Origin of the sequence: Xanthomonas sp. DAR 80977 (assembly GCF_041240605.1) — a bacterium.
GTDB lineage: Bacteria > Pseudomonadota > Gammaproteobacteria > Xanthomonadales > Xanthomonadaceae > Xanthomonas_A > Xanthomonas_A bundabergensis.
In genome coordinates this window covers 2,281,238-2,336,350 of sequence record NZ_CP162487.1, presented here as the reverse complement: position 1 = coordinate 2,336,350, position 55,113 = coordinate 2,281,238, and the positions used below count along the sequence as shown (strand labels likewise).

At 69.8% G+C, this 55,113-nt stretch carries 53 protein-coding genes and 1 other RNA gene (1 of these 54 running past the window's edge); 21 read left to right on the top strand and 33 right to left on the bottom strand.

Annotated elements, in window-relative coordinates:
- The 5 genes from AB3X10_RS09960 to hrcA form a co-directional block, all read right to left on the bottom strand.
- A protein-coding gene (locus tag AB3X10_RS09960; RefSeq protein ID WP_369981183.1) for a hypothetical protein crosses the window boundary here: on the bottom strand, positions 1-34 show its 5' portion. The gene continues 2,042 nt to the left of window position 1, outside the view; only the first 34 of its 2,076 coding nucleotides appear in the window; its start codon is at positions 32-34; its stop codon lies off the left edge, out of view.
- Positions 35-411: 377 nt separating this feature from the next.
- On the bottom strand, positions 412-1,545 hold the full coding sequence (dnaJ, locus tag AB3X10_RS09955; protein ID WP_369981181.1) for a molecular chaperone DnaJ: 1,134 nt from the start codon (positions 1,543-1,545) through the stop codon (positions 412-414).
- Between the two features lie 160 nt (positions 1,546-1,705).
- Positions 1,706-3,622 (bottom strand): molecular chaperone DnaK, encoded by a 1,917-nt coding sequence (gene dnaK, locus AB3X10_RS09950; RefSeq protein WP_369981179.1) that lies wholly within the window; start codon positions 3,620-3,622, stop codon positions 1,706-1,708.
- 150 nt (positions 3,623-3,772) lie between these two features.
- Entirely contained in the window at positions 3,773-4,294 is a 522-nt protein-coding gene (grpE, locus tag AB3X10_RS09945) for a nucleotide exchange factor GrpE (protein WP_369981177.1), read from the bottom strand.
- 176 nt (positions 4,295-4,470) lie between these two features.
- A complete protein-coding gene (hrcA, locus tag AB3X10_RS09940) occupies positions 4,471-5,529 on the bottom strand; it encodes a heat-inducible transcriptional repressor HrcA (protein WP_369981175.1) in 1,059 nt (352 codons plus the stop codon).
- Positions 5,530-5,641: 112 nt separating this feature from the next.
- On the opposite strand from hrcA, the gene recN reads away from it, so the two are divergent.
- The gene (gene recN / locus AB3X10_RS09935; protein ID WP_369981174.1) at positions 5,642-7,309 is read left to right on the top strand and encodes a DNA repair protein RecN; all 1,668 of its coding nucleotides are present in this window, start codon (positions 5,642-5,644) and stop codon (positions 7,307-7,309) included.
- Between the two features lie 618 nt (positions 7,310-7,927).
- Here recN and fur read toward each other — a convergent pair.
- Positions 7,928-8,350, bottom strand: a complete 423-nt coding sequence (gene fur, locus AB3X10_RS09930) for a ferric iron uptake transcriptional regulator (protein ID WP_179565169.1) — start codon at positions 8,348-8,350, stop codon at positions 7,928-7,930.
- Positions 8,351-8,453: 103 nt separating this feature from the next.
- On the opposite strand from fur, the gene AB3X10_RS09925 reads away from it, so the two are divergent.
- Positions 8,454-8,852, top strand: a complete 399-nt coding sequence (locus AB3X10_RS09925; protein ID WP_369981171.1) for an outer membrane protein assembly factor BamE — start codon at positions 8,454-8,456, stop codon at positions 8,850-8,852.
- 30 nt (positions 8,853-8,882) lie between these two features.
- Here AB3X10_RS09925 and AB3X10_RS09920 read toward each other — a convergent pair whose 3' ends face one another.
- Positions 8,883-9,146 carry an RnfH family protein gene (locus AB3X10_RS09920; protein WP_369981169.1) on the bottom strand — a complete coding sequence of 88 codons (264 nt, stop codon included), beginning with the start codon at positions 9,144-9,146 and terminating at the stop codon, positions 8,883-8,885.
- The gene (locus tag AB3X10_RS09915) at positions 9,143-9,574 is read right to left on the bottom strand and encodes a type II toxin-antitoxin system RatA family toxin (protein ID WP_369981167.1); all 432 of its coding nucleotides are present in this window, start codon (positions 9,572-9,574) and stop codon (positions 9,143-9,145) included. Before AB3X10_RS09915 ends, AB3X10_RS09920 begins: the two co-directional genes overlap by 4 nt.
- A gap of 60 nt (positions 9,575-9,634) precedes the next feature.
- Here AB3X10_RS09915 and smpB point away from each other — a divergent pair, with 60 nt between their 5' ends.
- Positions 9,635-10,138: an SsrA-binding protein SmpB gene (smpB, locus tag AB3X10_RS09910; protein WP_003467984.1), complete on the top strand. Its 504-nt coding sequence runs from the start codon at positions 9,635-9,637 to the stop codon at positions 10,136-10,138.
- A 71-nt stretch (positions 10,139-10,209) separates the two neighbouring features.
- Here smpB and AB3X10_RS09905 read toward each other — a convergent pair whose 3' ends face one another.
- The gene (locus AB3X10_RS09905; protein ID WP_369981164.1) at positions 10,210-12,621 is read right to left on the bottom strand and encodes a S8 family peptidase; all 2,412 of its coding nucleotides are present in this window, start codon (positions 12,619-12,621) and stop codon (positions 10,210-10,212) included.
- A 490-nt stretch (positions 12,622-13,111) separates the two neighbouring features.
- Between AB3X10_RS09905 and ssrA the strand changes: the two genes are divergently transcribed.
- Both ssrA and AB3X10_RS09895 read left to right on the top strand, forming a co-directional pair.
- Positions 13,112-13,463, top strand: a transfer-messenger RNA (tmRNA) gene (ssrA, locus tag AB3X10_RS09900).
- Between the two features lie 633 nt (positions 13,464-14,096).
- Positions 14,097-14,270 carry a hypothetical protein gene (locus AB3X10_RS09895; protein WP_369981162.1) on the top strand — a complete coding sequence of 58 codons (174 nt, stop codon included), beginning with the start codon at positions 14,097-14,099 and terminating at the stop codon, positions 14,268-14,270.
- A 252-nt stretch (positions 14,271-14,522) separates the two neighbouring features.
- Here the strand turns inward: AB3X10_RS09895 and AB3X10_RS09890 are convergent, their stop codons facing one another.
- Complete coding sequence (locus tag AB3X10_RS09890; protein WP_369981160.1) at positions 14,523-15,107, bottom strand: FMN-dependent NADH-azoreductase; 585 nt, start codon at positions 15,105-15,107, stop codon at positions 14,523-14,525.
- 123 nt (positions 15,108-15,230) lie between these two features.
- Between AB3X10_RS09890 and AB3X10_RS09885 the strand changes: the two genes are divergently transcribed.
- A complete protein-coding gene (locus AB3X10_RS09885; protein ID WP_369981158.1) occupies positions 15,231-16,244 on the top strand; it encodes a LysR substrate-binding domain-containing protein in 1,014 nt (337 codons plus the stop codon).
- Between the two features lie 286 nt (positions 16,245-16,530).
- Positions 16,531-17,529 carry a sensor domain-containing diguanylate cyclase gene (locus AB3X10_RS09880; RefSeq protein WP_369981156.1) on the top strand — a complete coding sequence of 333 codons (999 nt, stop codon included), beginning with the start codon at positions 16,531-16,533 and terminating at the stop codon, positions 17,527-17,529.
- Between the two features lie 305 nt (positions 17,530-17,834).
- On the opposite strand, the gene AB3X10_RS09875 is transcribed toward AB3X10_RS09880, so the two are convergent.
- The 6 genes from AB3X10_RS09875 to AB3X10_RS09850 form a co-directional block, all read right to left on the bottom strand.
- Positions 17,835-19,286 (bottom strand): efflux transporter outer membrane subunit, encoded by a 1,452-nt coding sequence (locus tag AB3X10_RS09875; protein ID WP_369981154.1) that lies wholly within the window; start codon positions 19,284-19,286, stop codon positions 17,835-17,837.
- Positions 19,280-20,014: an SDR family oxidoreductase gene (locus tag AB3X10_RS09870; protein ID WP_369981152.1), complete on the bottom strand. Its 735-nt coding sequence runs from the start codon at positions 20,012-20,014 to the stop codon at positions 19,280-19,282. Before AB3X10_RS09870 ends, AB3X10_RS09875 begins: the two co-directional genes overlap by 7 nt.
- Before the next feature lie 31 nt (positions 20,015-20,045).
- Entirely contained in the window at positions 20,046-23,219 is a 3,174-nt protein-coding gene (locus AB3X10_RS09865) for an efflux RND transporter permease subunit (RefSeq protein WP_369981150.1), read from the bottom strand.
- A 163-nt stretch (positions 23,220-23,382) separates the two neighbouring features.
- Positions 23,383-24,573, bottom strand: a complete 1,191-nt coding sequence (locus AB3X10_RS09860; RefSeq protein WP_369981757.1) for an efflux RND transporter periplasmic adaptor subunit — start codon at positions 24,571-24,573, stop codon at positions 23,383-23,385.
- Between the two features lie 11 nt (positions 24,574-24,584).
- Positions 24,585-25,358 carry an SDR family NAD(P)-dependent oxidoreductase gene (locus AB3X10_RS09855; protein ID WP_369981148.1) on the bottom strand — a complete coding sequence of 258 codons (774 nt, stop codon included), beginning with the start codon at positions 25,356-25,358 and terminating at the stop codon, positions 24,585-24,587.
- Positions 25,355-25,579, bottom strand: a complete 225-nt coding sequence (locus tag AB3X10_RS09850; RefSeq protein WP_369981146.1) for a hypothetical protein — start codon at positions 25,577-25,579, stop codon at positions 25,355-25,357. Before AB3X10_RS09850 ends, AB3X10_RS09855 begins: the two co-directional genes overlap by 4 nt.
- A 129-nt stretch (positions 25,580-25,708) precedes the next feature.
- On the opposite strand from AB3X10_RS09850, the gene AB3X10_RS09845 reads away from it, so the two are divergent.
- Positions 25,709-26,791 (top strand): LysR family transcriptional regulator, encoded by a 1,083-nt coding sequence (locus tag AB3X10_RS09845; protein ID WP_369981144.1) that lies wholly within the window; start codon positions 25,709-25,711, stop codon positions 26,789-26,791.
- Positions 26,792-26,902: 111 nt separating this feature from the next.
- Here AB3X10_RS09845 and AB3X10_RS09840 read toward each other — a convergent pair whose 3' ends face one another.
- The 12 genes from AB3X10_RS09840 to AB3X10_RS09785 all read right to left on the bottom strand — a co-directional run bounded on the left by AB3X10_RS09840 (position 26,903) and on the right by AB3X10_RS09785 (position 40,430).
- On the bottom strand, positions 26,903-27,601 hold the full coding sequence (locus AB3X10_RS09840) for an OmpA family protein (protein ID WP_369981142.1): 699 nt from the start codon (positions 27,599-27,601) through the stop codon (positions 26,903-26,905).
- Between the two features lie 107 nt (positions 27,602-27,708).
- A complete protein-coding gene (locus tag AB3X10_RS09835; protein ID WP_369981140.1) occupies positions 27,709-29,163 on the bottom strand; it encodes a WS/DGAT/MGAT family O-acyltransferase in 1,455 nt (484 codons plus the stop codon).
- A 101-nt stretch (positions 29,164-29,264) separates the two neighbouring features.
- Positions 29,265-30,689, bottom strand: coding sequence for a cryptochrome/photolyase family protein (locus AB3X10_RS09830; protein ID WP_369981138.1), 1,425 nt, complete (start codon positions 30,687-30,689; stop codon positions 29,265-29,267).
- An 88-nt stretch (positions 30,690-30,777) separates the two neighbouring features.
- The gene (locus AB3X10_RS09825) at positions 30,778-31,935 is read right to left on the bottom strand and encodes an HD domain-containing phosphohydrolase (protein WP_369981137.1); all 1,158 of its coding nucleotides are present in this window, start codon (positions 31,933-31,935) and stop codon (positions 30,778-30,780) included.
- Entirely contained in the window at positions 31,932-33,038 is a 1,107-nt protein-coding gene (locus AB3X10_RS09820; protein ID WP_369981136.1) for an HDOD domain-containing protein, read from the bottom strand. The genes AB3X10_RS09825 and AB3X10_RS09820 overlap by 4 nt, the downstream gene beginning before the upstream one ends.
- 3 nt (positions 33,039-33,041) lie before the next feature.
- Positions 33,042-34,175: a sensor histidine kinase gene (locus AB3X10_RS09815; protein WP_369981134.1), complete on the bottom strand. Its 1,134-nt coding sequence runs from the start codon at positions 34,173-34,175 to the stop codon at positions 33,042-33,044.
- Between the two features lie 2 nt (positions 34,176-34,177).
- Positions 34,178-35,287 carry an FIST N-terminal domain-containing protein gene (locus AB3X10_RS09810; protein ID WP_369981133.1) on the bottom strand — a complete coding sequence of 370 codons (1,110 nt, stop codon included), beginning with the start codon at positions 35,285-35,287 and terminating at the stop codon, positions 34,178-34,180.
- Between the two features lie 163 nt (positions 35,288-35,450).
- Complete coding sequence (locus AB3X10_RS09805) at positions 35,451-36,869, bottom strand: replicative DNA helicase (RefSeq protein ID WP_145706083.1); 1,419 nt, start codon at positions 36,867-36,869, stop codon at positions 35,451-35,453.
- A 236-nt stretch (positions 36,870-37,105) separates the two neighbouring features.
- Positions 37,106-37,660, bottom strand: a complete 555-nt coding sequence (locus AB3X10_RS09800) for an NADPH-dependent FMN reductase (RefSeq protein WP_369981131.1) — start codon at positions 37,658-37,660, stop codon at positions 37,106-37,108.
- A 91-nt stretch (positions 37,661-37,751) separates the two neighbouring features.
- Positions 37,752-38,291 carry a GNAT family N-acetyltransferase gene (locus AB3X10_RS09795; RefSeq protein ID WP_369981130.1) on the bottom strand — a complete coding sequence of 180 codons (540 nt, stop codon included), beginning with the start codon at positions 38,289-38,291 and terminating at the stop codon, positions 37,752-37,754.
- 57 nt (positions 38,292-38,348) lie between these two features.
- Positions 38,349-39,512 (bottom strand): acyl-CoA dehydrogenase family protein, encoded by a 1,164-nt coding sequence (locus AB3X10_RS09790; RefSeq protein WP_369981129.1) that lies wholly within the window; start codon positions 39,510-39,512, stop codon positions 38,349-38,351.
- A gap of 105 nt (positions 39,513-39,617) precedes the next feature.
- Positions 39,618-40,430 carry a glycine zipper 2TM domain-containing protein gene (locus tag AB3X10_RS09785; protein ID WP_369981128.1) on the bottom strand — a complete coding sequence of 271 codons (813 nt, stop codon included), beginning with the start codon at positions 40,428-40,430 and terminating at the stop codon, positions 39,618-39,620.
- A gap of 173 nt (positions 40,431-40,603) precedes the next feature.
- On the opposite strand from AB3X10_RS09785, the gene AB3X10_RS09780 reads away from it, so the two are divergent.
- From AB3X10_RS09780 to AB3X10_RS09770, 3 genes are read left to right on the top strand one after another with little or no spacing between them, the layout of a single operon-like run.
- Positions 40,604-40,843, top strand: coding sequence for a DUF6116 family protein (locus tag AB3X10_RS09780; protein ID WP_369981126.1), 240 nt, complete (start codon positions 40,604-40,606; stop codon positions 40,841-40,843).
- Positions 40,844-40,849: 6 nt separating this feature from the next.
- On the top strand, positions 40,850-41,626 hold the full coding sequence (locus AB3X10_RS09775) for a TatD family hydrolase (protein WP_369981124.1): 777 nt from the start codon (positions 40,850-40,852) through the stop codon (positions 41,624-41,626).
- Between the two features lie 30 nt (positions 41,627-41,656).
- Positions 41,657-42,091, top strand: a complete 435-nt coding sequence (locus AB3X10_RS09770; protein ID WP_369981122.1) for a hypothetical protein — start codon at positions 41,657-41,659, stop codon at positions 42,089-42,091.
- 69 nt (positions 42,092-42,160) lie between these two features.
- On the opposite strand, the gene AB3X10_RS09765 is transcribed toward AB3X10_RS09770, so the two are convergent.
- Positions 42,161-42,994: a tRNA threonylcarbamoyladenosine dehydratase gene (locus AB3X10_RS09765; protein ID WP_369981120.1), complete on the bottom strand. Its 834-nt coding sequence runs from the start codon at positions 42,992-42,994 to the stop codon at positions 42,161-42,163.
- A gap of 95 nt (positions 42,995-43,089) precedes the next feature.
- Here AB3X10_RS09765 and AB3X10_RS09760 point away from each other — a divergent pair, with 95 nt between their 5' ends.
- Together AB3X10_RS09760 and AB3X10_RS09755 are read left to right on the top strand one after the other, a co-directional pair.
- Positions 43,090-43,521: a hypothetical protein gene (locus AB3X10_RS09760; protein WP_369981118.1), complete on the top strand. Its 432-nt coding sequence runs from the start codon at positions 43,090-43,092 to the stop codon at positions 43,519-43,521.
- 153 nt (positions 43,522-43,674) lie between these two features.
- Entirely contained in the window at positions 43,675-44,148 is a 474-nt protein-coding gene (locus AB3X10_RS09755) for a glycine zipper 2TM domain-containing protein (protein ID WP_369981117.1), read from the top strand.
- A gap of 93 nt (positions 44,149-44,241) precedes the next feature.
- Here the strand turns inward: AB3X10_RS09755 and AB3X10_RS09750 are convergent, their stop codons facing one another.
- A complete protein-coding gene (locus AB3X10_RS09750) occupies positions 44,242-44,457 on the bottom strand; it encodes a cold-shock protein (protein WP_046979462.1) in 216 nt (71 codons plus the stop codon).
- Between the two features lie 258 nt (positions 44,458-44,715).
- Here AB3X10_RS09750 and AB3X10_RS09745 point away from each other — a divergent pair, with 258 nt between their 5' ends.
- Positions 44,716-45,177 (top strand): DUF456 domain-containing protein, encoded by a 462-nt coding sequence (locus AB3X10_RS09745; RefSeq protein ID WP_369981755.1) that lies wholly within the window; start codon positions 44,716-44,718, stop codon positions 45,175-45,177.
- Positions 45,178-45,307: 130 nt separating this feature from the next.
- Positions 45,308-46,459: a phospholipase A gene (locus tag AB3X10_RS09740; RefSeq protein WP_369981116.1), complete on the top strand. Its 1,152-nt coding sequence runs from the start codon at positions 45,308-45,310 to the stop codon at positions 46,457-46,459.
- A 73-nt stretch (positions 46,460-46,532) separates the two neighbouring features.
- On the opposite strand, the gene AB3X10_RS09735 is transcribed toward AB3X10_RS09740, so the two are convergent.
- Positions 46,533-47,168, bottom strand: a complete 636-nt coding sequence (locus tag AB3X10_RS09735; RefSeq protein WP_369981114.1) for a glutathione S-transferase family protein — start codon at positions 47,166-47,168, stop codon at positions 46,533-46,535.
- A gap of 93 nt (positions 47,169-47,261) precedes the next feature.
- Positions 47,262-48,785 (bottom strand): fumarate hydratase, encoded by a 1,524-nt coding sequence (locus tag AB3X10_RS09730; protein WP_369981112.1) that lies wholly within the window; start codon positions 48,783-48,785, stop codon positions 47,262-47,264.
- A 101-nt stretch (positions 48,786-48,886) separates the two neighbouring features.
- Here AB3X10_RS09730 and AB3X10_RS09725 point away from each other — a divergent pair, with 101 nt between their 5' ends.
- The 3 genes from AB3X10_RS09725 to AB3X10_RS09715 all read left to right on the top strand — a co-directional run bounded on the left by AB3X10_RS09725 (position 48,887) and on the right by AB3X10_RS09715 (position 51,395).
- A complete protein-coding gene (locus AB3X10_RS09725; protein ID WP_369981110.1) occupies positions 48,887-49,753 on the top strand; it encodes an RNA polymerase sigma-70 factor in 867 nt (288 codons plus the stop codon).
- Between the two features lie 157 nt (positions 49,754-49,910).
- Entirely contained in the window at positions 49,911-50,351 is a 441-nt protein-coding gene (locus AB3X10_RS09720; protein ID WP_369981109.1) for a carboxymuconolactone decarboxylase family protein, read from the top strand.
- 138 nt (positions 50,352-50,489) lie between these two features.
- Positions 50,490-51,395 carry a dimethylarginine dimethylaminohydrolase family protein gene (locus AB3X10_RS09715; RefSeq protein ID WP_369981107.1) on the top strand — a complete coding sequence of 302 codons (906 nt, stop codon included), beginning with the start codon at positions 50,490-50,492 and terminating at the stop codon, positions 51,393-51,395.
- 70 nt (positions 51,396-51,465) lie between these two features.
- Here AB3X10_RS09715 and AB3X10_RS09710 read toward each other — a convergent pair whose 3' ends face one another.
- Positions 51,466-51,693, bottom strand: coding sequence for a hypothetical protein (locus AB3X10_RS09710; RefSeq protein ID WP_369981105.1), 228 nt, complete (start codon positions 51,691-51,693; stop codon positions 51,466-51,468).
- A 207-nt stretch (positions 51,694-51,900) separates the two neighbouring features.
- Between AB3X10_RS09710 and AB3X10_RS09705 the strand changes: the two genes are divergently transcribed.
- The 3 genes from AB3X10_RS09705 (at position 51,901) to AB3X10_RS09695 (ending at position 55,082) form a co-directional block, all read left to right on the top strand.
- Entirely contained in the window at positions 51,901-53,784 is a 1,884-nt protein-coding gene (locus AB3X10_RS09705; protein WP_369981103.1) for an ABC transporter ATP-binding protein, read from the top strand.
- A gap of 25 nt (positions 53,785-53,809) precedes the next feature.
- Positions 53,810-54,205 carry a hypothetical protein gene (locus AB3X10_RS09700; protein WP_369981101.1) on the top strand — a complete coding sequence of 132 codons (396 nt, stop codon included), beginning with the start codon at positions 53,810-53,812 and terminating at the stop codon, positions 54,203-54,205.
- Positions 54,206-54,302: 97 nt separating this feature from the next.
- Positions 54,303-55,082 carry a ferredoxin--NADP reductase gene (locus AB3X10_RS09695; protein WP_369981100.1) on the top strand — a complete coding sequence of 260 codons (780 nt, stop codon included), beginning with the start codon at positions 54,303-54,305 and terminating at the stop codon, positions 55,080-55,082.
- Positions 55,083-55,113: the final 31 nt, after the last annotated feature.

Genomic DNA, 55,113 nt, shown 5'->3' with positions numbered 1-55,113 from the left:
CAAGGCGGGCAAGAACGAAACGGCCGATTTCCATGGCGGGTCCTGCAAGGCGGGATGCGCCGCGATCGGCGTGGCGGCATGTTCGCATGCCGGGCCGCGCCACAGGCAGTGGCGCGTTGCGGACGGCGCGCGCTACCGATGCGCCACCATCGCGGCCGCGCCGGCATTGCGCGGCACGGCCCACAGGGCGGGGATTGGAGATGCGGGTTGGGATTCGTCACAGCGACACCGGCGCCCCCTCCCGCAACCTGTATTTGATTCGCAGGCAATCGATCGCAACCCCGAAAACCGAAAAGGCACGTACCGGGCTCTCGCCCTGCACGCGCCTCTTCTCCATCGGTCCAGACAATCCCGACCACCGCCCGGGATCTGCCGTTGCAAATCCCCAATCCCCAATCCCCAATCCCGGCTCTACGACGTCATCCGGTCCCAGAAGCCCTTGACCCCGTCGATGAAGGTCGCCGACTTCGGCGAATGCTTGCGCGCGTCCTCGCCGGTGAAGGTGGATTCGAACTGCTCCAGCAGCTTGCGCTGGTCGGCGGTGAGGTTGACCGGGGTTTCCACCACCACGCGGCAGTACAGGTCGCCCTCGCTGCGGCTGCGCACCGAGCGTACGCCCTTGCCGCGCAGGCGGAACAGCTTGCCGGTCTGGGTCTCGGCGGGAATGCGGATCTCCGCCTCGCCGCCCAGCGTGGCCACGCGCACGGTGTCGCCGAGCGCGGCCTGGGAGATGCGGATCGGCACTTCGCAGTGCAGGTCGTCGCCGTCGCGCTGGAAGATCGGATGCTCGCGCACCCGCACTTCCACATACAGGTCGCCGGCCGGGGTACCGGCCGGACCGGCTTCGCCCTCGCCGGACAGGCGGATGCGGTCGCCGTTGTCCACGCCGGGCGGGATCTTGACCGACAGCACCTTGGTTTCCTCGACGCGGCCGGCGCCGTGGCAGGTGCCGCACGGGTTCTGCACGATCTGGCCGCGCCCGGCGCAGTGCGGGCAGCTCTGCTGCATGGCGAAGATGCCGCGCTGGATGCGTACCTGGCCGCGCCCCTGGCACGTCGTGCAGGTCTCGACCTTGCCGTCTTCCGAGCCGCTGCCGTGGCAGTGCTCGCATTCGCCCAGGGTCGGGATCTCGATGCGCCGCTCGATCCCGGCCACCGCCTCTTCCAGGTCCAGTTCCAGCACGTAGCCGATGTCGGCGCCGCGCCGCGCCGCACGGCCACCGCCGCCGGCACCGCCGAAGATGTTGCCGAAGATGTCGCCGAAGATGTCGCCCATGTCCGGGCCGCCGGGACCGCCGCCGCCCATCCCGCCCATGCCGTGCTCGAACGCGGCATGGCCGTGCGCGTCGTACATGCGCCGCTTGTTGCCGTCGGACAGGACCTCGTAGGCCTCCTTGCATTCCTTGAACGCCGCCTCGGCGGCGTGGTCGCCGGGATTGCGGTCGGGATGGAACTTCATCGCGCAGCGGCGATAGGCCTTCTTCAGTTCGTCGTCGCTGGCGCCGCGGGCCACGCCCAGCACTTCGTAATAGTCGCGTTTGCTCATAGGGCGGGGATTCGAGATTCGGGAGTCGGGATTCGTTCAACGCAAAAGCGGAGAGCGTCGGCTCTTCCGCTTTTGCAAACTGGATGGACAGGAATCGGGAGCGGGAAGCCGCCAGGGCAAGGCCCTTGCGAATCCCCGATCCCGCATCCCGAATCCCGGCTTACTTCTTGTCGTCCTTGACCTCGGTGAACTCGGCGTCGACCACGTCGTCGCCGGCGGCCTGCGCGCCGCCCGGGGCGGCGCCCGGCTGCTGCTCGCCGGCGGCCGCGGCCGCGTACAGCGACTGGCCCGCTTCTTCCAGCGCCTTGGTCTTGGCCTCGATCTGGCCCTTGTCGTCGCCCTTCATCGCCGTTTCCAGGTCGGCCAGCGCCGACTCGACCTTGCCGATCACGTCGCCGCCGACCTTGCTGCCGTGCTCGGTGATCGCGCTGCGGGTGGCGTGGATCAGGCCGTCGGCCTGGTTGCGCGCCTGCACCAGCTCGTGGAACTTCTTGTCTTCCTCGCGGTTGGCTTCCGCGTCGGCGACCATCCGCTGGATCTCGTCGTCCGACAGGCCGGAACCGGCCTTGATCTCGACCTTCTGTTCCTTGTTGGTCTTCTTGTCCTTGGCCGACACGTGCAGGATGCCGTTGGCGTCGATGTCGAAGGACACCTCCACCTGCGGCAGGCCGCGCGGCGCCGGCTCGATGCCGGACAGGTCGAACTTGGCCAGCGACTTGTTGTAGCGGGCCTGCTCGCGCTCGCCCTGCAGCACGTGCACGGTGACCGCGGACTGGTTGTCCTCGGCGGTGGAGAAGGTCTGCGAGGCCTTGGTCGGGATCGTGGTGTTCTTCTCGATGATCTTGGTGAACACGCCGCCCAGGGTCTCGATGCCCAGGCTCAGCGGGGTCACGTCGAGCAGCAGCACGTCCTTGACGTCGCCGGCCAGCACGCCGCCCTGGATCGCGGCGCCCAGCGCCACGGCCTCGTCGGGGTTGACGTCCTTGCGCGGCTCCTTGCCGAAGAACTCGGCCACCGCCTGCTGCACCTTCGGCATGCGGGTCTGGCCGCCGACCAGGATCACCTCGGTCACGTCGCTGGCGCGCAGGCCGGCGTCGTTGAGCGCGGTGCGGCACGGCTCGATGGTGCGCTTGACCAGGTCCTCGACCAGCGCCTCGAGCTTGGCCCGGGTCAGCTTGATGTTGAGGTGCTTCGGGCCCGACGCGTCGGCGGTGACGTACGGCAGGTTGACTTCGGTCTGCTGCGAGGACGACAGCTCGATCTTGGCGCGCTCGGCCGCATCCTTCAGGCGCTGCAGCGCCAGCGGATCCTTGCGCAGGTCGATGCCCTGGTCCTTGTTGAACTCTTCCACCAGGTAGTCGATGACGCGCTTGTCGAAGTCTTCGCCGCCGAGGAAGGTGTCGCCGTTGGTGGCCAGCACTTCGAACTGCTTCTCGCCGTCGACGTTGGCGATCTCGATGATCGACACGTCGAAGGTGCCGCCGCCCAGGTCGTACACCGCGATCTTGCGGTCGCCGCCCTGGCCCTTGTCCAGGCCGTAGGCCAGCGCCGCGGCGGTCGGCTCGTTGATGATGCGCTTGACGTCCAGGCCGGCGATGCGGCCGGCGTCCTTGGTCGCCTGGCGCTGGCTGTCGTTGAAGTACGCCGGCACGGTGATGACCGCCTCGGTGACCGGCTCGCCCAGGAACGCCTCGGCGGTCTTCTTCATCTTCTCCAGCACCTGCGCGGAGATCTCCTGCGAGGCCAGCTTGCGGCCGTCGGCGGTGGCCACCCAGGCGTCGCCGTTGTCGTGCTGGACGATGCCGTACGGCACCAGGCCGATGTCCTTCTGCACTTCGGCATCGGTGAACTTGCGGCCGATCAGGCGCTTCACCGCGTAGAAGGTGTTCTTCGGGTTGGTGACCGCCTGGCGCTTGGCCGAGGCGCCCACCAGCACTTCGCCGTCCTTGGTGTAGGCGACGATCGAAGGCGTGGTGCGGTCGCCCTCGGAATTTTCGATGACGCGGGCCTTGCCGCCGTCCATGATCGCCACGCACGAGTTGGTCGTGCCCAGGTCGATGCCGATGATCTTGCCCATTGGATGACTCCTGAAAATTTCTGGTGTCCGGCCGCTGCCGGGGGTCTGGTTCGGATATAGGGATGGCCGCAGGTCATTCAAGCCATCACCGCAAATTAGCGTTCCGCCGCGGCCGCGCCCGGGTCGGGCGCGGCGCGCCGGCGGCGCGCGTCAATCGTGCTTGGCCACCACCACGAGCGCCGGCCGCAGCAGGCGATCGTTGAGCAGGTAGCCCTTCTGGAACACCTGGATCACATGGCCCGGGGCGACGTTGTCGGCCTCGGCCTGGCTGATCGCCTGGTGGTGCTCCGGGTTGAACGGCTGCCCGGTCGGGTCGAGCAGGGTCAGGCCGTTGTCGGCGGCGACCTTGAGCAACTGCTTGTAGGTCAGCTCCAGGCCGTCGCGCAGCGGGCTGGGCTCGCTGCCGGCGGCGGTCAGGCCGGCGTCCAGGCTGTCGAACACCGGCAGCAGGTCGCCGAGCAGGCGCTCGTTGGCGAACTTGCGCGCCTGCTCGACGTCGCGGGCGATGCGCTTGCGCTGGTTTTCCAGGTCGGCGCGCTCGCGCAGCGCATCGGCCTTGACCAGCGCCAGCTCGCTGCGCAGGGTCTCGATCTGCGCCAGCAGCGGATCGGTCGCCGGCTGCTGGGCCTCGGTCAGGTGTTCAGAATCGAATTCGGGGTGGTCTTGGTTCATTTCCGGTTCCCTGGCGGGAGATGCACCCGCCCTACCGCACCACCTATGTGGGCGTCTGGGAGGGATTCAAGATGCTGTGTTGCGTTTTCGGGATTGGGGAGTGGGGATTCGGGATTGGCCGCGGCGGTGGCACGACGTGCACCGGCTGCTGCATGGCCGCCCTGCCCCAGGCCCGGCTAGCGTTCGGTCGGCGGGGTCGGGTCGAGGACGGCGCCCAGCACGTCGGCGGCGGTCTGCACCAGCGGGATGACCCGGTCGTAGTCCATGCGCTTGGGCCCGATCACCCCCAGCACGCCCAGCACCTGGCCGCCGGCCATGTACGGCGCGGTGACCAGCGACACGCTCTCCAGCGGCACCACCCCGGTCTCCTCGCCGATGAAGATGCGCACGCCCGGCGCGCGGATGGTGCGCTCCAGCAGCTGCAGGATCTCGCGCTTGCTGGCGAAGATCTCGAACAGTTCGCGCAGCCGCTCCAGGTCGGACAGGTCCTGCACGCCCATCAGCTTGGTCTGCCCGGCCAGCACCATGTCGTCGCCGGCCGGGGCCAGCGCCTGCTCGGCCAGCTCCACGCTGTGCGCCAGCAGCAACTCCATCTCGTCGCGGGCGTGGCGCAGGTCGCGCACCAGGCTGGCGCGGATGTCGGCCAGCGCGCGCCCGGCGAAATGCGCGTTCAAGTAGTTGGCCACCCGCTCCAGCTCGGCCGGCTCGTAGGCCTTGCGCGGCTCGATGACCCGGTTCTGCACCTCGTTGTCGGCGAACACCAGGATCGCCAGCACCCGGCGCGCGTCCAGCGGCACGAAGTCGATGTGCCGGAACGCGAACTGCTCGCGCTTGGGCGCGCTGACCACGCCGACGAAATGGGTCATCGCCGACAGCAGCTCCGAGGCGCTGCCGAGCAGCGCCTGGGTGCCGGCGGCATTGCGCATCTCCGCACGCAGCCGCGCCACTTCGCCCTCGGCGGGCGGGCGCATCTGCACCAGGCTGTCGACGAACACCCGGTAGCCGGTGGCGGTGGGAATGCGCCCGGCCGAGGTGTGCGGCGAGCTGAGCAGGCCGGCGTCCTCCAGGTCGGCGAGGATGTTGCGGATCGTCGCCGGGCTCACGTCCAGCCCGGCGTGGCGGGCCAGGGTCTGCGAGCCGACCGGTTCGCCGTCGCGGATATAGCGCGAGATCAGCGTGCGCAGCAGCTGCCGGGCACGCGGGTCGAGCGAGGAGTGGACCGGGGAGGCGCGCATGGAATCAATCCGTGAGACTGGACACTAGATAATGGCTGCATGCCGGCTTGGCAAGTCATTGGCCCACCTACCCGCGCGTGCTAGCGTTGCGCGGCCCCGGATTCCGACCCCCATGCTCAGACATCTCTCGATCAAGGATTTCGCCGTCGTACGCGGTACCGAACTGGAATTCGGCCCTGGCATGACCGTGGTGTCCGGCGAAACCGGCGCCGGCAAGTCGCTGATGGTGGACGCGCTCGGCTTCCTGTCCGGGCTGCGCGCCGACAGCGGCGTGGTCCGCCACGGCGCCGACCGCGCCGAGCTGTCGGCCGAGTTCGCCGTGCCCGAGGCCGCCCCGGCGCGCGCCTGGCTGCGCGAGAACGAACTCGACGACGAGGCGCAATGCCAGCTGCGCCGGGTGATCCGCGCCGACGGCGGCTCGCGCGCCTGGATCAACGGCCGCCCGGTGACCCTGTCGCAGCTGGCCGACCTGGCCGGGCACCTGGTCGAGATCCACGGCCAGCACGAACACCAGGCGCTGCTGTCGCGCGGCAGCCAGCTCGGCCTGCTCGACGCCTACGCCCGCAACGAGGCCGAACGCGCCGCGGTGCGCGCCGCCGCCGCGCGCTGGCAGGCGCTGCTGGGCGAGCGCGAGACGCTGCTGGCGCAGGGCGACGTGTCCGACCGCATCGGCTTCCTCGAACACCAGCTGGCCGAGCTGCAGCGCGAGGACCTGGCCCCGGCCGCGATCGCCGCGCTGGACGCCAACCACCGCCGCCAGGCCCACGCCGCGGCGCTGATCGGCGCCTGCGAGGGCGCGGCGCAGCGGCTCAACGGCGACGACGCCCCGGCGGTGCTGGAACTGCTGCAGCAGACCCGCCACGAGCTGGGCAAGGTCGGCGAGTACGATCCGCGCCTGGCCGAGGTCGAGGCGCTGATCGACAGCGCCACGATCCAGCTGGAAGAGGCGCTGGCGCTGGTCGACCGGGTCCGCGACGACCTGGATGCGGATCCGGCGCAATTCGAGGACATGGAACGCAGGCTGGGCCGGCTGCACGACCTGGCGCGCAAGCACCGGGTCACCCCGGACACCCTGGGCGAGCACCGCGACGCGCTGCTGGCCGAGGTCGAGGGCCTGCGCGGCGCCGGCGAACGCCTGGACGTGCTGGATGCGGAGATCGTCCGCGCCGCGCAAGCCTGGCGCGATGCCGCGGCCGCGCTGACCGCCACCCGCCAGCGCGGCGCGCAGGCGCTGTCGCACGACACCACCGCGCTGATCGGCGAACTGGGCATGGGCGGCGGGCGCTTCGAGATCCAGCTGGAACCGCACGAGGCCGAGCGCCCCGACCCGGCCGGCGCCGAGCGCGTCGAGTTCCTGGTCGCGGCCAACGCCGGGCAGCCGCCGCGCGCGCTGCGCAAGGTCGCCTCCGGCGGCGAGCTGTCGCGCATCTCGCTGGCGATCGAGGTCGCCGCGCTGGGCCTGGACGCGGTGCCGACCATGGTGTTCGACGAAGTGGACTCGGGCATCGGCGGCGCGGTCGCCGACATCGTCGGCAAGAAGCTGCGCGCGCTCGGCGAGCAGCGCCAGGTGCTATGCGTGACCCACCTGCCGCAGGTCGCCGCGCAGGGCCACGCGCATTACCGGGTCAGCAAGGCGCCGGTCGAGGGCATGACCCAGAGCTCGGTCGAGCTGCTGGCGCCGCGCCAGCGCGAGGAAGAGCTGGCGCGAATGCTGGGCGGGGTCGAGGTCAGCAAGGAAGCCCGCGCGGCCGCCAAGCGGCTGCTGCAGAGCGCCGGCTGAGGCGCTGCAGGCTTCGCTGGATTGGGCTAGGCCTGGACTGGGCTTCACCGTGGCTGGGGCGCGACTGCGGGAGCCGCGCTGGACAGCCTGGAGGCCATCACGCGCCGCAAGCCTGCTGGCTCCGGATCGCACCCGGTCGGGGCTGAAGCCCCTCCTACAGTGCACCCAGCGAGTCGGCCGCAAGCTCCCTGCAGGAGCGGCTTCAGCCCCGACGAACGGAGCCATCTGGCTGACCGGCTCCGGAAGCAGTCGGGACTGAAGTCCCAAGTCCCCCAGCCCCCTCACAGCGCACCCAGCCGGCTCGCCGCAGTCCCTGTGGGAGCGACTTCAGTCGCGACGAACGGAGTCGGGCTATGCGACGGCACTGTCACCCTATAGGGAGCTGAAGCCCCTCCGCCAAAGGGCATCCGGTCGCTGCATTAGAGCCCGCGTAGAAACGATTCCGGGTCGCCCAGACCATCGGCCACGACCAACCCAGCCGGCACGCCGATCCCACACGCGCGGGATCGATCGCCTGAAACCCCAGAACAGCGCTCCCGCCGCGCGCCGCGCCAGTGGCGGCAGGCCCCGCGGCAATGACCCCGAGCGAAACGATCCCGCGCCCGCGCGGGTGCCGGCTCAGCCTTTCTTGCCGGCCGGGCGCTTGCTGCGCACGTACAGCACCAGCGAGTGCTCTTCCAGCTCGTAGCCGTGATCGGCGGCGATCTTGCGCTGCAGTTCCTCGATCTCGGCGCTTTCGAACTCGATGACGTTGCCGGTGTCCACGTCCACCATGTGGTCGTGGTGGCCGCCACGGTCCAGCTCGTACACCGCCTGGCCGCCTTCGAAATTGTGCTTGAGCACCAGCCCGGCGGCCTCGAACTGGGTCAGCACCCGGTACACCGTGGCCAGGCCGATCTCGTCGCCGTGGTCGAGCAGCTGGCGGTAGATCTCTTCGGCGGTCATGTGGTGGCGTGCCGACTTCTGCTCGAGCAGCTCCAGGATGCGCATCCGGGGATGCGTGACCTTCAGGCCGACTTTGCGCAGATCGTGGGATTCCATGGCGTCTCCGTTCATAGCTGGTTTAGCGCCAGCTGCCTCGGGATGGGTCGCGGCGGTCGTCGGGAGTGTATCATCGACCCGATTTCCCTCAGTACTGTCCCCGATGCGCAATCTCTTGCTGGTCGCCGCTGTTGCCCTGTCCACCGCTGGCTGCGGGATCATCTACAAGCAGCCTATCTACCAAGGCAACCTGATCAAGCAGGGGGCCGTCGACCAGCTCAAGGTCGGGCAGAGCAAGCAGCAGGTCAGCGCGCTGCTCGGCACGCCGTCGATCCCGGATCCGTTCCACGCCCAGCGCTGGGACTACACCGCGACCGAGCGCCTGAATCGCGTGGGCACCACCGAGATCAAGAATTTCGTCGTCTATTTCGACAACGACACGGTGACCCGCTGGGAAGGCGACTATTTCCCGGACAACGATTCGGAGCTGGCCAAGAACAGCGTGCGCCAGTTCGGCCGCAACCTGGCCAAGGACAAGAAGAAGCAGCGCCGCAGCGAGTAGGCGTCCGCGCCGGCCATCGCGCCTGGCGCGCTAGCGCGGTTTCGCGCGCCGCCGCCGGGCGTCCTTCGGGTCGGCCAGCAACGGCCTGAGCAGTTCGACCCGGTCGCCGTCGTGCAGGCGCTGGGTCGGGGCCACCACGCTGCCGTGGATCGCGCAAGGCATGCCCTGCTCCGCCCCGGCCAGCCCGGCCGCGGCCAGCGCATCGGCGACGGTGGCGCCTTCCGGCAGTTGCAGGGTGCGCGCGAGGAAGCGTTCCGGCCAGGCCAGCACCACCTCGGCCCGCAGCCCGCTCATGCGTCTTCGCGGTCGGCCACGCGCACGAAGTCGTTGACCATGCGGTCGGCCAGGCTCTGGAAACCCAGCGCCAGCGCCGGCCCCAGCAGCCGCGAGGCCGGTTCGAAGTCCAGCATCAGGCTGACCTTGCTGGCGTGGTCGTTGAAGCCCTGGAACTCCCACTGCCCCTGCAGGCGCTTGAACGGGCCGTCGCGCAGCAGCATATCGATGCGATCGGGGCGCTGCAGCCGGTTCTCGGTGGTGAACCAGGTGCGGAACGAGCCCAGGCCCAGGTCCAGCCGCGCCACCAGGTGCTGGTCGCTGTGTTCGAGCACATGCGCCGCATCGCACCAGGCGAAACGGCGCGGATAGGCGGCGACATCATTGACCAGGTCGAACATGCGCGTTGCGGGGTGTTCGACCAGGGCGCTGCGGCGGATGATAGGCATTCGGTGCGGGGAAGTGGACCAAGACGTTCGGGAGGACCCCGAATCGGAGACAATAGCAAGATGAGCAAGAAACCCGCCAAGGATAAAGCAAACGGCGCGACGGCCAACAAGACCATCGCGTTGAACAAGCGTGCGCGCCACGAGTACCACCTGGAGGACCGCTACGAAGCCGGCCTGGCCCTGCAGGGCTGGGAGGTCAAGTCGATCCGCGCCGGCCGCGCCAACATCGGCGAGAGCTACGCGTTCGTGCGCCAGGGCGAGTTGTTCCTGTTCGGCGCGCAGTTCACCCCGCTGATCCAGGCCTCCACCCACGTGGTCGCCGACGACCGCCGCACCCGCAAGCTGCTGCTGCACCGGAGCGAGATCGACAAGCTGATCGGCCGCGTCGAGCGCGACGGCTACACCCTGGTGCCCACCGCGATGTACTGGAGCAAGAACAAGATCAAGCTCGAGATCGCGCTGGCCAAGGGCAAGCAGGACCACGACAAGCGCGACGCCGCCAAGGACCGCGACTGGGCCCGCGACAAGCAGCGGATCATGCGGCGCCACAATAAAAATGCGTGATTGGGGATGACGGGATTGGGGATTCGCGGAGCGCCGCCGTTGCCAATCCCGAATCCCGAATCCCTGCCCCATCACGTCGCCCCCAACATCCGCATCAGGCTCGGTAATCCACGGCCCTGCATGTAGGGATCGCGCTGCAGGTCCAGGCACTGCTCCAGCAGCAGTTGCTTGACCCGGTCCGGGAAACCGATGAACTCGCGGCGCACCGACAGGAACGCGGCGATCAGCCCGGACACGTGCGCGGCCGCCATGCTGGTGCCGCTCATCTCCACCATCCAGGTACTCGGGTCGGCCACGTCGTAGCGATGATGCGCGGAGACGATCTTCTCGCCCGGCGCCATCAGGTCCGGCTTGTGCCGGCCATCGGCGGTCGGCCCGCGCGAGGAGAAGTACGACACGCCGTAGCTGTGCGGGCTGCTCTTGTGCACCGACCCCACCGCCAGCGCCTCCTCCAGGTTGGCCGGATCGCCGATGCTCAGGTCCAGGTTCAACGGATACGCCTCCCCGTCGTTCTGGACCAGCCAGGCCAGGCCCTCGTTGCCGGCCGCGATCACCACCACCACGCCCTGCCGCCATAGCCGGCGCAGTTCGTTGCACAGCGGGGTGAAGCCGCAGCCGTAGCTCTCCGCGTCGAAGTAGCCGCCCAGGCTCAGGTTGACACCGTGCACGACCAGCTCGCCGGCGCGCTCGTTGATCTCGGCGACCTGCTGCACGCCCTTGATGATCCACGAATCGCGGCCGTTGCCGTCGTCGTCCAGCACCTTCAACCCGTACAGCCGCGCCTGCGGCGCCATGCCGGCGAAGCGCAGCGGCGTGGCCGGCTCCACGCCGGGCAAGGGCGCATCGCACTGCCCGGCGATGATGCCGGCCACGTGGGTGCCGTGGCCGTTGCCGTCCAGGGCGGCGAAGCCGGCGCCGTCGCTGCGGCGCAGTTCGCGCGCGCGGCCGCGCTGGGTGCAGTCCCATTGCGCCAGCACCGTCTCGGCCAGGCCCGGCTGCTGGAAATGCGGATGCCCCGCGGCGATGCCGCTGTCCAGCACCGCCCAGCCGATGCCGCTGCCGAGCGCGCGATATGCCACCTGCGCCGCGTCGGCCTGCACGGTGCTGCGCGACTGGTAGATCAGGGCGCGCTTGCCGGCGTCGCGCCACAGCCGCTTCAGGCTCAGGCTGCGATAGCGGTCGCGCAGGCTCTCGATCTCGAAGCGGGTCAGGCGCGCCGACACGTAGCGCTGCAGCGTGTCCTCCAGTTCGATCGCCGCGTCCAGCGCCGTGCCCTGCAGGCCGGTGGAAGCCTGGGTCAGCTCGCGCAGCGCCGCGACCAGTTCGCGCCGCAGCTGCGCCGGCTCGCGCTCGCCCGGCAGGCGGTCCAGCTCGATCAGCACCTCGTGGCGATAGTCCGGCGCGTGCGCCTCCAACTGGTCGGACAGGTCCTTGATCAGCACCGGATGCGCGATCGGCTGGTCGAAGCCCACGCCCACCGCGCGCCGCACCTCGGCGCGGACCTCGGGGATGGACAGGTAGCCGGAGCCGGAATGCGGATTGCGCTGCCAATCGGGATTGATCCGCGACCCGGCGATGTTGTGGAAGCGCCCCTGCGCATCGGCGATGTCGTCGCTCAGGTCGTCGTCCAGCGCCACCGGATCGCGGCGCTCGGCGACGTTGACCCAGCGCCTCACGCAGGCCGGGAACGGCAGCTTCCCGGTGCCGGTCCACTGCTTGAACATGCTGCGCACCACCGGCAGGCCCAGCGGCGAGCCCAGCGTCAGCAGCAACGACACCTCGCAGCCCTCGGCCTCGAATTCGCGCAGCACGTCGTAGGCGATCAGCGAACCCTGGCTGTGCGCGACCACCACGAACGGACCGCCGCCGGCGCGCATGCGCTGGCGCAGGCTCTCGCGCATCTGCTCGCGCCGCGCCGGCACGAAGAAGAAATCGTGCACGTCCTGCAGCAGCGCGGCGGAGATCAGCTTCAGCAGCATCCGGTTCAGCACGTCGACCGGGCCTTGCGCATGCATGCCGGTGGCCTCGGGTGCGGCGGCCTGCACCTGGTCCAGCAACTGCTGCAGGCAGGCGCGCTCGGCGTCGCTGCCGGCCAGCGTATCGGCCAGCTGGCGCAGATCGGCCAGTTGCGGCATCACCCCCAACGCGCCGAGCACGCGCTGCTCGGCCTGGTTCAGCGCCGGGCCGCGGTCCTGGTCCTGGCAGCTGCCCGGTTCCGGCGACGGATAGCGCTCGCGGCTGACCCAGTACGCCATGCGCGTGCGCTCGCCCATCTCGCGACCGAACAAGGCGCGATCCCACTGGCAGCGCAGCACCTCGGCCGGCGGCTTGTTGCCGATGCCGTGGATGTAGATGACGGTGCGCGCCTGCCCCTGCGCCAACGAGCCTTCGCCGGTGGCCTTGGGCCGGACCGCGCGCGTGGGCGCCGGGCCAATGGCCACGGCGGCGGCGCGTGTCGTGCCTTTACGCGCAGAGGACGGCATGCGCTTGGTGGCGGCTTCCGGCCTGGCCTTCCCGGGCTTGGCTTTGCTGGGCTTGGCCGTCTTGGGCGCGCCGGTCTTGGGTTTGTCGCCAGTCACTGCCTTCGGCGCAGTGCGCCGCGCTGGCTTGCTCGGACGAGCGGCGACCGCTTCAGCGGTCTTTGTCTGGACAGGTTTCGCAACCGCCTGCTTCGGTTTGGCCTTCTTCGCCGCGAGGTTTTGCCGCGCGGGCGGCGCCCGGCCGGCTTGCGCGGCCGCCTTGGCTGGTTTCGCCTTGCCCGCGGCTGCGGCCGCTTGCTTCCGATCGCGCCCGCCGTCGCGCGCACGCTGTTGCCTGGTTGCCATTGCGGTGCTCCGTGCCTGGGAGAAATCCTTCGGCCTGCGCCGGTGCCGGCAAGCCGAGTGAAGCCAGCTTAAGCCGCCTTTGTCGCAAGGCTTGTGACCGCCCTCCCCGATCCCTACACTGTGCGAGTCAGCGTTTTACGTTTTCCCCGGGGGTGCACTGGTTTCGACGGGGGTTGCAAAATCGCTTGGCGCATGCCGAGGGGGCCGCTTTCCTCGTAAATCCAGCAGCAAACTTATAGTTGCCAACGACGACAACTACGCACTGGCCGCTTAAGGCCTAGCCCCGAAATCGCTTGTGTCCGTGCTCGCGACGTAGGGTCATTATCACGGAATCGCCGGTGGTGGCTGCCTGTCAGCCATTGGCTAAATGAAGCAGGCTGGTCCCGGGATGCGCTTCGCACATCGTGCTGTTCCGGGATGAGATCCAACGATGAGCTAAGCATGTAGTGCCGGGGATGGAGTGCCTTCGGACGGCGGTTCGATTCCGCCCACCTCCACCATCTGAACGTCCGCAGACATTGGCGGACGTACGACAAGGGTCGGATTTTCCTGGATTCCAGGGCGATTCGGCCCTTTTTGTTTACGCCGCCAACGTCAACACACGCCCTGGCTGGCGCGGCGCGAGGTCGATGGGGAGCGATTTCCGGACTGGCGACGGCGTTGCGGCCGGGCGCTCGCGACCGAGCCGTTCGCGGCCGGTGCCGCGGTCCAGCGGGGGGATTCCATGCAGTCCGCGGGGATGCGGGTCGCCAGGACAGGCGCCGGACGCGACACGGCGCAAACGGATGACGGTTGCCAGTCTCCACCGCTTGCGGAGCGCACCTGCAACACGTCGAAAGAGATGGTCCAGCCGCGGATGCCTGCACCCTTGAAGCAGCCCTGAGATTTACCTACGGCCGCACAGCTGGTGGCGAGAGCATGCGGCAGGCCTTGTTAGGAACATGTCCTCGCGGCATGTCGGAACCGCGACACGCCACAACGGAGCGGCACGGCCCGAGCGACGATGGCCCCAGCGATCGCCGGCTTGCAGCGATCGCACGCCTAGACCGCATATTTCCGGGTCATCGCCTGCGACATCCCCATCACGCATGGCCTGTACGGTAGCGCCATCGATTGCCGACCCACGGTGTGCCATGCCACTGACCCGCGACCAACTGCGCATCCTGCAGGACATCCATGCCACCAAGCCCGTCGCCGAGGAAGACGCGAATTGGGCCGTGCGCGAGAACTACGCCGCGCAGGGCGAGGACGGCGACATCGCGCTCAGCCCGCAAGGCATGCGATTGATCGACGGCGAAGCGCCGTAACTGCCAGGGCCGGCGTCGCCTGATCCGGCGGCGCTGGCGACGGCGCACACCCGATGGCGCGGCCGCGCTCCATCGAAAGATCCCATGCATTTCGATGCATCCGGCAGGGCCGGATGGCGTCATGGGCGTCCCCGGCGACAGAACCCGCACCTAGCTCGCGGACGGATGTCACCGAGCGGGTTGCCGCTCGGCCGCAGCGCATGGCGACCGCCCTACCCTGGACAAACGCCGCCGCGCAGGACGTCCGGCCGATCAGGCCGCCTTGCGCAACAACCCGCCGATGCCGGCGATCGCGCCGCCGACCGCCTGGGTGCGGTGATCGTCGCCCATCGCCACGCCTTCGGCGCGGACGAATTCGATGTCGGTGACGCCGAGGAAGCCGAACACGGCGCGCAGGTAGGGTTCCTGGAAATCCATCGCCGCCGCCGGGCTGCCGGCGCTGTAGATGCCGCCGCGCGAGGAGGCGACGATCACGCGCTTGCCGCCGGCCAGGCCTTCGGGGCCAGCCGCGCCGTAGCGGAAGGTCTTGCCGGCCACCGTGATGCGGTCGATCCAGGTCTTCAGCGAGCTGGCGATGCCGAAGTTGTACATCGGCGCGCCGACCACGACGACGTCGGCGGCCAGGAATTCTCCCAGGACCTGGCCGCTTTCGATGGCCGCCGGGTCGGCATCGCCGGCCGGCGGCGACCAGTGACCCAGCGGCGCGGCATGCAGGTCGCGGTAGGCCACGTCCACGCCGGGATGGGCGCGGACGAACTCGGCGACGATGGCCGCGGTCAGGCCGCGCGAGACGGAATGCGCGCCGAGCGCGCTGCTGTCGATGTGCAGGAGTTTCATGGGGTGATCCTTGCGTTGACCGCGGGGTGGCGGCATGGGCAAGGACGATACGCGCGAAACAATCCGACGATTAGACGGCTTGAGGTACACTGATCGTTCGCAACAAGAAACGATGGCCCGACGATGGACGGCGTGCTGCACGACCTGAACGATCTGCACTTCTTCGCCGCGGTGGTCGAGCATGGTGGCTTCTCCGCCGCCGGGCGGGCGCTGGGCCTGCCCAAGTCGCGGCTGAGCAAGCGCATCGCCCAGCTCGAGGAGCGGCTCGGGGTACGCCTGCTGCAGCGGACCACGCGGCGCTTCGTGGTCACCGAGATCGGCGAGCGCTTCTACCAGCACTGCCGCGCGGTCCTGGAGGAAGCGCGCGCCGCGCAGGATGCGGTGGACGTGCTGCGCACCGAGCCGCGCGGCGTGGTGCGGGTCAGCTGCCCGGTCTCGCTGGCGCAGAACGTGCTGGGTCCGATCCTGCCGGCCTTCCTGCTCGAGCACCCCAAGGTGCAGGTGCGGCTCACCGCGACCAACCGCCGCGTGGACCTGATCGGCGAAGGCTACGACGTGGCGATCCGCGTGCGCGACAGGCTGGACACCGACGCGACCCTGGTGCTGCGCAGCGTCGGCCATGCGCGCAGCCTGCTGGTCGCCAGCCGCGCGTTCCTGGACGCCCATGGCCGCCCGCAGACGCTGCAGGAGCTGTCCCGGCTGCCGGCCCTGTCGATGTTCGAGCACGAGGGCGCGCAGCTGTGGGAACTGCTCGACGGCGACGGCAACAGGACCGCCGTGGAGCTAAAGCCGCGGCTGGTCAGCGGCGATTTCGTGGTGCTCATCGCCGCTGCGGTGCAGGGCTGCGGGGTGGCGCTGCTGCCCGAGGACTACTGTGCGCCGCTGCTCGCCAACGGCATGCTGGAGTGGGTGTTGCCGGACTACAGCACCGCCCAGGGCGTGCTGCACTTCGTCTACCCGAGCCGCCGCGGCCTGCTGCCGGCGATCCGCAGCTTCGTCGACTTCCTGGCCGAACGGCTGCCGCAGGCCACGTTCCACCACGACTGCCAACGGCTGGCGGCCGCGCAAAGCCCGGCTGGCGAGGACGGCATCGTCGGCCACGACGGCGCGGCGATCCCGGCGCCGGCGCATTCGTGAGGCTGCGGCGGCAGGCGCGATGATTGGGCTGCGCCCGCTGCGGCGGTCCCGGCGGCAGACGGCGCCGCGGTCGGGCGCGGGCGGCGCTGTCCGGCCATGTGCGCGCCCGTGGCCGCGGCCGGCGCGGCGGCGATGCGCGCAATCACACGGCCCATGCGGCGCACGGCACAGAATTTGCAAGGTTCGCTGCGACCCTAACGCAGCGCGATGACCGCATGCACCCCGTCCCTTTTCAGCTTGCCGATGCCAGGCCGATCCCGCACACCGCATGGAGCGCCGCGCGGCCATGAGCGGTTCCAAGAGCGCATCGATGCGCCGGCACTTCCGGCTCGGCATCATCAAGATCCTGGGGCCGACCACCGCCGCGGTGCTGCTGCTGTTCGGGATCTATCAGTGGCTGCAGGGCCATGCCTGGACCGCCGCCGCCGGCGCGGTCCTGGCCGCCCTGGCGGCGCTGGCCACGTCCCTGGCGCTTCGCTTCGGCGACGGCCGCATCGACCCGCTGCTGACCCTGAGCTGGTTGCTGGGCAGCGCGCTGGCCAGCCATGCCCTGCACCAGGCCGCGGTGCCGTGGCTGTACCTGGCGATGATGAGCAACTTCTTCGTGGTCGCGCGCGGCGTCGGACTGGCCTGCAACGCCACCCTGATCGCGATCATGCTGGTCACCCCGGGCACCCTGCTGGGCGCCGAGCACACGTTCTCGCTGATCGCCGTGTCCTTGCTGATCACCGGCCTGGGCTACGTGCTGTCGCTGCGCCTGGAGGACGATCGCGTGCAACTGGAGCAACTGGCCGCGCACGATGCGCTGACCGGGCTGCCGAACCGGCGCATGCTGGAACGCAGCCTGTCGCAGCGCGTGGCCGATCCGCGCCGCAGCACGCGCCGGCATGGGCTGATCGTGCTCGACATCGACCACTTCAAGGAGGTCAACGACCTCTACGGGCATGCGGCCGGCGACCGCACGCTGGCCGAGCTGGCGGCGTTGCTGCGCTTCCAGGTACGGGCGCCGGACGAGGTGTTCCGCTTCGGCGGCGAGGAATTCGTGGTGGTGACGCGGCTGCAGTCGCGCAGCGAGCTGGCCGCCTTCAGCAAGCGCCTGCATCAGGTTACGCGCGAAGCGCTGCGCGGCCCCAGCGGCCGCATCACCGTCTCGCTCGGCGCGGCCATGCTGTGCGACGAGGTGCACTGGCAGGATTGGTTCTCGCGCGCCGACACGGCGCTGTACCAGGCCAAGAACGGCGGCCGCGACACTTACGTGGTCGCCGACGACCTGGCCCAGGAGTGACCGATCGCGCGGCGCACGCGCCGGCCCTGCGCCGGCCAACAGCGCTGCCGCGGCTGCCCGGGTGACGGCGACAGGATTGGCTTCGACCGGCATGGCGACATTGCCGCCGTGCGCGATCTCGCCATCCGCTGCCGCGCGGGCGCCGCGGCCTTGCGGCCGCAGCGCCCTCGCCTGCCACACGCGGCCGGGTCGCGACCGGCGTTACCGGCGACGGCCGTCGCGGCTGATGGCGCAAGGCCCCCTGCAGTCGCTCCCGGAGATCGGTCCCGCAGGCTGCAAACAGCCGAGGAAAACGCCCGATTCCTTCAGCGCGGCGCCGACGCCGGTACCGGCTGGACCGCCAGCGCCACGTCCTGTGGCACCACCGCGTCCTGGCCCCAGCCGCCGAGCGCCTTGTACACCCGCACCACGCCGACGTTGACCGCCGCCTCGGCGTCGGCCAAGGCATCGTCCGCGGACAGCTTGGTGCGCTGCGTATCGAGCAGGGTCAGGAAATCCTCCGACCCCTCGCGGTAGCGCAGCTGCGCCAGCGCTTCGGCGCGGCTGGCGGCCTGCGCCTGTTCGGCCACGATCGCCAACCGCGCCTGCTGTTTGGCGTAGGAGGTCAAGGCGTTCTCGGTGTCCTCCAGCGCGCCGAGCACCGCCTTCTCGTAGTCGGCGGCAGCGCCGTCGGCCTGCGCCTCGCTGGCGCGCAGCCGCGCCCGCACGGTGCCGAAGTCGAACGCCGCCCAGCTGATCGACGGGGTCAGCGACCAGGCCTTGCTGCTGCCCTGCAGCAGCGAGCCGGCATCGCCGGACAGGAAGCCGACGAAACCGCTGAGGCTGATCCGCGGGAACAGGTCGGCGGTGGCCACGCCGACCCGCGCCGTCGCCGCCGCCAGCCGGCGCTCGGCGATGCGCACGTCGGGACGCCGCCGCAGCAACTGGGTGGTATCGCCCAGCGGCAGCGCGCGCGCATAGGCCGGCGTCGCGCGCGGCGCCAGCAACTCGTCCAGCGTGCCGGGCGGACGGCCCAGCAGCACAGCCAGGCGATGCCGGGCCTGCGCCTCGCTGACTTCCAGCAGCGGGATGTCGGCCTCGATCGCCTTGAGCCGGGCGCGGCTGCTCTGCACGTCCAGCTCGCTGCCGGCGCCCAGTTGCCAGCGGGTCTCGGTCAGGCGCTGGGTGTCGCGCAGGTTGTCCAGCGTGGTCCGCGCCACCGCGATGCGCTTCTGCGCGCCGCGCAGCTCGAAGTAGTTGCGCGCCACTTCCGCGGCCACGGTCACCTGCGCATCGGCCATGCCGGCCTGCTCGGCCTCCAGGTCCGCGCGCGCCGCTTCGCTGGCGCGGCGCTGGCGCCCGAACAGGTCCAGTTCCCAGCCGGCATCGAAGCCCAGGCTGTAGCTCTCGGTCAGCACGCGCGCGCCGCCGGCGTCGGCATCCGGCGCCTTGCCGCGGCTGTAGTCGCCGTTGGCGGTGACGTGCGGCGCCTGGTCCAGGCGCCGTTCGGCGAACACCGCGCGCGCCTCGTGCACGCGCGACAGGGCGATGCGCAGGTCGAGGTTGGCGGCCAGGCTCTGGTGCACCAGTTGCTCCAGCACCGGGTCGTCGAACTGCGCCCACCACGACGCCACCGGCGAAGTGCTCGCGAACACCGGCGCCGCCGCGCCCTGCAGGGTCACCGGCGCCGGTTCGGGCGCGCGGTAGTTGGGGCCGACGCTGGCGCAGGCGCTGAGCAGCGCCAACGCCAGCGCGCCGATCGCGGGACGGATCACCATGGCAGCACCTGGCCCACATGGGTGTAGCTGCCGGTCGGGCCGTCGGCGTCGAGCAGCGCCATCATCACGCTGCTGCGCGCGCCATCGGCCACTTCCAGCTCGCCTTCGCCGGCGTTCATGTCGGTCTTCACGTAGCCGGGGTGGATGGTGTTGACCTTGATCGGGGTGTCGCGCAGTTCGTAGGCCAGCTGCACGGTCCACGCGTTCACCGCGCTCTTGGACACGTTGTAGGCCGGCACCTTGAAGTCGTAGATCGGCGAGCCCGGCTGGCTGTGCAGCGCGACCGAGCCGAGCAGGCTGGACACGTTGACGATGCGCGCGGCCGGCGCGGCGCGCAGCAGCGGCAGGAACGCCTGGGTCACCGCGATCAGGCCGAACACGTTGGTGTCGAAGGTGGTGCGCCAGGTCTCCAGGCTCTGCTGCGAGACCGCCAGCTTGAAGTCGTCGAGCAGGATGCCGGCGTTGTTGACCAGGATGTCGAGCCGGCCGTGGCGCGCCTGCACGGCGGCCACCGCGGCGGCGATGCTGGCCGCGTCGGTGACGTCCAGGACCAGCGCCTCCACCGGCAGGCCCTCGCCCTGCAGCTGCAGGGCGGCGGCGGTGGTGCGGGTGGAGTCGCGGCCGGCCAGCAGCGTGTGCACGCCGGCCTCGGCCAGCTGGCGCACGGTGTGCAGGCCGATGCCGCGGGTGGCGCCGGTGACGAGGGCGATTTTCTGGGTGGTGGTCATGCGGATTTCCTTGAATGAGGGGATGGACGGATCAGGCGTGGGTCGGCGCATCGGCGGCGTGCGCCGGCGCATGCGACACCAGCGGACGCCCGGCCAGCTTGCGCAGGGCGACATAGAACACGGGGGTGAGGAACAGGCCGAACAAGGTCACCCCGAGCATGCCGGCGAACACGGTGATGCCGGTGGCCGAGCGCACTTCCGCGCCGGCGCCGTGCGAGAACACCAGCGGCACGGTGCCGGCGATGAACGCGATCGAGGTCATCACGATCGGGCGCAGGCGCAGGCGGCAGGCCTGCAGCGCCGATTCCACGATGCCCTTGCCCTGCAGTTCCAGTTCGCGGGCGAACTCGACGATCAGGATCGCGTTCTTGCACGCCAGGCCCATCAGCACCACCAGGCCGACCTGCACGAACACGTTGTTGTCGCCGCCGCTCAGCCACACCCCGAACAGCGCCGACAGCAGCGTCATCGGCACGATCAGGATCACCGCCAGCGGCAGCGTCCAGCTTTCGTACAGCGCGGCGAGCACCAGGAACGCCAGCAGCACCGCCAGCGGGAACACCACCAGCGCGGCATTGCCCTGGGTCGCCTGCTGGTAGCTCAGGTCGGTCCATTCGATCTCCATGCCGTTGGGCAGCACCTGCTTGGCGATCTGGGTGAGCTTGGCCATCGCTTCGGCCGAGGACAGCATGCGCGCATCCGCCTCGCCGGCCAGGTCGGCGGCCGGGTAGCCGTTGTAGCGCAGCACCGGGTCCGGGCCGTAGCTTTGCTTGATCGTCACCATCGAGCCGATCGGCACCATTTCGCCGGCGGCGTTGCGGGTGCGCAGCCGCGCGATGTCCTCGACGTTCTCGCGGAACGGCGCATCGGCCTGGGCGATCACCTGCCAGGTGCGGCCGAACTGGTTGAAGTCGTTGACGTAGGTCGAGCCGAGATAGGTCTGCAAGGTGTCGAACAGATCGGTCAGGGCCACGCCCTGCGCCTTGGCCTTGACCCGGTCCACCTCCGCGTCCAGCTGCGGCACGTTGGCCTGGTAGGTGCCGATCGGGAAGCTCATGCCCGGGGTCTGCGCCACCGCGCCCTGCATCGTGTTGACCGCGTTCTGCAACGCGCCGTAGCCGAGGTTGGCGCGGTCCTCGATGAACAGCTGGTAGCCGTTGCCGTTGCCCAGGCCCAGGATCGGCGGCGGCATGAACGCGAACGACATGCCCTCGCCCAACGCCGAGATGCGCTGGTTGATCTCGGCGTTGATCTCCAAGGCGCTGCGGTGGCGTTCGGAGAACGGCTTCAGCGGCAGGAACACCACGCCGGTGTTGGGCGTGTTGGTGAACTGCAGCGCGTTGAGGCCGGGGAAGGAGATCGAATGCGCCACGCCATCGGTCTGCATCGCGATGGTGGCGACCTTGCGCAGCATCGCGTCGGTGCGTTCGATCGAGGCGCCTTCGGGCAGCTTCACGCCGGCGATCAGGTACATCTTGTCCTGGGTCGGGATGAAGCCGGCCGGCACCGCCTTGAACATCACGCCGGTGACCAGCAGCAGCACCACGTAGACCGCGAACACCGCGCCGCGGCGGCCGAGGATGCGCGAGACCGCGCCCTGGTAGCGGTGCGAGCTGCTGTTGAAGAAGCGGTTGAACGGACGGAACAGCCAGCCGCCGAACATCCGCTCCATCAGCCGCGACGGGCCGTCCTTGGGCGCATCGTGCGCCTTCAGCAGCAGCGCGGCCAGCGCCGGCGACAGGGTCAGCGAGTTGATCGCCGAAATCACCGTGGAGATCGCGATGGTCACCGCGAACTGCTTGTAGAACTGGCCGGTCACGCCGGACAGGAACGCCATCGGCACGAACACCGCGCACAGCACCAGCGCGATCGCGATGATCGGCCCGGACACCTCGCGCATGGCCTGGTGCGCGGCGGCCAGCGGGGTCAGGCCTTCCTCGATGTTGCGCTCGACGTTCTCCACCACCACGATCGCGTCGTCCACCACGATGCCGATCGCCAGCACCAGCCCGAACAGGGTCAGCGTGTTGATCGAGAAGCCGAGCAGGTGCAGCGCGGCGAAGGTGCCCACGATCGACACCGGCACCGCGATCAACGGAATGATCGACGCGCGCCAGGTCTGCAGGAACAGGATCACCACCAGCACCACCAGCAGCACCGCCTCCAACAGGGTGTGCACCACCGCGCTGATCGAATCGCGCACGAAGATGGTGGTGTCGTAGACCGCCTCGTACTTCACGTCGTCGGGGAACTGCTTGGTGAGTTCGTCCATCTTGGCGATCACCTGGTCGCGGATCTGCAGCGCGTTCGCGCCCGGCGCCTGGAAGATGCCGATGCCGACCGCGTTCTTGCCGTCCAGCTGCGCGCGCAGGGTGTAGTCGCCGGCGCCCAGCTGCAGGCGCGCCACGTCGGACAGGCGCACGGTCTGGCCGTCGGCGCCGACCTTGAGCACGATGTCGCCGAACTCCTGCTCGGTACGCAGGCGGCCCTGCGCGTTGATCAGGGTCAGGAACTTGCTGTCCGGCATCGGCTCGGCGCCGAGCTGGCCGGCCGAGACCTGCACGTTCTGCTCGCGCATCGCCGCGACCACGTCGCTGGCGGTCAGCCCGCGCGCGGCGACGCGCTCGGGGTCGAGCCAGGCGCGCATCGCGTAGTCGCCGCCGCCGAACACCTGCGCATCGCCCACGCCCTGGATCCGCGCCAACGCGTCCTTGACGTGCAGGCGCGCGTAGTTGCGCAGGTACAGCGTGTCGTACTTGCCCTTCGGCGAGGTCAGGTGCACCACCATCAGGAAGGTGGGCGACTGTTTCTGCGTGGTCACGCCCTGCCGGCGCACGTCCTCGGGCAGGCGCGCCTGCGCCTGGGCGACGCGGTTCTGCACCTTGACCGCGGCATCGTCCGGGTCGGTGCCCGGGCGGAAGGTGATGGTCATCTGCAGCACGCCGTCGGAGCCGGCGACCGACTTGAGGTACATCATGCCCTCCACGCCGTTGATCGCTTCTTCCAGCGGCGTGGCGACGGTCTCGGCGATGACCTTGGGGTTGGCGCCCGGATACACCGTGCGCACCACCACCGAAGGCGGCACCACGTCGGGGTATTCGCCGATCGGCAACAGCGGGATCGAGATCAACCCCGCGGCGAAGATGATGATCGACAACACGGCCGCGAAGATCGGCCGGTCGATGAAGAATCTGGAAAAGTCCATGGGTGGTGGTCCTGGAAACTAAGGTGGAACGGGTGGCCGAACAGGAACGCGGGCAACGCGGCGGCGACGCCGGACCACCAAGGTGGCCCGGCTGGCAAGCACCGGCCGCCAGCGCGACCGGTCTACGACGCTGTGCGCGCCCCTGGCGTCAGGCGGGGACGGCTCAGTCGAGGGCGACGGCCTTGCGTGCGGCGGCGGGCGAAGTGGTGGCCAGGGCCACGGGCTTGGCCTGCACCGGCATGCCGGGCATGAACACTTTCTGCACCCCGTCGACGATGACCCGGTCGCCGGGGTTGAGTCCGCCGAGCACGATGCGCAGGCCTTCGGCGCTGCGCCCCAGCTGCACGTCGCGGCGCTGCGCCTTGCCGTCCTTGTCGACGACGTAGACGTACTTGCGGTCCTGGTCGGTCAGCACCGACCTGTCGTCGATCAGCAGCGCGTTGAAGCGGCCGCTGCCGAGCAGGCGCACGCGCGCGAACAGGCCCGGGGTGAAGATGCGGTCGGCATTGTCCAGCACGGCGCGGACGCGGATGGTGCCGGTGCTGCGGGTGACCTGGTTGTCGAGGAAATCGACCTTGCCGGCATGCGGGAAACCGTCCTCGCCGACCAGGCCGATCTGCACCGGCAGCTGCCCGTCGCGCTCGCTCGGCCGCTCGCCCTTGCGCGCCATCTGCGCGTAGCGCAGGAAGGTGCCTTCGTCGGCATCGAAGTACACGTGCACCTTGTCCAGCGACACCAGCGTGGTCAGCACGCTGGCGCTGTCGCCGGCGCTGACCAGGTTGCCCGCGGTGACCATGGCGCGGCCGGCGTGGCCGTCGATCGGCGCGCGCACCTGGGTCCACTCCAGATTCAGGCGCGCGGTATCCACCGCGGCCTGCGCGGCGAGCACGTCGGCATCAGCCTGGTCGGCGGCGGCATGGCGCTGCTCCCAGGTCTCGGTGGAGATCGCCTGCTGGTCGGACAGTTTCTTGGCACGCGCCGCCTCGCTGCCACTTAGCTTGGACTGGGTCCGCGCCCGCGCCAGTTCGGCGTTGGCGCGCGCCAGCTCGGCGCGGTAGCTGCGCGCGTCGATGGTGAACAGCACGTCGCCCTTCTTCACTTCCTGGCCTTCGACATAGTTGACCTTGTCGATGTAGCCGGACACGCGCGGGCGCAGGTCGACGTGTTCGACCGCCTCGACGCGGCCGCTGAACTCGTCCCACTGGCTGATTTCCTTCTGCAGCGCCGGCGCGACGCCGACCGCCGGCGGCGGCGGTGCGCCCTGCTCGGCCTTGCCGCCGCAGGCGGCCAGGGCGGCGGCCAGCAGCGCGATCGCCAGCGGGCGCAAGGCACGCGACGGGGAATGGAACGACATCGGAATCGGGTTCATCGGGAGACCTCGTGAGTGGAGGGAGAAAAATGCGGAGCGGTCATCAACGAGGTGCGTGGATGCGCGTAACGGTGTTTGTCGATGTCGACCACGGCCTGGCCGGGCACGCCGGCGTCGGCGAGCAGCGACACCGCGGCGCGGCCCACGCTGAGCGTGGTGAACCATTCCGGGCAGTCGTCCGCGCCGGCTTCGCTGCGGCACACCGGATGGGTCAGCGACAGCAGCTGCACGCGCACGCCCAGCGGCTTGGCCTCTTCGTGCAGGACCTGGGCGAGCATGCGGATCGATGCCGCCGCCACCGAACTCTCGCCATGCCCGGCCCAGGCGCGCAGCGCGCACGGGCTGCCGAGCAGGACGTAGCGGCCGCCGCGCTCGGCCTGCGCCAGCAACGGCAGCAGGTGCCGGGCCGCGGCCAGGTGCGGCAGCAGGTCGGCTTCCATGCGCCGGCGCAGCGCGCTCACCGGCTGGTCCAGCAGGCGCCCGCAACGCAGCGGGCTGCCGAGGCTGGCGACCACCCCGGCCAGCGGCCGCGGCCGCTGCGCCACGGCTTCCGCCAGGGCAGCGGCGGTCGCGTCGTTCGACACCGACCCCTGCAGCACGTCCAGCGCCGGTTCGTCGCTGTAGCGATCGCGCAAGGCGCGCAGCCGGCCGCGGTCGCGTGCCACCGCCAGCACCGGGCTGCCGGCCTCGAGCAACGCGCGCACCACGCCCAGACCGATGTTGCCGGTGCCGCCGAGCACCAGCACCTCCGGGTCCAGCATCCCGCTCACGGGACTTTTACTCCCGCAAACGGGACAATCGCGATCCGACCGAGTCGACCGCTGCCGCGTTGGCCCAGCTGCATCGCGCTGCCGGCCTGGCTGCGCGGGGGCGGGGTGAATTCGCGGAAAGCCTTGAGGTAACCGGTTTCCAGCGCGTCGAGAGGCATCCCATCGAGCCGATTCGGGCGACGGACGCCTGCGAGAAACTGGAACAGAGTGCGCAACAACATGAGCAAATGGCCTGGGTGGCGGCGAATGCGTACAAATTAGGCGTCAAAGCCGCACTTGATTAGTCCGAATTAAGGGGAATAATCGTCCCGTCACCGGTCCAATCGTCTTCACCCCTCAGGAACCCCGCCATGACCCACGATCTGAACGACACCCTGATCTTCGTCAAGGTGGTCGAGCAAGGCAGCTTCATCGCCGCCGCCAACGCGCTCGGCCTGCCCAAGACCACCGTCAGCAGAAAGGTGCAGGATCTGGAGGCGCGCCTGGGCGCGCGCCTGCTGCATCGGACCACGCGCCGCCTCGGCCTGACCGAAGCCGGCGCGGTCTATCACGAACATTGCCAGCGCATCGCCCGCGAACTGGAGGAAGCCGAAAGCGCGGTCGGACAGCTGCAGGCCGGCCCGCGCGGCTGGCTGCGTTTCAGCGTGCCCTACTCCGCCGGCATTTCCTGGGTGGCGCCGATCCTGGGCGAATTCCACAAGCAGCATCCGGAAGTGCGCCTGGAGATGGTCATGACCAGCGACAAGGTCGACCCGATCGCCGAAGGCGTGGACGTGGCCCTGCACATGGGCGCGCTGCTGGATTCGACCATGGTCGCGCGCAAGCTGGCCACCTTCCGCACCCAGGTGTTCGCCAGTCCCAACTACATCGAGCGCCACGGCGAACCGCTGCACCCGGACGACCTGCAGCATCACCGCACGCTGGCGCTGAGCAATGGCCGCAACGGCAGCAACCGGCTCAGCTGGCCGCTGCGCAACGGCAAGCAGAGCGGCGAGTTCGCGATCCAGCCGATCCTGGTCGCCAACGATTCGGCCGCGCTGATCGGCGGGCTGGTCTGCGGCGAAGGCCTGGTGCTGGCCAGCGACGCGACGATCAAGCCGCTGATCGAGGCCGGCAAGGCGCGGCGCGTGCTCGGCGGCTGGGTCGGCCCCGACCTGGATTTCAACGCGGTGTTCCCGGGCGGGCGCATGCTCTCGCCGAAGGTGCGCGCCTTCGTCGATTTCCTGGTCGACAAGCTCAACTTCGACGTCAGCTACATGATGGCGCAGTGCCCGGCCAAGCTGGCCACGCAGCAGGCCGACAGCGGCGCCGAGTTCACCCTGTGCAGCGGCGTGGCGATGAACACCCAGTCGCTGCCGCTGCCGCAACTGGCGGAGCTGCCGCTGGCGGACGCCGAACCGGCACCGGAGCTGGAGGAAGAAGCGCTGGTCTGAGCGAACGGCGGCTGCGCGCGACGACCATCGCCCGCGTACGCATGCAATGCGCCAGAACGCGAACGGGCCGCACACGCGGCCCGTTCGCATTTCAGCGTGACTGGAGCGTGCTCAGGAGCGCAGCGGCACCACGCGGATCTCGACCCGGCGGTTCTGCGCGCGGCCGGCCTCGGTGCTGTTGTCGGCGATCGGGTACTTCTTGCCCGCGCCCAGCGTCTCGATGCGCTCGCGCTGCACGCCCTGCGCGCTCAGGTACGCGGCCACCGAGGCGGCGCGCTGTTCGGACAGGCGCTGGTTGACCGCGTCGCTGCCGATGCTGTCGGTGTGCCCGACCACTTCGATCATGGTCTGGTTGTATTCGCCCAGGGTCTGCGCCACGCCGTTGAGCGCCGAATAGAACTGCGGCTTCAGCGTGGACTGGTTGAAATCGAAGGTGATGCCGTCCGGCAGGTTCAGGGTGATGTTGTCGCCGTCGCGGCGCACGTCGATGCCGGTGTTGGCGGTGCGCTCGCGCAGCGCGCGCTCCTGGCGGTCCTGGTAGTTGCCGATCGCCGCGCCGCTGAGCGCGCCGATGCCGGCGCCGATCATCGCGTGCTGGCGGCGCTCGGTGGCGCTGCTGCCGCTGAGCAGGCCGGCGGCCACGCCGACCGCAGTGCCGATCAGCGCGCCGCGGCCGGTGCGGTTGTTCTGCTGCTCGGTGGGGTTGCCGTACTGGTCGCGCTGCACGTAGGAACCGCCGGTGGCGCAGGCGGACAACAGCAGCGCGCTGGCCAGCGCCACGGACATGCCTTGGATGACGGTGCGTTTCATCGCGCTCTCTCCCTAACCTGAATTGAAGTGGAGACAAGCATAAACAGTCGCCTGCGAGACCGGCATGAACGAAGCGCGCGCCGCCGCGCGCGGTGCATGCCCCCTGTTCAGGAAAGCGGCAGCAGCGCGTCCGCATCCACCGCGCGCAGCGGATGCTCCCAGTCGCCCATCAGCGCCAGGTACAGCAACTTCTCGAATTCGGCGCCGATCCGGCGCATCACCGCATCCGGGTCGGGAATCAGCCGCGCATCGCCGATCAGGCCGAAGTGCACGCGGTGGTTGTAGCTCATGATCGACACGCCGACCCCGATCGAGCCGGTCTGCGGCACCCAGAACATCATCTCGCGCACGCCGCTGCCGGCCAGGTACAGCGGCTGCTGCGGCCCCGGCACGTTGGTCGCCACGGTGCTCGCCTTGCGGCTGAACAGGTCCAGCGCCAGCGACTGCAGCGCCGCCGGCGCCATGCCCACCGCGGCCAGCAGCCCGAACACCACCATCGCCTGCCGCGACTGCTTGAGCTGCTGCATCGACTCAGCCACGCGCTGCACGCGCCGCACCGGATTGTCCTCGCCGACCGGCAGGTCCAGGAACACCAGCCCGAAATGGTTGCCGAGCTTGCGCGCATGCTCCAGCGGCCGCAGGTTGACCGGCACCGTGGCGCGCAGGGTCACCCCGTCCAGGCGTTCGCCGCGCTCAAGCATGTAGTCGCGCAAGGCGCCGGCCATGGTCGCCATCAGCACGTCGTTGACGGTGCAGTCGCAAGCGCGGCCGACCGCCTTCACTTCGTCCAGGTCCAGCGGCTCGGCCCAGGCCACCCGCTTGCTGACCCCCAGGCGCCCGCGCAGCAGCGTCGGCGGATCGTCGGACAGCAGCAGCGCATTGGCCAGTTCGCGGCCGATCAGGCCGCCCTCCTTGGCCAGCATCGTCGCCAGGTTCGGGTCCTGGTACATCTCGCGGCCCTTGTCGAGCATGCGCCCGCCCAGTTTCAGGTAGCGGTCGATGGCGCCGACCCGGCGCACCACTTCCTTGCCGTCGTCCTTCAGCCAGGCGCGGCCCAGCTGCGCCGACGGCTCCGGCACGCGCTGCATGTCGGTCAGCGACAACAGCACCTGCACCAGCGCGATGCCGTCGGCGTAGCTGTGGTGGATGCGCGCCACCAGCGCCGAACCGCCTTCGTAGCGTTCGATCAGGTGGAACTGCCACAGCGGCTTGGTCTTGTCCAAGGGCGTGGACGCCATCTGTCCGGCGAAGCGCTCCAGCGCCTTCTTGCCGCCGCGCCCGGGCAAGGCCGACAGGCGCACGTGCCAGTCCAGGTCGAAGTCGTCGTCGTGCTGCCAGTAGGCGCCGGTCGCGGTGTCCACCGGCTTCTGCTGGAAGCGCGGGAACGACAGGAAGCGCTTGCGCACCAGTTGCTTGAACTGCGGCAGCGACAGCGGCTCGTCGAGCATCAGCACGCCGGTGATCATCATCGGATTGGTCGGCCGCTCCATCCGCAACCAGGCGGTATCCACGCGCGACATCGGTTCGCGCCGCGGCTTGCGGCGGGCTGTGCTGGTGGCCATGCGTGCTCCTGTGCCTGGCCGGAGTGAATCATGGCGCGGCGAAGGGCGTCAATCGCGGCGCGCTGCCGCGGTTCACGCCGCAACGCAGCACCGCCGCGGCCTCAGCCGCTGCCGCCGGTCTCGCGATAGGCGGCCAGCGCGGCGTCGCGGCCGGCGGCTAGGTCCACGATCGGTTGCCGCGGATAGTGCGGCGCGCTGGCGGCCAGGCGCTGCGGCGACAGCCACGGCGCGAAGCGTTCGGCCACCGGCAGCGCGGCCAGTTCCGGCACCCAGCGCGCGATGTAGCGGCCCTGCGGATCGAACTTCTGCGCCTGGGTCACCGGGTTGAACACGCGGAAGTACGGCGCGGCGTCGGCGCCGGTGCCGGCCACCCACTGCCAGCCGAGCGTATTGTTGGCCAGGTCGGCGTCGACCAGCGTGTCCCAGAACCAGCGCGCGCCCTCGGACCAGTGCACGCGCAGGTGCTTGCACAGGTAGCTGGCGACGATCATCCGCACCCGGTTGTGCATCCAGCCGGTGTGCCACAGCTCGCGCAGGCCGGCATCGACGATCGGCACGCCGGTGCGGCCGCGCTGCCAGGCCTGCAGCTGCGCCGGATCCGGCGCGGCCCAGCGGAAACGGGCGAAGCGCGGATTGAGGTTGTGCTCCGGCGTGGCCGGGAAATGGTGCAGCAGGTGGTGGGCGAAATCGCGCCAGCCGAGCTGGCGGATGTAGCCGTCGATCGCCGCGCCGGTGGCGGCGCTGCGTTCTTTTTCCAGTTCGGCGACGATCCGCCACGGCGCGATCTCGCCGAAATGCAGGTGCGGCGACAGCCGCGAGGTGCCGACCTGGTCGGGACGGTCGCGGCCTTCGAGGTAGCCGCGCAGGGCGCCGTCGACGAACACGTCCAGCGCTTCGTGCGCGCCCGCTTCGCCCGGCTGCCATACCTCCCAGAACCCACGGTCCCAGCCGAGCGCCGGCGCCAGCCTGAGCTGCTGCAGCGGCAGGCTGCGCAGCGCCGCGGGCGGTGGCGGCAGCGTCTTCGGCGCCGGCACCAGCGCCGGTACCTGCCAATGGCTCAAGGCGCTGCGCCAGAACGGGGTGAACACCTTGTACGGCCCGCCCTGCTGGGTCGCCAGTTGCCACGGTTCGAACAGCAGCGCGCCGTTGTAGCTGTGCACCTCCAGGCCCTGCTCGCGCAGTTCGCGCTTGAGCCTGGCGTCGCGCGGCTGCGTGGCCGGTTCGTAGCGGCGGTTCCAGTACACCGCGACCGCGCCGCATTCGGCGATCAGCTCGCGCAGCACGGTCTCGGCCGGGCCCTGGCGCAGGATCAGCCGCGAACCGCGTTCGCGCAGCTGCGCGTCGAGCGCGGCCAGCGAGCGCTGCAGCCAGCTCAGCGACGCCGCGCCGGCGGCCCAGGCGCCCTCGTCGCCGGGACTGTGCAGATAGACCGGCACCGGCGTATGTCCGGCGGCCAGCGCCGCATGCAGGGCGGGTTGGTCTTGCAGGCGCAGGTCGCGGCGGAACCAGACGATGGCGTAGCTCATGCGCAGGACGGGCTGGAAAAGGACGCGCAAGGATACGCGGGGCCGGCGCGCAACCGGCGTGAGTACGCGCCGCCGGCCCTGGCGCCGGCTAGGCCGCGACCGACGCTCCGGCCTGTTCCTCGCTGCCGTAGCTGATCAGCAGCGGCTCGACGATGGCGCCGGCCGCTTGCAGGTTGCGCAAGGCCAGGATCGAGGTCAGGCTCAGCTCGCTACCGTGCGCCAGCAACATCATGCCGCGCTTGGACACCACGTCCTGTTCCAGGCGCCAGCCCGGCACCAGATCGCAGACCTTGGCCTTGCGGATGCCGCTGCGGGTATTGAGCTGCAGGTCGGCGAGCGCATCGATCAATCCGCGCGGCAACGGCGGCTCGACCTTGCGCAGCTCCTGCACCGCGTGTGCCAGCGGCAGCTTGCGCGCCAGCCCGCGCACCAGCAGCAGCGACGCCCGCAGCAGGTGCGCGCCGCGGACCACGTCCGGCGCTGCATCGGCCGGCGGCGGCAGCGCCTGGTAGCGCACGATCTCGGCGACGGCCTGCATGCGCGGGATCGCCATCAGCAGCCGATGCGCGACCAGCGGATGGCCGTCGATCAGCTTCTGCTCTTCCTCGGACAGTTCGTCGCCGGCGATCTCGCGCTGCACGATGTCGCCCGGCACGCTGACGCAGCCGATGTGGCTCAGCGCCGCGGCCACCTCGACGGTCCAGCGATTGGGCCACGGCAACTTGGCGGTGACGTGGCTGACGCAGGCCTGCAGCTGCGCCGAGCGCTGGAACGCCCAGGGCGCGACCATCGACAGCACCTCGGTGAGCATGCGCGTGGTGCCGGCCAGCGTGGTTTCCAGCAATTCGCGTTCCAGCAGCGTGGCGCGGTGCAGCGCCACCGCCTGCTCCAGCGCGGCGACCAGTTCCTCGGTCGGGCACGGCTTGCACAGGAAACGGAAGATCGCGCCGTGGTTGATCGCCGCGATCGCCGAAGGCGCATCGGTCTGCCCGGTCAGCAGCAGGCGCACGCTGTCCGGCGCGCGCGCGCGCGCCGCGGCCAGGAACGTGGCGCCGTCCATGCCCGGCATGCGCATGTCCGACACGATCGCCGCGAACGGCGGGCCTTCGGCGATCGCGGCCAGTCCGGCCTCGCCGCCGTTGGCGGTGACCACGTCGAACTGGCCGAACAGGTTGCGCTCCAGCGCGGCCAGCAGGTTGGGTTCGTCGTCCACGCACAGGATGCGCGGCAGCTCCGGTTCGCTCATGAGATGTGCTCCGCTTCGCGAATCTGCGCGCACGCCGCCTGCCACTGCGGCAGCTGTGCGGCCACGCCCATCGATTGCAGGTATTCCAGGTCCGGCGCCAGGTCCTGCGCCAGCGCCACCGCCACGTGCACCACTCCGATCGCGTCGAACTGGCGGTGCTCGACCCGGCGCGGGGTGCGGTGGTGGGCGACCGCCTCGACGATCGCGCCGGGCAGGCCCCACACGCCGAGCAGGTAGGCGCCGATCTCCGCATGCGACGGGAAGCCGCGGCCTTGCGGATCGGCATCGCGGCACAGACGCTCGATGTCCGGCAGCAGCGCGCCGATGTTGGCGAGCAAGGCCGCGGTGGTCACCACGTCCTCGGCGGCATGGCCCTTGCCGACCACCGCGGCCAGCCGCGAGGCGCGCACCGCGCCGGCGCGGATCGCGTCGGCCGAGTCGCCGGCACCGCTGTGGAACACCTCGCTGGCCAGTACCAGCGTGCGCAGCAGGCCCAGGCCGATGCGGTTGACCGCGTCCTTGATATCGGCCACATGATGGCCGTTGCCGAAGAACGCGCAATTGGCCAGCTGCAGCACCTTGGCGGCCAGCGCCGGGTCGCCCTCCACCACCGCGGCGACCTGCGCGACGCCGGCCGCGGGGTCGCCGAGCAGGCGGTTGAGCTGTGCGAACATGCGTGGGGCCGACGGCAGCCCGCCGATGCGTCCCACCACCGACTGCACCGCCGGATCGTCCAGCAGCAGTTGCAGCGCCACCGCGCGGTCGATCGCCTCGATCAGCGCATCGCCCTCGCAGGGCTTGGCCAGGAACTGGTGGGCCACGTCCAGCGAGCGCAGCGCCGCTTCCTGTTCGGTATGCCCGGACAGGATGATGCGGATGCTGCGCGGGCAGCTGTCGCGCACCTGGCGCAGCAGTTCGGCGCCGTCCATCATCGGCATGCGCATGTCCGAGACCACCACGTCGGCCGGCTGCGCCTGCAGCGCGAGCAGCGCCTCCGCGCCGCTGTTGGCGAAGGCCACGTCCCAGTCGCGATCGGCCATGAACATGGTGCGTTCGAGGCCGGCCAGCACCTGCTTCTCGTCGTCGACGAACAGCACGCGCATCGCTCAGCCCGCCACGGTGTTCAACGGCAACCGCACCACGAAGGTGGTGCCGCGCTGGTCCGGCGACGGTTCGAAGAAGATCTGTCCCTGGTGCTTTTCCACCACCGTCGAATAGGCGATCGCCAGGCCCTGGCCGGTGCCCTTGCCGACCGGCTTGGTGGTGAAGAACGGATCGAACACCTTGGTGCGGATCGCCTCGGGAATGCCCGGGCCGTCGTCGCTGACGCACAGGTCCACGTGGCTGTCGCCGGCACGGCGCAGGACGATGCGGATCCGGCCCTGCTCGCGCTGGCCCGGCACCAGCGTGTCGCTGATCGCATGCGCCGCGTTGACCACCAGGTTCAGCAGCACCTGGCCGATCTCGTCGCGCAGGCACGGCACCAGCGGCAGGTCGGCGGCGAAATCGGTCTCGACCTCGGCCACGTACTTCCATTCGTTGCGCGCGACGGTGACGGTGGTGGCGACCACCTCGCGCAGGTCCACCGGTTCCTTCTCGCCGGCGGAAGGGTGCGAAAAGGTCTTCATCGCGCCGACGATCTTGGTGATGCGATCCAGGCCTTCCAGCGACTGCTGCAGGGCCTCGGGGGTCTGCTTGCGCAGGTACTGGAACTTGGACGAGGTCACCTGCGCGTCGAGCGCGGCGATCAGCTCCAGCGCCACGCCCTGCGCGCGCGCCACCTCCACCACCTCGAACGCCTTGTCGATCACCTGATCGACCATGGCCTTGGCCTTGCACACGAACGCGACGTTGTCGCGCACGTACTGCGCCGGGGTGTTGATCTCGTGGGCGATGCCGGCGGCGAGCTGGCCGATCGATTCCATCTTCTGCGCCTGCAGCAGCGCCGTCTGCGCCTTGCCCAGGTCGGCCAGCGCATGCTCCAGTTCCTGCCGCTCGCGGCTCAGTTCCTGGGTCTTCAGCGCCACCACCTTGCCCAATGCGATGTTCTGCTGCAGCGTCGCCAGCGGCGAGGCCACCGCGTCGTCGCGCGCGGTGACCCGCTTCTTCAGCACCGCGATCACCTTGTCGCGTGCGGCCAGTTGCCGGCGCAGCTCGGCGACGAGCACTGCGTCGCCGCTCGCGCGGGGAGCGGCCAGGTCGCCCGCCAGGGCCGGCACCGTCGCTGCATCTGCGCTCATGCTCATCTCCCGATCGCCACGCCGGTGAAGGTCTGGTTGACGTGCAGGCCGTTGAACTGCTCGCCGTAGGTGGAGAAGCCGAACACGCGCTCCCGCGCCATGAACGCGCCGACCTCCTGCTGCATCTGCGACTGGCCGAACTCCAGGCGGCGCAGGATGCAGTCGCAGCCGATCACCAGCGCCGGGTCGGGCACCGCCTCGTGCACCTCGGCAAAGGCCTGCTGCAGCGTTTCCATCACGTCCACCGCCTTGCCGACCGCCACCACCATGCCCTCCTCCACCGCGCAGTAGCAGGTCATCGACAGGTCCTCGTTGACCCGCAGGATCGAACGCACGTAGGGCTCGCCGCTCAGCGTCAGCAACAGCGGATAGGTGGAGAACACGTGCGGGTCCAGCGCCTGCAGCGGCACCCCGATCGCCGCGGAATAGGCCAGCGCCGCCGGTTCGCCGTTGATCTCGCGGATCAGGCGCCGCTCCGGGTCGGCATCGGTGACCACCAGTTCGACCTCGCTGGCGACGAAGTGCTGCAGCTTGAACACCACGAACGGATGCCGCGAATGGAACAGGGCCAGCACCGCCGCGTCGGCCAAGAAACGGCCGTCGTAGTAGACCTGGGTGCGCTCGAAGCGCAGGTTGTCGCCGGCCGAACCGCCGAGCAGCGGCACGTTGCCGATCATCCGGTACAGCGCCGCGGCCAGGTATTCCTCGCAGGTGGACAGCCCGTCGACCAGCAGCAGCGCGAAGCACTGCCCGGCCTTGTCGGCGGTGGCGGCCTGCACCGCCTCGGCGGCCACCGCCACCTGCGCCTGCAGGTCGCTCAGCGGCGCGATCAGCAGCGGCTGCGCCTGCAGCACGCCGCCGCGCAGGCCGGCGACCAGGATGCCGTTGCTCTGGAAACCGCGCTCGCCGATCTGGCCGGCCGCGGTGCAACCGATCACCGGGCAGTCGAAACCGGCCTTGAGCGCCGGACCCAGCGCCTCCAGGTCGTACTCGGCGTCGCAGAACAGCAGCAGGGCATCCAACGGCGCGGCGCCGAGTTGCGCGCGCAACGCGGCGACGGCGGCGACGGCGTCGCGGTCGGCGGTTTCGGCATGGGTGACGGTCAGCGGCATGGGCGGGCAGGATCATGGACGGGCTCCTACCGTGTATCGACCGTCACATGGCGGTGTTGAGCGCCACGATGGCGCTGTGTGACAGAGGTATCGCTGTGCGCGGATGAATAGGCGCGCCGCCGGGAAATCTACCGCAATGCAGCAATCGCGCCGCCGCCCGCGCCTACTCGAACGCGCCCACCGAATCGTGCGCCAGATTGTCGAAGCGGGTGTATTCGCCGAAGAACTTGAGCTTGCACGCCCCGGTCGGGCCGCCGCGGTGCTTGCCGATGATGATCTCGGCCAGGCCCTTGTCCGGCGAATTTTCCTTGTTGTAGTAATCGTCGCGGTAGATGAACACGATCATGTCCGCGTCCTGCTCGATCGCGCCGGATTCGCGCAGGTCGGCCATCACCGGGCGCTTGTCGGTACGCGTTTCCAGCGAGCGGTTGAGCTGCGACAGCGCGATCACCGGCACCCCCAGTTCCTTGGCCAGGCCCTTGAGCGAGCGCGAGATCTCGGAGATCTCGGTGGCGCGGTTCTCGCTGTTGCCCGGCACCGACATCAGCTGCAGGTAGTCGATGACGATCAGTCCCAGGTCGTGCTCGCGCTTGAGCCGGCGCGCCTTGGAGCGCAGGATCTCCGGCGACACGCCGGGCGTGTCGTCGATGAAGATCTTGGTTTCCTTCAGCATCTTGATCGCGCCGGTGACCCGCGCCCAGTCCTCGTCCTCGAGCTGGCCGGTGCGCAGGCGCTGCGCGTTGATGCGGCCGTTGGAGGAGATCAGGCGCATCGCCAGCTGCGAGGCCGACATTTCCATCGAGAACACCGCCACCGCCTTCTTCGACTTGATCGCCGCGTACTCGGCGATGTTCAGCGCGAAGGTGGTCTTGCCCATCGCCGGGCGCGCGGCCAGGATGATCAGGTCGGTCGGCTGCAGGCCGGCGGTCATCGCGTCGAAGTCGCTGTAGCCGGTGGCCAGGCCGGTGATGTTGCCGCCGTTCTCGAAGCGGCTGCGCAGTTCCTCGAACGCGTCCTTCAACGCGCCGGGCATCGCCACGAAATCGCTGCGCCCGCGCGCGCCGGCCTCGGCGATCTTGAATACCGCCTTCTCGGCGGTGGCCAGCAGTTCCGCGCTCTCGCGCCCTTCGGGCTGGAAACCGTCGTTGACGATGTTGGTGCCGACCTCGATCAGCTGCCGCAGCACCGCCTTGTCGCGCACGATCTCGGCGTAGGCGGCGATGTTGGCCGCCGACGGCGTGGTGCTGGCCAGCTCGATCAGGTAGGCGCCGTCGCCGACCATCTCCAGCTTGCCCTGCGATTCGAACCATTCGCCCAGCGTCACCGCGTCGAACGGGCGGCCCTTTTCGGCCAGCTCGCGGATCGCGCGGTAGATCAGCTGGTGATCGCGGCGGTAGAAGTCGTTGTCGGTGAGCTGGTCGTTGACCCGGTCGTAGGCGTCGGGCGCCAGCATCAGGCCGCCGAGCACGGCCTGCTCGGCCTCGATCGAATGCGGCGGCACGCGCAGCTGGTCGATACGCGGCTCGCTGCGTTCGCCACGCTCGCTTTTGCGGTCGCCGCGGTAGCCGGGACGGGCGGACATGGGCTGGATCTTCTCTCTGGGGGACGCGGTCGCGGGCGGCGCCGACGGCGCGACCCGATCGGGCATCTTAGTCAGCGGCGTGCGGCGCGGCTAGGGACAAGTCTGTGGACAACCCGTTGAGAACTGCGCACCGGCCCCGCCAGGCAACGCGATCGGCGGTTGCCACGTCCGAGTGTCGCCGCTGCGCGTCGCAGCGGCTGCGACGGCGCCAGCGGGTCGGGCGCCTTCGCGCCCGCTCAGGCCTGCAGTTCGTCGACCCAGGCGATGAACTTGTCGACGAAGCCCTGCAGGAACTTGCGCGTGTCCTCGTTGCCGATGCTGCCGTCGGCCGCGATCAGCCCCTCCTTGAACTGCACGAACACCTCCGGCTGGCCCAGCACCGGCATGTCCAGGTAGGCCAGCACGTTGCGCAGGTGCTGCTGCGCCAGCGCGGTGCCCAGCGTGCCGGGCGACACCCCGCACACCGCCGCCGGCTTGCCGGCGAAGGCGCTGTCGCCGTAGGGCCGCGAGCCCAGGTCGATCGCGTTCTTGAGCACGCCGGGGATCGAGCGGTTGTACTCGGGGGTGACGAACAGCACCGCGTCGGCGTCGCTGACCTGCGCCTTCAGCCGCTTGCCCTGCTCCGGGTAGTCGTGGTCCTGGTCCTGGTCGTACAGCGGCAGGTCGCCGATCTCCACGTACTCGAAGCGGGCGCGGTCGCCGACCAGTTTCTCCAGCGCCAGCGCCAGGCGCCGGTTGAACGACTCCTTGCGCAGGCTGCCGACGAAGACGGCGATGCGGTACTGGCTCATGGGCTACTCCTGTCCGATGTGGAGGTCGCAGCCTAGCCGCCGGCGCGGCGCGGTCAGGTGAACATGGCCGGCGCGCGCGCCGCCGGGCCGCTCAGCGCTGCGCCTGCCAGTCCGCGCGCGACTGCCCCCACACCTCCACCTCGTGCGCCTGCAGCGGCTCTGGCAGGCGATCCTGGCGCAGGTAGCGCGAGCCCAGCTTGGCCGCCACCGCCTTGGAATTGGCGTTGTCGGCGGCGATGGTATGGATCACCTCGGTCCAGCCCAGCTGCGCGAACGCCCACTCCATCGCCGCGCGCGCCGCCTCCGGCGCATAGCCCTGGCCCCAGTGCGGACGCGCGATCGCCCAGCCCACCTCCGTCCCCGGCCAGCCATGCGGCTGCCACGGCCCGACCCGGCCGATCCATTGCCCGCTGCGCTTCTCGATCACCGAGAACATCGAAAACCCTTGCAACTGCCAGCTGCCGACCAGCGCCGCCAGGCTGCGCCAGGCCACCGGCGGCGATTGCACGCCGCCCAGATGGCGCATCGCCTCGGCATCGGCGGTGAAGCGGGTGAAGTCCTCGAAATCCGCCGCGCTCGGCGGGCGCAGCAGCAGACGCTCGGTTTCCAGTCGCAGATCGAAAATGCTCATGCCCTCGCCTCCTCGTGACTGCCGGTCGCGCCGCCACCACCGCAGCGGCGATCCGGTTCAGAACGCATTGATGCCGGTCAGCTCGCGGCCGACCACCAGTTGGTGCACGGTCTCGGTGCCCTCGTAGGTGATCACCGATTCCAGGTTCAAGGCATGGCGGATGGCGCCGTACTCGGTGGTGATGCCGGCGGCGCCGAGCAGGTCGCGGCATTCGCGGGCGATGTCCAGCGCCATGCGCACGTTGTTCCACTTCGCCAGCGACACCTGCGCCGGCTGCAGCGCGCCGGCATCCTTGAGCCGGCCCAGCTGCAGCGCCAGCAACTGTGCGGTGGCGATGCGCCGGGCCATGTCGGCCAGCTTGATCTGCGCGCTCTGCGTGGCCGCCAGCGGGCGCCCGAACAGGGTGCGTTCGCCGGCATAGGCGATCGCCTCGCGCAGGCAGGCGATCGCCGCGCCGATCGCGCCCCAGCTGATGCCGTAGCGGGCCTGGGTCAGGCAGCCCAGCGGGCCCTTCAGCCCGCGCACGCCGGGCAGCCGCTGCGTGTCCGCCAGGCGCACCTCGTCCAGGAACAGCGCCGAGGTCACCGAGGCGCGCAGGCTCATCTTGTGCGCGATGTCCTGGGTCGTGAAGCCGGGCGTGCCGGCCTCGACCAGGAAGCCCTGCACGCCGTCCTCGGTCTGCGCCCACACGACCGCCACGTCGGCCAGGCTGCCGTTGGTGATCCACATCTTGCTGCCGCTCAGGCGCCAACCGTCGCCGTCGCGCACCGCGCGGGTCTGCATCGCCGCCGGATCGGAACCGCCCTGCGCCTCGGTCAGGCCGAAGCAGCCGATCGCGCTGCCGGCGGCCATCGCCGGCAGCCAGCGCTGCCGCTGCGCCTGGCTGCCGTAAGCGTGGATCGGATACATGCACAGCGAGGACTGCACGCTGACGAAGCTGCGCAGGCCGCTGTCGCCGCGCTCCAGTTCCTGGCAGATCAGGCCGTAGCAGACCGCATTGAGTCCGGCGCCGCCCTCGGCCGGCGGCAGCGTCGCGCCGAGCAGGCCCAGCTGCGCCAGCTCCGGCACCAGTTCGGCGGGAAACCGCGCCTGGTCGAACGCCGCGCCGATGATCGGCAGCACCCTGGCGTCGACGAAACGCGCCACCGCCTGCTGGATCGCGCGCTCCTCCTCGCTCAGCAGCGCGACCACGTTGAACAGATCGTCGCAGGGCAACGGCATGGCGAGACTCGGCAGGCGAAAGCCGCATTGTATCGGCGTGCTCGCGCCCGGCAAAAAGAAAAGGCCGGCACCAGGCCGGCCTTTCTCCCGAGACTGTTGCGCGACTCAGCGCTGGCTGATCACGTCGCCGGCCGAGGCGGTCTGCGTGACCAGGCGTCCGTCCAGCACCGGCAGGCGGTCGCTGCTGGGCTTGTCGTCCATGCGCACGGTCTTTTCCTGGCCGTCGTAGCGGTAGGTGACCTCGTAGCCCTTGACCACGTCGTCCTTGCCCAGCGCGATGCGGCTACCGGGCTTGCTGTCGGTGCGCATGGTGCCGGTGCTGCCGTCGTCGTTGCGGTAGGTCACGTTGTAGCCGGTGATGCGCGAGGACTCGGCGGTGCTGTTCTCGGTATGGCACTGGCGCTCGGTGCGGTCGACCACGCGGCCGCCGACATGGTTGCGGTCGACCCGGTTGCCGATGAAGCCGCCGGCCACCGCGCCAGCGGCGGTGGCGGCCTTGCGCCCGTTGCCGTTGCCGATCTGGTTGCCGAGCAGGCCACCGACCACCGCACCGACCACGGTGCCGCCGACGTTGCCGTCGCGCTCGGGCAGGCGCTCCTGCACCACCACGTCGTTGCAGACCTCGCGCGGGGTGGTGGTGGTGGAGGTTTCGCGCAGCGGCTCGGTGCCGATCACCTCGGCGTAGCGCTGCTCCTTCTGCGTGATCGGATCGACCCGGACCACGTCGGCGTATTCCAGCTTGCCGCCGCCGTCGTTGCCGGCGACCGCCTCGCCGGTGCTGGCGTCCGCAGCCGGGCGCACGTCGCCGCTGCCGGCGAATTCCTGCTTGTCGCGGTTGTTCATGAAGGCCGCGGTGGCCACGCCGCCGACCAGCAATGCGCCAGCCGCGACCAGAATGGTTGTCGTATTGCTCTTCATCGTTGCTCTCCTGCGGTCTGGCCGCGTTGTCTACGATGCTGTGATTACCATGCCGAAGCTGAACCGATCCGCTCCCTATTCAGCAAAAATCCGCGGCGCGGTCTGGTGCGGCGGCCGGGAAGCCGCCATATCAAGCGTGTTAGCGTTTTCATCATCTTGTCGGAGGACCGTCCATGCCCAACCCGATCGTGCTGCCGTTGCTGCGCTGGGCCGGCAAATTGCGCTACCCCACGCTGTTCAAACTGACCGCCGGGCTGTTCGTGCTGAGCGTGCTGCTGCCCGACCCGCTGCCCTTCATCGACGAGATCGTGTTCGGCCTGGGCACCTTGCTGCTGGCCAACTGGAAGACGCGCACGCCCGCGCCGGCCGAGCCGGAGACGATCGCGTCCAGCGCGCGGCGCGTGCGCCGCTGACGGCCGATGCGCCTGATCGACAGCCACTGCCACCTCGACGCCGCCGAGTTCGACTCCGATCGCGCCGAGGTGGTCGCCCGCGCGCAGGCCGCCGGCGTCGCTGCGCAGATCGTGCCGGCGGTGACGGCCGCGGCTTGGCCCAAGCTGCGTGAGGTCTGCGCCGCGGGCAACGGCCTGTATCCGGCCTATGGCCTGCATCCGCTGTTCCTGGACCAGCACCGGCCCGCGCATCTGCCGCTGCTCGGCGAGTGGATCGCGCGCGAGCGCCCCTGCGCGATCGGCGAATGCGGCCTGGACTTCTTCGTCGAAGGGCTGGACGCAGCCGAGCAGCAACGGTATTTCGCCGGCCAACTGCAGCTGGCGCGCGAGTTCGACCTGCCGGTGATCGTGCACGCGCGGCGCGCGGTGGACGCGGTGATCCTGGCGATCCGCAAGGTCGGGCGCCTGCGCGGCGTGGTGCACAGCTTCGCCGGCAGCGCGGAGCAGGCGCAGCAGTTGCACAAGCTGGATTTCCTGATCGGCCTCGGCGGCCCGGTCACCTACGAACGCGCGCAGCGGCTGCGGCGCCTGGCGGCCGAACTGCCGCTGCAGCAGTTGCTGCTGGAAACCGACGCGCCGGACCAGCCCGACGCCGCCATCCGCGGCGAGCGCAACGAGCCGGCGCGGCTGCGCACGGTGCTGGATACCATCGCGGCGCTGCGCGGCCAGCCCGCCGACGAGATCGCCGAACAGACCACGCGCAATGCGCAGCGCCTGTTCGGCCTGGATGCGATCGCCGCCTGAGGCGGCGCGCTATCGAGCGAGGAGTGACGCGTGAAGGACCTGGCAGACGCCAACCCGGAACTGGCAAAGGACATCATGGGCATCATGGAGTCCGGCAACCGACTCGACGCGCGCGGCGACAAGGACGCCGCCCGATCCGCATACCACAAGGCCTGGGGCTTGCTACCCGAGCCGAAGCTGGAAGGGCCGCTGTTGTCGGCGTGGATCACCGGCTCTTTCTACAACCTGCATTTCGACGGCGGCGACTTCGCCGTCGCCAAACACTGGGCGCAGAAGTCGCTACAAGCTCGCGAATCGGATATCGATACCGGCCCCTTGATCGACCTGGGAATGGCGCGCTTCGAGCTGGAAGAACACTCCGAGGCCTATCGCTGTTTCGACCAAGCCCATCGCCTCGGCAAGGCAAGAGCCTTCCAGGGACGGCCAAGGAAGTACCTTGCGTTCTATCTGGAAAAGAAACCATGACGGAGGCCGGCAGGCCGGCAGGAGCGAACCGGTTGTCAGGCCCATGGGGCGGACAACCACTTCCGCTCGCTACTCCGCTTCCAGCGCCGCGGCCGTCGCCGTCGCCGGCTGCTCCCGCTTCGGTTTCAACAGCATCTCCAAGGCCTTGCCGGCCGCCGCGAAGGCGAATGCGCCGGTGATATGCGTGGCCGCGCCCAGCCCGGCGCCGCAGTCCAGGTTCAGCGCCGCGTCCGGACCCAGCTGCGGGCGCAGCCCGCAGACGCTGCCGTCGGCCTGCGGGTAGCGCACGTTCTCCAGCGAGTACACCGCCGGCACGCCGAAGTAGCGCTGCGGGTTCTTGGGGAAATTGAACTCGCTGCGCAGCTTCTTGCGAATCAGCGCCAGCATCGCGTCGTGCTCGGTGCGCGACACGTCGCGGATGCGCACCAGGGTCGGGTCGGTGCGTCCGCCGGCCGAACCCACGGTCAGCAGCGGCAGCTTGCGCCGGCGGCACCAGGCGATGGTCTCGACCTTGACCCGGAAGCTGTCGCAGGCGTCGATGACCAGGTCGAAGCCGCCGCCGAGCAGCTCGGCGATGTTGGACGGGGTCAGGAAGGCTTCGACCGCGCTGGCCTCGATCGCCGGGTTGATCGCCACGCAGCGCTCGGCCATGGCCCGCGCCTTGTTGCGCCCGTACTGGCCTTCCAGCGCCGGCAGCTGGCGGTTGGTGTTGGACACGCAGATGTCGTCGGCGTCGATCAGGGTCAGGTGCCCGACCGCCGAACGCGCCAGCGCCTCCACCACCCACGAGCCGACCCCGCCCATGCCCACCACCGCCACGCGGCATTGCGCCAGGCGCTCGATGGTCCCGCGCCCGTACAGCCGGTCGATGCCGGCGAAGCGCTCACGCAGTTGTTCGTTCATGCGCCCAGTTTATTTCATCGGCGCCGCGGAGCGGCGGCGCCACACCATGGCGGCGGCCGGCGTACTATCGCGCTTTCCTCCTGCACGCCCGCCGCATGGCCAGCCCGCCCGCTCCCGCCTCCCGCTCCTCGCGCTACCTGTTCGTGCTGCTCGCCGGCGTGCTGATCGGCCTGGTCGCCACGGTGATGGCGATGCGCGCGCTGCAGGCGCGGCAGGACCCGTTCCCGCGCGCGCTGATGCAGGTGATGGACAAGCAACTGGCGCTGCTGCAGCGCAACCATGCGCAGAACCGCTGCAGCGCCGCCGAGCTGCAGGCGCGGGTGCGCACGCTGCGCCTGCTCGGCAACGACCTGGACAGCGCATTCCCCGGACTCAGCGACGACAGCCGCTTCCAGCAGCACGCCGGCGCGCTGCGGGCCACGCTGGAGGCGGCGCAGGCCGCGGTCCCCGCCAGCTGCGCCGCGCTCGACCAGCTCACCCATCGCATCGACGACGGCTGCGACGCCTGCCACCGCGACTTCCGCTGACCGGCCACCGAGCTTTTCGATGAATTGCCACTGACGCTGCAGCGCATCAGCGACGCGTGGCGGTGGCGATTGGCGTTGCATTCACACGCCGGCGGACAGGATGCGTGCAAACGCGGGTCTGCCGCCGTCCACCGTCTGTCGAGGAGAGCACACATGAAGATCCATCTACTGGCCACTGGCGCCGTCGCCGTTCTGGCATTGGCCGGCTGCGCCACGTCCCCCGGCTACGGCGGTGGCGGCGGCTACAGCCAGCCGTCGCGCGGCTACGCGGACACCCGCTGCGCGGACTGCGGCATCGTCACCCGCATCGACACGGTGGCCTCCGGACGCACCGCGCCCACCGGCACCGGCGCGGTGCTGGGCGGCATCGTCGGCGCGATCGCCGGCCATGAGATCTCCGACCACACCGGCGGCAGCAAGGGCAACCAGAACGTGTCGGCCGTGGCCGGCGCCGCCGCGGGCGCCTTGGCCGGCAACCAGATCCAGAACAACGTCACCAGCGACAGCTACGACGTGCATGTGCAGATGGACGATGGCCGGGTGATCGTGGTCAACCAGCGCGACCTGGCCGGGATCCGCGAGAACACCTACGTGCGCGTGGTCAACGGCCGCGTGGTGGCGCGCTAGGCGCTCGCCCCCTGCACCGTCCGCCGCAACGCAAAAAGGCCCGCAGTGCGGGCCTTTTTGCTGCGCGGTCGGCGCTCCGCGACCGCGCCGGGTTCAGACCGGCTGCACCGCGTCGGCCTGCAGGCCCTTCTGGCCCTGGACCACGGTGAAGCTGACCTTCTGCCCTTCCTTCAGGCTCTTGAAGCCTTGGGTCTGGATGGCGCGGAAGTGCACGAACACGTCCTCGCCGTTCTCGCGGCTGATGAAACCGAAGCCCTTGGCGTCGTTGAACCACTTCACGGTGCCGTTTTCGCGATTGCCGTCAGTCATGGACTTACTCCTTGAAACAGTCTCAGGGGTGGGTACGCCGGGGGTTCGGCGGCTGGTTGCAAGGAGGAAGCGAGGTATAACGCTGTAGCGGATCGTTTGGATCTACCGCATCGGGCCACGATTCACGGTGACCTTTGCAAACGCAGCGGCTGAAACTTACCGCGGCGAAAATGAAAATGCAATCAGCAAAAACACCCCATCTGTCAACCCCCAAATCGCCCCGGAGCACGCCGCGTGGATCCTACGTTCATCTACTACATGGCCGCCGGGCTGCTGGTGGTGCTGGGGCTGGCCGGGGTGGTGCTGCCGGCCCTGCCGGGCATGCCGCTGCTGTTCGCCGGCCTGCTGCTGGCGGCCTGGGCCGACGGTTTCCAGCGCGTCGGCTGGGTGATGCTGACGGTGCTGGGCGTGCTCACCCTGCTGTCGTTCCTGGTCGACTTCCTGGCCACCGTGTTCGGCGCCAAGCGCGTGGGCGCCAGCCGCAAGGCATTGTGGGGGTCGGTGCTGGGCAGCGTGGCGGGGCTGTTCTTCATGCCGATCGGCCTGTTCGTCGGCCCCTTCGTCGGCGCGCTGGCCGGCGAGTACTGGCATGGCCGGCAGCTGCAGCAGGCGACCAAGGTCGGCCTCGGCACCTGGCTGGGCATCGTCCTGGGCACCGCCGCCAAGCTGGCCCTGGCGATGGCGATGCTCGGCCTGTTCGCGGCGGCCTGGCTGTTCTGACCCGGCGCCGTTTGCGGCGCGAGATGAACGTGTGATGACCCCGTTGCGCTGGCTCCTGTATTTTCGCAGCCGGCTATTCACCTCGGCAGCGCACCACCCGCCCGCGCCGCCTGTTTCCGAGAGAACCTGCATGATCCATCGCCCGGCCCGTCCCCTGTTGCTGCTGTCCTTCGCGGCGATGCCGCTGGCCCACGCCCAGGAAGTGATGCCCACTCCCGCCTCGCCCGAAGCCTGCGTCGCCATTACCAGCGACGCCGCGCGCCTGTCCTGCTACGACCAGGCGCTGTCGCGCCGGGTGTCCGACCCGCAGGCCGCCGATGCGGCGGCGAAGACGGCCAGCGAAAACCAGAAGCGGCAGCTGGATGCGTCGATCCCGCAGGACGCCGGCCTGGCCGAGCGCACCCGCCAGCGCACCGCCTCGCTGTTCAAGGACGACCGCTACGACGCCACCATCGCCAACGCCGGCAAGGGTTCGCTGCTGGACAGCCGCTGGGAGCTGGCCAAGGATTCCAAGCTGGGCAATTTCCAGCTGCGCGCCTACAAGCCGGTGTACCTGCTGCCGGCGTTCTGGACCAGCAAGAAGAACGAGACCCCGTCCTCGCCGAACCCGAACAACACGGTGACCACCGCCGAGCCGCTGGACAGCATCGAAGCCAAGTTCCAGCTCAGCTTCAAGACCAAGATCGTGGAGAACATCTTCGGCGACAACGGCGACCTGTGGGGCGCCTATACCCAGAGTTCGCGCTGGCAGGTCTACAACAGCGAGCAGTCGCGGCCGTTCCGCGAGACCAACTACGAACCCGAGCTGGCGCTGGTGTTCCGCAACAACTACAGCCTGTTCGGCTGGAAGGGGCGGATGACCGGGATCCAGCTCAACCACCAGTCCAACGGCCGCAGCGATCCGTTCTCGCGCAGCTGGAACCGGGCGATCCTCAACATCGGCCTGGACCGCGAGAACTGGGCGCTGGTGCTGCGCCCGTGGTACCGGATCCCGGAAAGCGACCGCCAGGACAACAACCCGGACATCGAGGACTACATGGGCCGCGGCGATGCGACCCTGACCTACAACCGCGGCGGCCACGAGATCTCGCTGATGGCGCGGCATTCGCTGCGCAGCGGCGACCGCTCGCACGGCGCGGTGCAGCTGGACTGGGGCTTCCCGATCAGCAACCTGCTGCGTGGCCACGTGCAGGTGTTCGACGGCTACGGCGAGAGCATGATCGACTACAACCACCGCGCCACCTACGTGGGCCTGGGCGTGTCGCTGCTGGAGTGGTACTGAGGCCCGACAGGCCTCAGCCGGGAAACGCGCGGTGGCCATCGACGGCCGCCGCGCGGTACCGGCGCCGCCGCGCTCAGGTCCAGTCGGTCAGGCCTTCGCGGCGGTAGGTTTCCTGGAACGCGGGACGCGCCTTCATGCGCTGCGCGAGCGCGTGCAATGACGGCCAGGTGTCGGTGGGCCGCGGCATGTTGCGCGACCAGCGCATCAGCATGACCAGCACGTAATCGGCGGCGCTGCAGTGCTCGCCCAGCAGGTACGGCCCCTGCGCGTCCAGGTGCGCGGCGACCTCGTCCCAGGCCTTTTCCAGGAACGCGCGGGCGTTGGCGCGCACGCGCTCGGCGTTGTCGGCGCCGGCCGCTTCGTCGGCATAGAACCAGTCGCGGTAGGCCGGCATCAGGGTGTAGGCGCCGAACAGCATCCAGCGGTAATAGGCCGCGCGCTCCGGCGTGGCCGGCGGCGGCGCCAGGCCGGCGTGCGGGTACATATCGGCCAGGTGCATGGCGATGGCGATCGATTCGGTCAGCACCTGTCCGTCGAGGACCAGCGTCGGCACCCGCCCCTGGGGGTTGAGCGCCAGGTATTCGGGGCGCTTCTGCTCCTGGCGCGCGAAGTCGAGCATGTGCAGTTCGAAATCGACCTGCAGTTCGATCAGCAGCCAGTGCACGACGAACGACGCGGTACTGGGCGAGCCGTACAGAACGATGGACACGACGATTTCCCCGGAAGCGAAGCCAGCGCCGATTATTGCCGCGGCGCCGGCGCAAGGCCAGCGCGCGGATGCCGACGCCCGCGGCGCGGGCGGTCAGGCCGGCTCGACCACCACCGGGATCTTGCCGATGCGCGCCTGCCATTCGCGCGGGCCGGTCTTGTGCACCGACTCGCCGCTGGCATCCACCGCCACGGTGACCGGCATGTCCTTGACCTCGAATTCGTAGATCGCCTCCATGCCCAGGTCCTCGAATGCCAGTACGCGCGCGGCCTTGATCGCCTTGGACACCAGGTAGGCCGAACCGCCGACCGCCATCAGGTACACCGCCTTGTTGTCGCGGATCGCGTCGATCGCCGCGTCGCCGCGCTCGGACTTGCCGACCATGCCGAGCAGGCCGGTCTGCTCCAGCATCTGCCGGGTGAACTTGTCCATGCGCGTGGCGGTGGTCGGGCCGGCCGGGCCGACCACCTCGTCGTGCACCGGATCGACCGGGCCGACGTAGTAGATGAAGCGGTTGGTGAAGTCCACCGGCAGCGTCTCGCCGCGGTTGAGCATGTCGATCATGCGCTTGTGCGCGGCATCGCGGCCGGTCAGCAGCTTGCCGTTGAGCAGGACCACCTCGCCCGGCTTGAAACTGGCGACCTCTTCCTTGGTGATGCTGTCCAGGTTCACCCGGCGCGCGTTGCTCGGGTTGTAGGTGAGCTTGGGCCAGTCCTCCAGCGAGGGCGGGTCCAGCATCACCGGGCCGCTGCCGTCCAGGGTGAAGTGCGCGTGGCGGGTGGCGGCGCAGTTGGGGATCAGCGCCACCGGCAGGTTGGCGGCGTGGGTCGGATAGTCCTTCACCTTGATGTCCAGCACCGTGGTCAGGCCGCCCAGGCCCTGCGCGCCGATGCCCAGCGCGTTGACCTTCTCGTACAGCTCCAGGCGCAGTTCCTCGGCCCGGTTGGACGCGCCGCGCGCCTGCAGGTCGACGATGTCGATCGGCTCCATCAGCGCTTCCTTGGCCAGCAGCATGGCCTTCTCGGCGGTGCCGCCGATGCCGATGCCGAGCATGCCCGGCGGGCACCAGCCGGCGCCCATGGTCGGCACCGTCTTGAGCACCCAGTCGACGATGGAATCGGACGGGTTGAGCATGGCGAACTTGCTCTTGGCCTCCGAACCGCCGCCCTTGGCCGCGACGATCACCTCGACGTGCTCGCCCGGCACGATCTTGGTGTTGACCACCGCCGGGGTGTTGTCCTTGGTGTTGGCGCGCTTGCCGGCCGGATCGGCCAGCACGCTGGCGCGCAGCTTGTTGTCCGGATGGTTGTAGGCGCGGCGCACGCCCTCGTTGACCATGTCCTCCACGCCCATCGTGGCGTCGTCCCAGCGCACGTTCATGCCGATCTCGAGGAACACGGTGACGATGCCGGTGTCCTGGCAGATCGGGCGGTGGCCTTCGGCGCACATGCGCGAGTTGATCAGGATCTGCGCGATCGCGTCCTTGGCGGCCGGCGACTGTTCGCGCTCGTAGGCGGCCGACAGGTTCTTGATGTAGTCGACCGGATGGTAGTAGCTGATGTACTGCAGCGCATCGGCGACGGACTGGATGAGGTCTTCCTGCTTGATCGAGGTCACGGCTGGCTCTACGGCTGGCGGGGGGAAACCCGGTCATTTTAGGGCAAAGTGGCCGTCCCGCCCGCTGTCACGCCGGCACGCGCTGTTCCGTCCTGGTCGCCATGAGCCCCGATCCGACCTTCGAATCGCAACGTCCCAGGCTGTTCGGCCTGGCCTACCGCCTGCTCGGCAGCCGCAGCGACGCCGAGGACGTGCTGCAGGAGGCCTGGCTGCGCTGGCAGTCCGGCGACCGCGCCGCGATCCGCGATCCGGAGGCGTGGCTGGTGACCGTCACCACCCGGCTCGGGCTGGACCGGCTGCGCGCGGCGCGCGGCGCCCGCGTCCACTACACCGGCCCGTGGCTGCCCGAGCCGCTGGAGATCGCCGAGGAGGCCGACCCGGCCGAGCGCCATGCGCGCGCCGAGCAGGTGTCGGTGGCGTTCCTGGCGCTGCTGGAACGGCTGGGCCCGGACGAGCGCGCCGCGTTCCTGCTGAAGGAGGCCTTCGACTACGACTACGCGCAGATCGGCCAGTTGCTCGGGCATGCCGAAGCCAACTGCCGGCAGCTGGTGCATCGCGCGCGCGAACGGCTCAAGGCCGGCCGGCCGCGCTTCGCGGTGGCCCCGGAACGCCACCGGCAACTGCTCGAGCGCTTCATGCACGCCTCGCAGCAGGGCGACCGCGACGCGATCGTGGCCCTGCTCGACGCCAATGCGCGGATGCGCTCCGACGGTGGCGGCAAGGTCACCGCCACGGTGCGGCCACTGTTGGGCGCCGAGCGCATCGCCATGCTGTACTGGGCGGTGGCGCGGCGCGGCCTGGGCCTGCAGTCGCGGATCGGCACGGTCAACGGCGAACCGGCGATCCTGCGCTTCATCGGCACCCACCTGCATTCGGCGGTGCTGGTGGTGATCGACGGCGAACGCATCGTCGAAGTGCTGACGCTGATGAATCCGGACAAGCTGCCGGCACTGACCGCACGGGGCTAGCTCGCGGCGCGGCCATGCCCACCCGGTGCGTCGCTGGCGGGACGCATGGCCTGCCCGCGCGGCAGCCCTGGCCAGCGACGGCGCAGTGTCACGGCCCCGCGCCGTCGCGCGTCCTTGGTGCGAAGACGGCCAGGGCGGCCGTCATGGAGCAAGACACATGCACTTCCATCGCATCGACTACACCCGCCACGAACCGGAGGCCTTCCGCGCCCTGCTGGGCGCCAGCCAGCAGGTGCACGAAGGCGTGCTCGGCCATGACCTGGCCGAACTGGTGTGCCTGCGCGTCTCCCAGCTCAACGGCTGCAGCTACTGCATCGACATGCATGCCACGGCCCTGCGCAAGGCTGGCCTGGAACCGCGCAAGCTGGACACCGTCGCCGGCTGGCGCGAGAGCCGCTTCTTCGACGCGCGCGAACGCGCCGCGCTGGCCTGGGCCGAGGCGCTGACCACGCTGCCCGCCGGCGCGCCGGCGGACGCCTGCTACGCGGCGCTGACCGCGCATTTCGACGCGCCGGGCATCAGCGCGCTGACCATGGCCATCGCGCTGATCAATGCCTGGAACCGGCTCGGCGTGGGCCTGCAACCGGAACTGCCGTAAGCGCAGCGGCGTACCGGCGCATGCCGGTACGCCGCTCCATCCCGAATCCCGAATCCCCAATCCCGGCTCCCAGCAGACATGTGTCCGCAACACGACACCGCTAGCGTTTGCGCATCACCAGCACGGAGCGAGGCGGGCATGATCGAGAAAATCCTGGCGGGCGGCGCGATCGAGGACGCCGCGGACCTGGCGCTCGCCGAGCCGGCGGCCCAGGCCGCCGCCGCCGCGCATGGCGGCCACCGCCTGCTGATGTGCGCGCCGCAGCACTTCGCGGTGGACTACGTGATCAACCCCTGGATGGAAGGCAACGTCCACGCCGCCAGCCGCGAGCGTGCGCAGGCGCAATGGGACGCGCTGGTCGCCGCGGCCGCGGCCGCCGGTGCCGAGATCGAGCGGATCGCGCCGGCCGCTGGCCTGCCGGACATGGTGTTCAGCGCCAACGCCGGCCTGGTGCTCGGCGACAGCTTCGTGCCCAGCCGCTTCCGCCATGCCGAACGGCGCGGCGAGGAAGCGTTGTTCGCCGACTGGTGCCGCCGCGCCGGCTTCCGCATCCGCGCGCTGCCCGAGGACCTGCGCTTCGAGGGCGCCGGCGACGCGCTGCTGGACCGCGGCGCGCGCCGGCTGTGGATGGGCCACGGCCACCGCAGCGACCTGGCCGCCGCGCACGAACTGGCCGACCTGCTCGACATCGAGGTGATGCCGCTGCGCCTGGTCGACCCGCGCTTCTATCACCTGGACACCTGCTTCTGCCCGCTGCGCGACGGCTACCTGCTGTACTACCCAGGCGCGTTCGACGACTACGCCCAGGAAGCCATCGCCCGCCGCATCCCGCCGGCGCAGCGCATCGCGGTCGGCGAGGCCGACGCCCTCGCCTTCGCCTGCAATGCGGTGGACCTGGACCAGCGCCTGCTGCTCAATCGCGCCAGCCCGGACCTGTGCGCGGCCCTGGCCGGAATCGGCTACCGCGTGGTGCAGACCCCGCTGGACGAATTCCTGAAGGCCGGCGGCGCGGCCAAGTGCCTGACCCTGCGCCTGGACGAGTGACGTTCCGCAGCGATCGACGGCCTGCCAGCGCATGGCCGCATGCGCGATACCCGCAGCGCTGCGCCGCTGGTCAGCCCAGACCGTAGAGGAAATCCAGGAACTCCTTCCAGAGGTTGCCGACACCGATGCGGCCGCGCCCGCCCAGCAGGCGGAACACGGTGTAGACGACCGCAAACCCGAAGAACACCAGCGCGGCGACGATGGCGACAGCCGGCGGCAGAAAGGAGTTGATCCAGAACAGGCAACCGAGGATGGCCAGACAGTAGACGACGTAGCGGATGGCGAAGCCCGCCGTCATCGCGCACGTCCTCCAAAGCAGTCGAGCGCGGCAAGCGGCAGTGCGTTCTGCATGAAGAGCGGTCCCTGGTCCGGGCTCGGAAGATAGCGGGAATAGCGTCTTGGCGACAGCGGGCCGCGGCCGCCGCACCGATAGCGCACCGCGGCCCGCCGGTCGCACCAGGCCCAAACACTCCCCGCGCACACCCGGCCCCGGCACAATGCGCGGATGGCCTCTTCTCCTCCTTCCCACGGCGCTGCGCGCCCTGCCGCCAGCGCCGGCCCCAGCCTGCGCGAGCGCTTCGACGCGATGCGCAACCTGCCGCCGTTCCTGCGCCAGATCTGGCAGACCAGCCACTGGCTGACCCTCACCAGCATCGGCCTGCGCGTGCTGCGCGCGCTGATCCCGGTGGCCTCGCTGTACATCGGCAAGCTGATCATCGACGAGGCGATCCACCTGGTCGGGCAGTCGCCCGGCTTCACTTCGTTCGGCCAGGCGCTGGCCAGCGGGCGGCTGCAGCGGCTGCTGGAACTGCTGGCGCTGGAACTGGCGCTGGCGATCGGCTCGGACCTGCTCGGGCGGCTGGTCAGCTATGCCGACACGCTGCTGTCGGAGCTGTTCAACAACGTCACCAGCGTGCAGCTGATGGAGCATGCCGCGCAGCTGGACCTGGAGGATTTCGAGGACCCGGAACAGCAGGACAAGCTCGACCGCGCGCGGCGCCAGACCATGGGCCGGATGAACCTGATGAGCCAGCTGTTCGGCCAGGTGCAGGACGCGATCACCGTGGTCAGCTTCGCGATCGGCCTGCTGGTCTACGCGCCCTGGCTGATCCTGCTGCTGGCGCTGGCGCTGGTGCCGGCCTTCATCGGCGAGGCGCACTTCAACGCGCTGGGCTATTCGCTCAACTTCCAATGGACCGCGGAGCGGCGCCAGCTCGACTACCTGCGCCAGGTCGGCGCCAGCGTCGAGACCGCCAAGGAAGTGAAGATCTTCAACCTGCACAGCTTCCTGATCGCGCGCTACCGGGCGCTGGCCGACCGCTTCTTCCAGGCCAACCGCGCGCTGGCGCGCAAGCGCATGCTGTGGGGCACGCTGCTGGCCGCGCTGGGCACGCTGGGCTATTACGCCGCCTACGGCTACATCGCCTGGCGCACGGTGCGCGGCGATTTCAGCATCGGCGACCTCACCTTCCTGGCCGGCAGCTTCCTGCGCCTGCGCCAGCTGCTGGAAGGGCTGCTGATCGGCTTTTCGCAGGTGGCCGGGCAGGCGCTGTACCTGGACGATCTGTACTCGTTCTTCCGCATCGTGCCGGAGATCCGCACCCGGCCCGGCGCGGTGCCGGTGCCGCGGCCGATCGCGCGCGGCTTCGTGTTCGAGAACGTCGGCTTCCGCTACCCCGATGCCGAGCAGTGGGCGGTGCGCCACCTGGACTTCGAGCTGCGCGCCGGCGAGGTGCTGGCGCTGGTCGGCGAGAACGGCGCCGGCAAGACCACCCTGGTCAAGCTGCTGGCGCGGCTGTACGACCCGGACGAGGGCCGCATCCTGCTCGACGGCCGCGACCTGCGCGACTACGACCTGGACGACCTGCGCGCCAACCTGGGGGTGATCTTCCAGGACTTCGTGCGCTACCACCTCAGCGCCGGCGAGAACATCGGCGTCGGCCGGGTCGATTCGATGACCGATGCGACGCGGATCCGCGCCGCCGCGCAGCGCGCCATGGCCAGCGAGCTGATCGAGGGCCTGCCGCACGGTTACGAGCAGCTGATCGGACGCCGCTTCAAGACCGGCGTGGACCTGTCCGGCGGGCAATGGCAGAAGATCGCGATCGCGCGCGCCTACATGCGCGACGCGCAAGTGATGATCCTGGACGAGCCGACCGCGGCGCTGGACGCGCGCAGCGAATTCGAGGTGTTCCAGCGCTTCAAGGAGCTGTCCGACAACCGCACCGCGGTGCTGATCTCGCACCGCTTCTCCAGCGTGCGCATGGCCGACCGCATCCTGGTCCTGGCCGGCGGCCAGATCGAGGCCAGCGGCACCCATGCCGAGCTGATGGCGCAGGGCGGGCGCTACGCGGAACTGTTCGAACTGCAGGCCGCTGGGTATCGTTGAACCTCGCCCGCCTTTCGGATCCGCCATGTCGCCACGTCTGCTGCCCTGCCTGCTCGCCGCCGCCCTGGCGTTTCCCGCCGCCGCGGCCGACCCGGTTCCCGGACCGTCCGACTACGCCGCGGCCAAGGCCCTGGCCGACCGCGACGAGGCCGCGCTGCCTACCGCGCTGGCCGAGCGCCTGCAGGCGCTGCAGCGCGCGGCGCTGGACGAGGGCGTGGCCAGCTGCGCCACCCCGCGCCCGGACACCTCGCCGTTCGTCGTCGTGGTCCAGGTCCAGGCCGATGGCGCGATCGGCGCGAGCTGGCGCAACGGCACCACGCCGCTGGCGCTGTGCCTGGAGCGCTTCCTGCGCCAGCGCCCGTTGCAGGCCCCGCCGCAGGCGCCGCTGTACCTGTCCTACGAACTGTCGTTCGAGAAGTGACGCCCGGCGGGATGGACTGGCCCAAATGAGATTCCCTCTCATTTGGGCCGACATGGGGTAGAATGGCGGCCGCTCCTTCCCCATCACGATCAACGGCATGTCCTCTGCTTTTGGCCCCGAAACGGTGCTCGAAGTCCGTCACTGGACGGACGACTACTTCAGCTTCACCACCACCCGCAACGAAGGCTTCCGCTTCGACAACGGCCAGTTCGTGATGATCGGCCTGGAGACGGAGACGCGGCCGCTGCTGCGCGCCTATTCCATCGCCAGCGCCAACTGGGAAGAGCGGCTGGAGTTCTTCAGCATCAAGGTGCCGGACGGCCCGCTGACCTCGCGCCTGCAGCACATCCGGCCGGGCGACGCGGTGCTGGTCGGCAAGAAGCCCACCGGCACCCTGCTGATCAGCGACCTGCACCCGGGCCGGCACCTGTACCTGCTCGGCACCGGCACCGGCCTGGCGCCGTGGCTGTCGGTGATCAAGGACCCGGAGACCTACGAGCGCTTCGACAAGGTGATCCTCACCCACGGCGTGCGCTTCGAGAAGGACCTGGCCTACCGCGACTACTTCGAGAACGAACTGCCGCAGCACGAGTTCCTCGGCGAGACCATCCGCGACAAGCTGCTGTACTACCCGGCGGTGACCCGCGAGGACTTCCGCAACCGCGGCCGCCTCACCGAGCTGCTGGAAAGCGGGCGGATGCAGCAGACCCTGGGCCTGCCGCCGCTGGATCCGGAATACGACCGGGCGATGATCTGCGGCAGCCCGCAGATGCTGGCCGACCTGCGCCAGACCCTGGACGCGCGCGGCTTCGTCGCCTCCTCGCGGATCGGCACGCCGGGGCATTACGTATTCGAGCGGGCCTTCGTCGAGAAGTGACGCGTCGGTACGATGCGTGCGCCTGTCGCTG

Excerpts from the sequence above, each read along its gene's own strand:
- dnaJ (WP_369981181.1), bottom strand. The coding sequence starts at position 1,545 with ATGAGCAAACGCGACTATTACGAAGTGCTGGGCGTGGCCCGCGGCGCC.
- dnaK (WP_369981179.1), bottom strand. The coding sequence starts at position 3,622 with ATGGGCAAGATCATCGGCATCGACCTGGGCACGACCAACTCGTGCGTG.
- grpE (WP_369981177.1), bottom strand. The coding sequence starts at position 4,294 with ATGAACCAAGACCACCCCGAATTCGATTCTGAACACCTGACCGAGGCC.
- hrcA (WP_369981175.1), bottom strand. The coding sequence starts at position 5,529 with ATGCGCGCCTCCCCGGTCCACTCCTCGCTCGACCCGCGTGCCCGGCAG.
- recN (WP_369981174.1), top strand. The coding sequence starts at position 5,642 with ATGCTCAGACATCTCTCGATCAAGGATTTCGCCGTCGTACGCGGTACC.
- fur (WP_179565169.1), bottom strand. The coding sequence starts at position 8,350 with ATGGAATCCCACGATCTGCGCAAAGTCGGCCTGAAGGTCACGCATCCC.
- AB3X10_RS09925 (WP_369981171.1), top strand. The coding sequence starts at position 8,454 with ATGCGCAATCTCTTGCTGGTCGCCGCTGTTGCCCTGTCCACCGCTGGC.
- AB3X10_RS09920 (WP_369981169.1), bottom strand. The coding sequence starts at position 9,146 with ATGAGCGGGCTGCGGGCCGAGGTGGTGCTGGCCTGGCCGGAACGCTTC.
- AB3X10_RS09915 (WP_369981167.1), bottom strand. The coding sequence starts at position 9,574 with ATGCCTATCATCCGCCGCAGCGCCCTGGTCGAACACCCCGCAACGCGC.
- smpB (WP_003467984.1), top strand. The coding sequence starts at position 9,635 with ATGAGCAAGAAACCCGCCAAGGATAAAGCAAACGGCGCGACGGCCAAC.
- AB3X10_RS09905 (WP_369981164.1), bottom strand. The coding sequence starts at position 12,621 with ATGCCGTCCTCTGCGCGTAAAGGCACGACACGCGCCGCCGCCGTGGCC.
- AB3X10_RS09895 (WP_369981162.1), top strand. The coding sequence starts at position 14,097 with ATGCCACTGACCCGCGACCAACTGCGCATCCTGCAGGACATCCATGCC.
- AB3X10_RS09890 (WP_369981160.1), bottom strand. The coding sequence starts at position 15,107 with ATGAAACTCCTGCACATCGACAGCAGCGCGCTCGGCGCGCATTCCGTC.
- AB3X10_RS09885 (WP_369981158.1), top strand. The coding sequence starts at position 15,231 with ATGGACGGCGTGCTGCACGACCTGAACGATCTGCACTTCTTCGCCGCG.
- AB3X10_RS09880 (WP_369981156.1), top strand. The coding sequence starts at position 16,531 with ATGAGCGGTTCCAAGAGCGCATCGATGCGCCGGCACTTCCGGCTCGGC.
- AB3X10_RS09875 (WP_369981154.1), bottom strand. The coding sequence starts at position 19,286 with ATGGTGATCCGTCCCGCGATCGGCGCGCTGGCGTTGGCGCTGCTCAGC.
- AB3X10_RS09870 (WP_369981152.1), bottom strand. The coding sequence starts at position 20,014 with ATGACCACCACCCAGAAAATCGCCCTCGTCACCGGCGCCACCCGCGGC.
- AB3X10_RS09865 (WP_369981150.1), bottom strand. The coding sequence starts at position 23,219 with ATGGACTTTTCCAGATTCTTCATCGACCGGCCGATCTTCGCGGCCGTG.
- AB3X10_RS09860 (WP_369981757.1), bottom strand. The coding sequence starts at position 24,573 with ATGTCGTTCCATTCCCCGTCGCGTGCCTTGCGCCCGCTGGCGATCGCG.
- AB3X10_RS09850 (WP_369981146.1), bottom strand. The coding sequence starts at position 25,579 with ATGTTGTTGCGCACTCTGTTCCAGTTTCTCGCAGGCGTCCGTCGCCCG.
- AB3X10_RS09845 (WP_369981144.1), top strand. The coding sequence starts at position 25,709 with ATGACCCACGATCTGAACGACACCCTGATCTTCGTCAAGGTGGTCGAG.
- AB3X10_RS09840 (WP_369981142.1), bottom strand. The coding sequence starts at position 27,601 with ATGAAACGCACCGTCATCCAAGGCATGTCCGTGGCGCTGGCCAGCGCG.
- AB3X10_RS09835 (WP_369981140.1), bottom strand. The coding sequence starts at position 29,163 with ATGGCCACCAGCACAGCCCGCCGCAAGCCGCGGCGCGAACCGATGTCG.
- AB3X10_RS09830 (WP_369981138.1), bottom strand. The coding sequence starts at position 30,689 with ATGAGCTACGCCATCGTCTGGTTCCGCCGCGACCTGCGCCTGCAAGAC.
- AB3X10_RS09825 (WP_369981137.1), bottom strand. The coding sequence starts at position 31,935 with ATGAGCGAACCGGAGCTGCCGCGCATCCTGTGCGTGGACGACGAACCC.
- AB3X10_RS09820 (WP_369981136.1), bottom strand. The coding sequence starts at position 33,038 with ATGCGCGTGCTGTTCGTCGACGACGAGAAGCAGGTGCTGGCCGGCCTC.
- AB3X10_RS09815 (WP_369981134.1), bottom strand. The coding sequence starts at position 34,175 with ATGAGCGCAGATGCAGCGACGGTGCCGGCCCTGGCGGGCGACCTGGCC.
- AB3X10_RS09810 (WP_369981133.1), bottom strand. The coding sequence starts at position 35,287 with ATGCCGCTGACCGTCACCCATGCCGAAACCGCCGACCGCGACGCCGTC.
- AB3X10_RS09805 (WP_145706083.1), bottom strand. The coding sequence starts at position 36,869 with ATGTCCGCCCGTCCCGGCTACCGCGGCGACCGCAAAAGCGAGCGTGGC.
- AB3X10_RS09800 (WP_369981131.1), bottom strand. The coding sequence starts at position 37,660 with ATGAGCCAGTACCGCATCGCCGTCTTCGTCGGCAGCCTGCGCAAGGAG.
- AB3X10_RS09795 (WP_369981130.1), bottom strand. The coding sequence starts at position 38,291 with ATGAGCATTTTCGATCTGCGACTGGAAACCGAGCGTCTGCTGCTGCGC.
- AB3X10_RS09790 (WP_369981129.1), bottom strand. The coding sequence starts at position 39,512 with ATGCCGTTGCCCTGCGACGATCTGTTCAACGTGGTCGCGCTGCTGAGC.
- AB3X10_RS09785 (WP_369981128.1), bottom strand. The coding sequence starts at position 40,430 with ATGAAGAGCAATACGACAACCATTCTGGTCGCGGCTGGCGCATTGCTG.
- AB3X10_RS09780 (WP_369981126.1), top strand. The coding sequence starts at position 40,604 with ATGCCCAACCCGATCGTGCTGCCGTTGCTGCGCTGGGCCGGCAAATTG.
- AB3X10_RS09775 (WP_369981124.1), top strand. The coding sequence starts at position 40,850 with ATGCGCCTGATCGACAGCCACTGCCACCTCGACGCCGCCGAGTTCGAC.
- AB3X10_RS09765 (WP_369981120.1), bottom strand. The coding sequence starts at position 42,994 with ATGAACGAACAACTGCGTGAGCGCTTCGCCGGCATCGACCGGCTGTAC.
- AB3X10_RS09760 (WP_369981118.1), top strand. The coding sequence starts at position 43,090 with ATGGCCAGCCCGCCCGCTCCCGCCTCCCGCTCCTCGCGCTACCTGTTC.
- AB3X10_RS09755 (WP_369981117.1), top strand. The coding sequence starts at position 43,675 with ATGAAGATCCATCTACTGGCCACTGGCGCCGTCGCCGTTCTGGCATTG.
- AB3X10_RS09750 (WP_046979462.1), bottom strand. The coding sequence starts at position 44,457 with ATGACTGACGGCAATCGCGAAAACGGCACCGTGAAGTGGTTCAACGAC.
- AB3X10_RS09745 (WP_369981755.1), top strand. The coding sequence starts at position 44,716 with ATGGCCGCCGGGCTGCTGGTGGTGCTGGGGCTGGCCGGGGTGGTGCTG.
- AB3X10_RS09740 (WP_369981116.1), top strand. The coding sequence starts at position 45,308 with ATGATCCATCGCCCGGCCCGTCCCCTGTTGCTGCTGTCCTTCGCGGCG.
- AB3X10_RS09725 (WP_369981110.1), top strand. The coding sequence starts at position 48,887 with ATGAGCCCCGATCCGACCTTCGAATCGCAACGTCCCAGGCTGTTCGGC.
- AB3X10_RS09720 (WP_369981109.1), top strand. The coding sequence starts at position 49,911 with ATGCACTTCCATCGCATCGACTACACCCGCCACGAACCGGAGGCCTTC.
- AB3X10_RS09715 (WP_369981107.1), top strand. The coding sequence starts at position 50,490 with ATGATCGAGAAAATCCTGGCGGGCGGCGCGATCGAGGACGCCGCGGAC.
- AB3X10_RS09710 (WP_369981105.1), bottom strand. The coding sequence starts at position 51,693 with ATGACGGCGGGCTTCGCCATCCGCTACGTCGTCTACTGTCTGGCCATC.
- AB3X10_RS09705 (WP_369981103.1), top strand. The coding sequence starts at position 51,901 with ATGGCCTCTTCTCCTCCTTCCCACGGCGCTGCGCGCCCTGCCGCCAGC.
- AB3X10_RS09700 (WP_369981101.1), top strand. The coding sequence starts at position 53,810 with ATGTCGCCACGTCTGCTGCCCTGCCTGCTCGCCGCCGCCCTGGCGTTT.
- AB3X10_RS09695 (WP_369981100.1), top strand. The coding sequence starts at position 54,303 with ATGTCCTCTGCTTTTGGCCCCGAAACGGTGCTCGAAGTCCGTCACTGG.